Annotated in this window: 34 protein-coding genes and 12 pseudogenes; 14 read left to right on the top strand and 32 right to left on the bottom strand. The window is 69.1% G+C overall.

Translation table 11 applies throughout. The features are described from left to right. Positions 1 to 773: 773 nt before the first annotated feature. Complete coding sequence (locus ACZ7L9_RS35730; protein WP_471421688.1) at positions 774 to 2,222, top strand: competence protein CoiA family protein; 1,449 nt, start codon at positions 774 to 776, stop codon at positions 2,220 to 2,222. 55 nt (positions 2,223 to 2,277) lie between these two features. Here the strand turns inward: ACZ7L9_RS35730 and ACZ7L9_RS35725 are convergent, their stop codons facing one another. Then, complete coding sequence (locus ACZ7L9_RS35725; RefSeq protein WP_471421687.1) at positions 2,278 to 2,814, bottom strand: hypothetical protein; 537 nt, start codon at positions 2,812 to 2,814, stop codon at positions 2,278 to 2,280. A gap of 75 nt (positions 2,815 to 2,889) precedes the next feature. Between ACZ7L9_RS35725 and ACZ7L9_RS35720 the strand changes: the two genes are divergently transcribed. Both ACZ7L9_RS35720 and ACZ7L9_RS35715 read left to right on the top strand, forming a co-directional pair. Further along, the gene (locus tag ACZ7L9_RS35720; RefSeq protein ID WP_471421686.1) at positions 2,890 to 3,132 is read left to right on the top strand and encodes a hypothetical protein; all 243 of its coding nucleotides are present in this window, start codon (positions 2,890 to 2,892) and stop codon (positions 3,130 to 3,132) included. A 131-nt stretch (positions 3,133 to 3,263) separates the two neighbouring features. After that, positions 3,264 to 4,163, top strand: a complete 900-nt coding sequence (locus tag ACZ7L9_RS35715) for a bifunctional helix-turn-helix transcriptional regulator/GNAT family N-acetyltransferase (protein ID WP_471421685.1) — start codon at positions 3,264 to 3,266, stop codon at positions 4,161 to 4,163. A gap of 24 nt (positions 4,164 to 4,187) precedes the next feature. Here ACZ7L9_RS35715 and ACZ7L9_RS35710 read toward each other — a convergent pair whose 3' ends face one another. Continuing rightward, the gene (locus ACZ7L9_RS35710) at positions 4,188 to 5,195 is read right to left on the bottom strand and encodes an IS630 family transposase (RefSeq protein WP_471421684.1); all 1,008 of its coding nucleotides are present in this window, start codon (positions 5,193 to 5,195) and stop codon (positions 4,188 to 4,190) included. A 407-nt stretch (positions 5,196 to 5,602) separates the two neighbouring features. On the opposite strand from ACZ7L9_RS35710, the gene ACZ7L9_RS35705 reads away from it, so the two are divergent. Next, positions 5,603 to 7,084 carry an alpha/beta hydrolase gene (locus tag ACZ7L9_RS35705; RefSeq protein ID WP_471421683.1) on the top strand — a complete coding sequence of 494 codons (1,482 nt, stop codon included), beginning with the start codon at positions 5,603 to 5,605 and terminating at the stop codon, positions 7,082 to 7,084. Positions 7,085 to 7,439: 355 nt separating this feature from the next. Here the strand turns inward: ACZ7L9_RS35705 and ACZ7L9_RS35700 are convergent, their stop codons facing one another. Beyond that, positions 7,440 to 8,534: an MFS transporter gene (locus tag ACZ7L9_RS35700; protein ID WP_471421682.1), complete on the bottom strand. Its 1,095-nt coding sequence runs from the start codon at positions 8,532 to 8,534 to the stop codon at positions 7,440 to 7,442. Between ACZ7L9_RS35700 and ACZ7L9_RS35695 the strand changes: the two genes are divergently transcribed. Then, positions 8,533 to 9,036, top strand: coding sequence for a hypothetical protein (locus ACZ7L9_RS35695; RefSeq protein ID WP_471421681.1), 504 nt, complete (start codon positions 8,533 to 8,535; stop codon positions 9,034 to 9,036). The two genes, ACZ7L9_RS35700 and ACZ7L9_RS35695, sit on opposite strands and share 2 nt — an antisense overlap. 177 nt (positions 9,037 to 9,213) lie before the next feature. On the opposite strand, the pseudogene ACZ7L9_RS35690 reads toward ACZ7L9_RS35695, so the two are convergent. The 4 genes and pseudogenes from ACZ7L9_RS35690 to ACZ7L9_RS35675 form a co-directional block, all read right to left on the bottom strand. Then, positions 9,214 to 10,140, bottom strand: a pseudogene (locus ACZ7L9_RS35690) (IS701 family transposase); the annotation flags it as partial. 24 nt (positions 10,141 to 10,164) lie between these two features. After that, on the bottom strand, positions 10,165 to 11,358 hold the full coding sequence (locus tag ACZ7L9_RS35685) for a reverse transcriptase domain-containing protein (RefSeq protein WP_471421692.1): 1,194 nt from the start codon (positions 11,356 to 11,358) through the stop codon (positions 10,165 to 10,167). A gap of 69 nt (positions 11,359 to 11,427) precedes the next feature. Continuing rightward, on the bottom strand, positions 11,428 to 11,901 hold the full coding sequence (locus ACZ7L9_RS35680) for a reverse transcriptase N-terminal domain-containing protein (protein WP_471421680.1): 474 nt from the start codon (positions 11,899 to 11,901) through the stop codon (positions 11,428 to 11,430). A 666-nt stretch (positions 11,902 to 12,567) separates the two neighbouring features. Beyond that, positions 12,568 to 12,990 (bottom strand): annotated as a pseudogene (locus ACZ7L9_RS35675) (IS701 family transposase); the annotation flags it as partial. 462 nt (positions 12,991 to 13,452) lie between these two features. Here ACZ7L9_RS35675 and ACZ7L9_RS35670 point away from each other — a divergent pair. Then, positions 13,453 to 14,820, top strand: a complete 1,368-nt coding sequence (locus tag ACZ7L9_RS35670) for an FG-GAP-like repeat-containing protein (RefSeq protein WP_471421679.1) — start codon at positions 13,453 to 13,455, stop codon at positions 14,818 to 14,820. Positions 14,821 to 14,899: 79 nt separating this feature from the next. Here the strand turns inward: ACZ7L9_RS35670 and ACZ7L9_RS35665 are convergent, their stop codons facing one another. From ACZ7L9_RS35665 to ACZ7L9_RS35645, 5 genes and pseudogenes are all read right to left on the bottom strand, one after another. Continuing rightward, positions 14,900 to 15,157, bottom strand: coding sequence for a hypothetical protein (locus tag ACZ7L9_RS35665; protein ID WP_471421678.1), 258 nt, complete (start codon positions 15,155 to 15,157; stop codon positions 14,900 to 14,902). Between the two features lie 24 nt (positions 15,158 to 15,181). Further along, positions 15,182 to 15,226: pseudogene (locus tag ACZ7L9_RS35660) on the bottom strand (hypothetical protein); the annotation flags it as partial. 136 nt (positions 15,227 to 15,362) lie between these two features. Beyond that, positions 15,363 to 16,433: pseudogene (locus ACZ7L9_RS35655) on the bottom strand (IS630 family transposase); the annotation flags it as partial. 100 nt (positions 16,434 to 16,533) lie between these two features. Beyond that, positions 16,534 to 17,778 (bottom strand): annotated as a pseudogene (locus ACZ7L9_RS35650) (IS3 family transposase). A 90-nt stretch (positions 17,779 to 17,868) separates the two neighbouring features. Further along, a complete protein-coding gene (locus tag ACZ7L9_RS35645) occupies positions 17,869 to 18,705 on the bottom strand; it encodes an NAD(P)-dependent oxidoreductase (RefSeq protein ID WP_471421677.1) in 837 nt (278 codons plus the stop codon). Positions 18,706 to 18,763: 58 nt separating this feature from the next. Between ACZ7L9_RS35645 and ACZ7L9_RS35640 the strand changes: the two genes are divergently transcribed. From ACZ7L9_RS35640 to ACZ7L9_RS35630, 3 genes and pseudogenes are all read left to right on the top strand, one after another. Further along, on the top strand, positions 18,764 to 19,720 hold the full coding sequence (locus ACZ7L9_RS35640) for a LysR family transcriptional regulator (RefSeq protein WP_471421676.1): 957 nt from the start codon (positions 18,764 to 18,766) through the stop codon (positions 19,718 to 19,720). A gap of 222 nt (positions 19,721 to 19,942) precedes the next feature. Further along, positions 19,943 to 20,273, top strand: a pseudogene (locus ACZ7L9_RS35635) (IS6 family transposase); the annotation flags it as partial. Further along, positions 20,257 to 20,310: pseudogene (locus tag ACZ7L9_RS35630) on the top strand (hypothetical protein); the annotation flags it as partial. The pseudogenes ACZ7L9_RS35635 and ACZ7L9_RS35630, both read left to right, overlap by 17 nt. A 182-nt stretch (positions 20,311 to 20,492) precedes the next feature. On the opposite strand, the gene ACZ7L9_RS35625 reads toward ACZ7L9_RS35630, so the two are convergent. From ACZ7L9_RS35625 to ACZ7L9_RS35585, 9 genes and pseudogenes are all read right to left on the bottom strand, one after another. Continuing rightward, a complete protein-coding gene (locus ACZ7L9_RS35625) occupies positions 20,493 to 20,942 on the bottom strand; it encodes a DUF4328 domain-containing protein (RefSeq protein WP_471421691.1) in 450 nt (149 codons plus the stop codon). A 287-nt stretch (positions 20,943 to 21,229) separates the two neighbouring features. Continuing rightward, positions 21,230 to 22,045, bottom strand: a complete 816-nt coding sequence (locus ACZ7L9_RS35620; protein WP_471421675.1) for a serine/threonine-protein kinase — start codon at positions 22,043 to 22,045, stop codon at positions 21,230 to 21,232. A 265-nt stretch (positions 22,046 to 22,310) separates the two neighbouring features. Then, positions 22,311 to 22,772: a hypothetical protein gene (locus ACZ7L9_RS35615; protein WP_471421694.1), complete on the bottom strand. Its 462-nt coding sequence runs from the start codon at positions 22,770 to 22,772 to the stop codon at positions 22,311 to 22,313. Positions 22,773 to 23,027: 255 nt separating this feature from the next. Beyond that, positions 23,028 to 23,237 (bottom strand): annotated as a pseudogene (locus ACZ7L9_RS35610) (helix-turn-helix domain-containing protein); the annotation flags it as partial. Beyond that, complete coding sequence (locus ACZ7L9_RS35605; protein ID WP_471421674.1) at positions 23,192 to 24,259, bottom strand: helix-turn-helix domain-containing protein; 1,068 nt, start codon at positions 24,257 to 24,259, stop codon at positions 23,192 to 23,194. The pseudogene ACZ7L9_RS35610 and the gene ACZ7L9_RS35605, both read right to left, overlap by 46 nt. A 730-nt stretch (positions 24,260 to 24,989) precedes the next feature. Then, positions 24,990 to 25,427 carry a hypothetical protein gene (locus ACZ7L9_RS35600; RefSeq protein ID WP_471421693.1) on the bottom strand — a complete coding sequence of 146 codons (438 nt, stop codon included), beginning with the start codon at positions 25,425 to 25,427 and terminating at the stop codon, positions 24,990 to 24,992. Positions 25,428 to 25,431: 4 nt separating this feature from the next. After that, positions 25,432 to 25,704: pseudogene (locus ACZ7L9_RS35595) on the bottom strand (NAD-dependent epimerase/dehydratase family protein); the annotation flags it as partial. A 941-nt stretch (positions 25,705 to 26,645) separates the two neighbouring features. Further along, positions 26,646 to 27,383 carry an IS3 family transposase gene (locus tag ACZ7L9_RS35590; protein WP_471421673.1) on the bottom strand — a complete coding sequence of 246 codons (738 nt, stop codon included), beginning with the start codon at positions 27,381 to 27,383 and terminating at the stop codon, positions 26,646 to 26,648. After that, a complete protein-coding gene (locus ACZ7L9_RS35585; protein WP_471421672.1) occupies positions 27,380 to 27,688 on the bottom strand; it encodes a transposase in 309 nt (102 codons plus the stop codon). Before ACZ7L9_RS35585 ends, ACZ7L9_RS35590 begins: the two co-directional genes overlap by 4 nt. A gap of 47 nt (positions 27,689 to 27,735) precedes the next feature. Here ACZ7L9_RS35585 and ACZ7L9_RS35580 point away from each other — a divergent pair, with 47 nt between their 5' ends. The 4 genes and pseudogenes from ACZ7L9_RS35580 to ACZ7L9_RS35565 all read left to right on the top strand — a co-directional run. Further along, complete coding sequence (locus ACZ7L9_RS35580; RefSeq protein ID WP_471421671.1) at positions 27,736 to 27,978, top strand: hypothetical protein; 243 nt, start codon at positions 27,736 to 27,738, stop codon at positions 27,976 to 27,978. An 11-nt stretch (positions 27,979 to 27,989) separates the two neighbouring features. Further along, positions 27,990 to 28,238 carry a hypothetical protein gene (locus ACZ7L9_RS35575; protein ID WP_471421670.1) on the top strand — a complete coding sequence of 83 codons (249 nt, stop codon included), beginning with the start codon at positions 27,990 to 27,992 and terminating at the stop codon, positions 28,236 to 28,238. A 1-nt stretch (position 28,239) separates the two neighbouring features. After that, positions 28,240 to 29,124, top strand: a complete 885-nt coding sequence (locus tag ACZ7L9_RS35570; RefSeq protein WP_471421669.1) for a nitrilase-related carbon-nitrogen hydrolase — start codon at positions 28,240 to 28,242, stop codon at positions 29,122 to 29,124. Positions 29,125 to 29,197: 73 nt separating this feature from the next. Further along, positions 29,198 to 29,323, top strand: a pseudogene (locus ACZ7L9_RS35565) (agmatinase); the annotation flags it as partial. Between the two features lie 527 nt (positions 29,324 to 29,850). Here the strand turns inward: ACZ7L9_RS35565 and ACZ7L9_RS35560 are convergent. Continuing rightward, positions 29,851 to 31,929, bottom strand: coding sequence for a SpoIIE family protein phosphatase (locus tag ACZ7L9_RS35560; RefSeq protein ID WP_471421668.1), 2,079 nt, complete (start codon positions 31,927 to 31,929; stop codon positions 29,851 to 29,853). 282 nt (positions 31,930 to 32,211) lie between these two features. Here ACZ7L9_RS35560 and ACZ7L9_RS35555 point away from each other — a divergent pair, with 282 nt between their 5' ends. Then, entirely contained in the window at positions 32,212 to 32,811 is a 600-nt protein-coding gene (locus ACZ7L9_RS35555) for a hypothetical protein (RefSeq protein WP_471421667.1), read from the top strand. Here the strand turns inward: ACZ7L9_RS35555 and ACZ7L9_RS35550 are convergent. The 10 genes and pseudogenes from ACZ7L9_RS35550 to ACZ7L9_RS35505 all read right to left on the bottom strand — a co-directional run. After that, positions 32,791 to 33,045 carry a hypothetical protein gene (locus ACZ7L9_RS35550; protein ID WP_471421690.1) on the bottom strand — a complete coding sequence of 85 codons (255 nt, stop codon included), beginning with the start codon at positions 33,043 to 33,045 and terminating at the stop codon, positions 32,791 to 32,793. The two genes, ACZ7L9_RS35555 and ACZ7L9_RS35550, sit on opposite strands and share 21 nt — an antisense overlap. A gap of 338 nt (positions 33,046 to 33,383) precedes the next feature. Then, entirely contained in the window at positions 33,384 to 33,839 is a 456-nt protein-coding gene (locus tag ACZ7L9_RS35545) for a PDZ domain-containing protein (protein WP_471421666.1), read from the bottom strand. A 450-nt stretch (positions 33,840 to 34,289) separates the two neighbouring features. Continuing rightward, a complete protein-coding gene (locus ACZ7L9_RS35540; RefSeq protein WP_471421665.1) occupies positions 34,290 to 34,685 on the bottom strand; it encodes a DUF6415 family natural product biosynthesis protein in 396 nt (131 codons plus the stop codon). A 316-nt stretch (positions 34,686 to 35,001) separates the two neighbouring features. After that, positions 35,002 to 35,737, bottom strand: a pseudogene (locus ACZ7L9_RS35535) (IS6 family transposase). A 147-nt stretch (positions 35,738 to 35,884) separates the two neighbouring features. After that, on the bottom strand, positions 35,885 to 38,698 hold the full coding sequence (locus ACZ7L9_RS35530; protein WP_471421689.1) for an NHLP bacteriocin export ABC transporter permease/ATPase subunit: 2,814 nt from the start codon (positions 38,696 to 38,698) through the stop codon (positions 35,885 to 35,887). A gap of 46 nt (positions 38,699 to 38,744) precedes the next feature. Next, a complete protein-coding gene (locus tag ACZ7L9_RS35525; RefSeq protein ID WP_471421664.1) occupies positions 38,745 to 41,009 on the bottom strand; it encodes an NHLP family bacteriocin export ABC transporter peptidase/permease/ATPase subunit in 2,265 nt (754 codons plus the stop codon). After that, on the bottom strand, positions 41,006 to 41,812 hold the full coding sequence (locus ACZ7L9_RS35520; protein WP_471421663.1) for a hypothetical protein: 807 nt from the start codon (positions 41,810 to 41,812) through the stop codon (positions 41,006 to 41,008). The genes ACZ7L9_RS35525 and ACZ7L9_RS35520 overlap by 4 nt, the downstream gene beginning before the upstream one ends. Before the next feature lie 125 nt (positions 41,813 to 41,937). After that, a complete protein-coding gene (locus tag ACZ7L9_RS35515) occupies positions 41,938 to 42,132 on the bottom strand; it encodes a type A2 lantipeptide (RefSeq protein WP_471421662.1) in 195 nt (64 codons plus the stop codon). Positions 42,133 to 42,479: 347 nt separating this feature from the next. Further along, positions 42,480 to 45,227: an ATP-binding protein gene (locus ACZ7L9_RS35510; protein ID WP_471421661.1), complete on the bottom strand. Its 2,748-nt coding sequence runs from the start codon at positions 45,225 to 45,227 to the stop codon at positions 42,480 to 42,482. A 540-nt stretch (positions 45,228 to 45,767) separates the two neighbouring features. After that, positions 45,768 to 45,896 (bottom strand): annotated as a pseudogene (locus ACZ7L9_RS35505) (IS630 family transposase); the annotation flags it as partial. Positions 45,897 to 46,186: the final 290 nt, after the last annotated feature.

Genomic DNA, 46,186 nt, shown 5'->3' with positions numbered 1-46,186 from the left:
CAACGGTTCCAGCTTCGGACCACGACGCGGTGCGGGCACACCCGCAGAAACACTCATACAGGAACTAACGACGGATCTCCGGCGCAGGACACTAGTTCGTGGTCCGCAGATGACGACGCAGATCATCGGCGTGCCTCCTGCACCGGGCCGCGGGCTGCTCGCCAGGCCCGGCCGAGCCGCACCACCGTGGGGCAGGCCGCCCCAGCGCGGCAGGACGTGCAGATTAGCGTGTGGTTGAGGTAGGCGTCGTACTCGGCTTGACCAGGCGCGGGTTCTGTCAGGGGGGTCATTGGCGGCCTTTCCAGCACGTGGGGCAACAGCGGGGGAACCACTGGGCGGCGCTTCCGTGTGCGTCTACGAGGCGCGATCCGAGGTCATGCGCGGTCGCGTTCGACAGGGGTGCGGCGCACCAGACACGGTTCGCGCCGCGCTGCTGTTGCTCCGTCAGTTCGACGACGCGGCGCAGCGCGGCGAGCGTGGGTCTGCCAGCGGGTCGGTGGGTGGTGGGGGCGGGGCGGCACGAGCAGGCAGCGGCTTGGCTGACGATCTGGACGGATCTCGGACGTGCACCCCGCACGATCGACGCGTACGGCCGGGGTCTGACCGAGTACCTGCTGATGTGTGAGCGAGAGGGTGTCGACCCGGTCAGCGCGCATTCGTCCCACTCGCCTTCGAAGTCTCGGTCGGACTGAGGCCCTCTGTCAGTGGTGTCTGATATCTGCTGTCCTGTCAGATACGCCGCAAGCACGCCGGATCGCCAGGAGATGCGATTCATGCCTTTCACCGCGCTGCACCCTGAACTGGGCCGCCTCGACTCGACCCTCCCCGGCCCCGGACACGGCCTGGAATGGCGACAGATCCACAAGGTCCATCCCCGCGTTCCCCTCACCTGCCCCGACTGTTCCTGGGGCCTGCACCCGAAGGTCTCCCGGTACGGAGTTCGGTTCTTCTGCCACGACCCGGACCGGCCGAAGTCGTGCGAGCTGCTGAACGAGTCGTGCGAGCACCACATGCTCAAGTTGGAGATGGCGGGCGCGATCCGGGCGGCCGGGTGGTTCGCGGCGCTGGAAGTGCCGGCCGAGGACGGATCGTGGCGGGCGGACGTCATGGCCTCGTCCGCGGACGGAAGTCAGCGCATGGCCTGGGAGGCGCAGCTGTCGCAGATCACGGTGGACGACATCGCTGATCGCACCGACCGGTACGCCGACGAGGGGATCCGGGTGTGCTGGGTGCACCCGGGCGCGCGGCCGCCGCGGTGGATCAGCGCGGTGCCGGCCGTCCGCGTCCGGGCCCCGGAGGAACGGGAGGGGCCGTGGGTGGTGGACGACGGGCTCGCCGGGTTCGTCTACCGGAGCGGGCGGTGGGAGTTCCGGGAGGAGACGCTGAAGCGGCTCGTGCGCTGGGCGCTGGAGGGGCAGCTCGTTCCCGCCGAGGTGCTGCGCCGGTATCGGCGGGTGTACCGGGTGGTCGATGGTGAGCAGCGTCAGTTCAAGCGGGATCTGTGGTGGACCTCGAGGCGGTCAATCGCCGATCAGGACAAGCACGAGGAGATGCGGCAGCGGCAGGAAGCCGCGCGGGCGGAGCGGGAGGCCCGCCAGCAGGAGCAGGAGGAGGCTGCGGAACGGCGCCGGAAGGAGCTGGAGGAGCAGGAGCGGGTACGGAAGGCCGAGGAGGACGAACGTCGGCGGCTGCAGCGGGAGGAGGGGCACCGCGTCTTCATGGAACAGATGCGGCGGCAGTGGGCGGAGGAGGAAGCGCGCCGGGAGCGGGAGCGGGTGGAGCGTGAGGCCCGTCTCGCCCGTGAGCAGGCCGAACGTGAGGAGCAAGAGCGCCAGGACCTGGAGACCGCGCGGGCGTGGTGGGGCCGGCTGTCGTCGCAGCAGCAGACCGAGTTGTTCGCCGCCGTCGCCGAGTACGCCTGGCGGACGTCGAACCTGCGGGTGGAGATCCCGGAGAAGCCGATGATGTGGCCGCAGTACGCCCGCGGCGTCCTGGTCCACGTGGCCGACAAGCGGCGGACGCTGTATGGGATCGTGCGGCCCTGCCCGGCCTGGCCGCTGCCTGCCCCAAGCTCGCGGAGGAGCTGGTCCTGGCCCGCAGCGCACAGGAGGCGCGCGAGCTCGCCGACATCCTTCCCCAGAGCCGGGTCGTCCACCTCGACCTGCCCGAGCACGAGCAGCTCACCATGTGCTGACCAGCCCGCAGCGCACCTCGCTCGCTGAGCTCGGTACGGACTGCGCATGACACCGCCGTCGTCCGACCAGTACAGCGGTAGCGCTACGTTCCTCCCGCCGCGCCCCAGCCCCGTACGAAGGCGGCCAGGGCGCGGCGTTGTTCTTCCTCACGGGCGATCTGCCGGGCGAGTACGGCGCGGTCGATGTACGGGTCGACGGCGGCGAGGACCAGGCGCTGGAGTTCAGCGGGCTCAAGGGCTTCGACTTCCCACTGCGCGGGAAGTGCGGGGTCAAGCCTGTAGCGGTCGGCGAAGGCCGGCCACCTCGGGTCGCCGTACTTGCCCTCGGCCGAGGGCAGCTCGTACTCGATGGTCTGCTCGCGGGTCAGGAGCACCCGGCGGACCTCGTCCCAGCAGTCTTCGGTGCGCCGCGCCCAGTCCCGTTCGATGTCCGCGCCGCTCGCGTCGAAGTCGCCGCACCAGAGCAGCGTGGCACGGCCGTGCCGGGCGGTGCGGCGGCGTACGACTTCGGCGTAGGACTGGGAGGCGAAGCCGCGGACGACCAGGACCGGGATGCCGTACTCGGCCAGCCAGCCGGTGAGGAGCTGCCGGAGGGTGTCCTTCGCCGCCGCGACGTACACCGGCCGCTGGCCCTCGGTGCGGTCGCGGGCGTCGCCGCGGCGCTCTCCGCCTTCCTCAACCGCACCTACCTGCAGATGTACGGGCAGACCCTGAGCCAGCTCAACCGCTACTTCGAGCAGCCGGTCTTGACCGGCTACTACCTGACCGCGGAGCGCCTGGCCCAAGACCTGGGCGAGGATCCCGAGAGCGAGATGCGCCGCCGCATCATCGACCAGGTCCTGGAAGCCAGTGCCCGGATGAACAACGGCGCCACCGGAGAAGAACCACCGCCACCGGCCAAGCCGAAGGCGAAGAAGAAGCGCACCACGGCGTCCTAGTGGCTCGGCTCATATCGTCGACTGGGTAATCGACATGCGGTCTGGCATCCGTCTTCTCGAACGTCGGTCAACGTCTCGGTGAAGGCTGAAGCCTCTGGCCCCGCACATGGTTCTCTGACTAAAGTCAGGGAATGGACATGGTGCAGATCGACCAGGTGCGGCAGTTCAACCGCACCGTCACCGAACGTGTGGGCGTGCTCCACGACCACTACCTAGGCCGCGATCGGCCCATCGGTGAAGCCCGGCTGCTCTGGGAGATCGGTGAGGAGGGCCAGGACGTGCGGCAACTGCGCGAGCACCTCGCGCTCGACTCCGGGTACGTCAGCCGGCTGCTGCGCTCCCTGGAAGCCGACGGCCTGGTGACGGTGGAGCCGCAGCCCCGGGACAGGCGGGTGCGCACCATCCGGCTCACCGATGCGGGCCGCGCTGAGCGCGCGGTGCTCGATGGCCGCAGCGACGAGCTGGCCAGCTCTCTCCTGGAGCCGCTCAACACGGCCCAGCGCGCCCGGCTGACCGCCGCCATGGCTGAGGTCGAACGGTTGCTGACCGCTGCGACGGTCACGCTGGACGCGGTTGACCCAGACCACCCCGACGCCCAGCACTGCCTGCGGTCCTACTTCGCCGAGATTCAGGCACGCTTTGAGACCGGCTTCGACCCCGCGCGGAGCCTGCTGCCTGACGCGGGCGAACTCCGGCCACCGCGCGGCCTGTTCCTGGTTGCCCGGCTGCACGGAGAGCCCGTCGGCTGCGCCGGCCTGAAGCTGCCCCCCGGCGCCCCGGCCGAGATCAAACGCATGTGGGTCGCGCCCCGCACCCGGGGCCTCGGTCTCGGCCGCCGGTTCCTGACCGAGCTGGAGACTCAAGCCGCCCAGCAAGGCTGCGAGGTACTCCGCCTGGACACCAACAAGGCGCTCACCGCGGCGATTGGTCTCTACCACTCCAGCGGCTTCCAGGAGGTCGCTGCCTTCAACGACGAGCCGTATGCCCACAACTGGTTCGAGAAGCGGATCAGCACACCACCGTTCGGATGAGGGCCCAGGTGGACTGGCGGCTTGTCAGGCGGCTCTGGCCGGGTAATCGGTCCGTGATCGGATCGCTGAGTCGGGCGCGAAGTTCGTCTTTGGTTCCGCGCGGGTGTTGTGCCAACGGACGTAGGCGGCGATGGCGGCGTTCTGCTCATCGTGGCTGCGATGGTCGGTGCCGTTGAGTGCGAAGTAGCGCAGGGCCGCGAACTCGGACTCGGTCCAGTTCAGCCAGGAGCCGTAGGTCGGCAGGAAGACCAGTTCGATGTCGTTGTCGGCTGCCCATGTGCGGACCTTGGCGTGCTTGTGCGGGGAGAAGTTGTCCAGCACCACATACAACTTCTGCCCGGGCCAGCGGGCGCGCAGGGCCTTGAGGAGGCCGAGGAACTCGCGCCACCGCTTGCGCGGGTGAATGCGGTAGTACAGCTTGCCGGTGGCCAGATCGAGGGCGGCGAGCATCTGCCGCACGCCGCCGTAGCGGTTGTAGGTGGCTCGCAGCCTGTGCGGACGCCTCACCGGCCCCCATGCCTTGCCCTTGCGGGGCATCAGGTTCAGCGGCCCGAACTCATCGACGCATATCACCCGCCCGTCGGCGGGCGGGGTGTCATACAGCGCCAGGACGCGGTGCATCTTGGCGATGAACTCCGGGTCGGTGGACGCCTTCCAGGTGGTGGTGGTCTTCCAGGAGACCTTGCCGGCGCGCAGGATCCGGCGCAGGGTCTCCCGGCTGATGGCCGCGGTCACCTTCTGCTTGACGAGGTGATCGGCGAGCTTGCTCAGGCTCCAGGTGGAGAACGCGGTGATCTTCCAGTCGGCGGGGGACGTCCGGGCGATCAGGCAGATATGCTCGCGCACCTCGTCACTGATCGTCTTGGGGCGTCCCCCGCTCCATTTTGGGTCAAGCGCGTCCAGCCCCTGCTCGTTGAAGGCGTGGATGACATCGCGGACGTAGTCCTCGCTGACCCGCATCAGCACGGTGATGTCCTTGACCGTCTGGCCCTGGGCGGACATCAGCACCACGATCGCCCGACGAAGTTTCACCGGGTCCTTCGCCCTCCGGCTGATTCTCTGCAGCTTCCGGCCCTCCTCCATGCTCACCGGCCGGACGAACACACTCGGTCGACGCCCCACGACCACCTCCAAGATCAGATCTTGGGGACAGTCTGCTGGCCGATGGGCAACAGGTCGACTACCTGGTCAAGCCTGCCTGACGAGCCACTAGTCGCTGCTGATCAGCTGCGCGCTGCCGGCGCCGAGCTGAGGGGTCCCGGAGCAGGGCGTTTTCTCTCGGTAGGTGGCTCCTGGGATGCGGGCCGCGGAACGCGTCAGCAGCTCGACGACCTGATCATGTTCAGTGTCGGAGCGGGCGTCCAAGACGAGCCGGTCCGGGCGCGTGGCGTGGCCAGTGGCCCAGGCAGGCACGGCAACAGAAGGAAAGGCAGGCCGGCATGACTCGGCAACATCTGACCCGCTGGGCTCGTAGAGCGGCGGCAGCCGCCCTCGCGCTGGCGGTCCCCATCCCCCTGACCGCCTGTGCCCCACGGACGGCGCCGTCGTCGGCGTCGGCCGAGGCCGCCCCGGAGCAGTGCCCGACGGGGGCCACGTGCGGCACCCTTACGGTTCCGCTGCTGCGCGGCTCCTCCGGCCCGCGCACGACACATGTTGCGTACGCACTCATGCCCCGGAAAGACACCTCCCGCCCAGCGGCAGGCACCATCGCGGTCAACCCGGGCGGGCCGGGCGGCGCCGTGATCCCTCTTGCCGAGATATACAGTGCCCAACTGGACGACCTGCGCCGCGACCACGACCTGCTCCTGATGGATCCGCGCGGGACCGGGGGATCCGACTGGCAGTCGTGCGGCACCCCGCCCGACGTCTTCACCTTGCCCAAACCCCGGCTGCAGCGGGCCATGGAACGCTGCGCGCAGAAGCTGGGCGACCGGCGCAACGCCTACACCTCGGCGAATATCGCCGACGACCTCGACGCGGTGCGCGCCAAGCTCGGCATCAAACGACTGGTGCTGTTCGGCCAGTCGTACGGCACCTATCTGATGAACGTGTACGCCGACCGCCACCCCACGCACGTCGAGAAGATCGTGCTCTCCGGCTCATACCCCCTCACCACCGACCCCTGGATGCGGCCGAACGCGCAGTCCGTCACCACCGCGCTCACCGCCTTCTGCCGCAGCTCCCAAACATGCGAGCCGGACAAGGCGGTGTCCGACACCGCGGCCCTCGCCGCCCGGCTCCGCCACAACCCGATCCGCTACACCCTCACCGCCGCCGGCCGTCCCCGCACCCAGGTGATCGACGAGGGCCAGCTCATGACGCTGTACACCCAGTTGGCCGGCGGCTCCCCGGACAACTGGCCCCGCCTGATACCCGCCGTGCAGCAGGCGCTGCGCGGGCAGCCGGACGCACTCGTCCGGCTGGACAAGGAGTTCTACGCACCGCTCTCCGACCTCCGCACCGTCGGAACCCAGCACTCCGTGGCGATGGCCTTCTCGGTGATCTGCCACGACTACGCCGTTCCGTACCACCGCAGCGCGTCCCTACCCACGCGGCAGGCCCAACTCCTTCAGGGACAACAGAGGGTTGGCGACCGGCCTTTTGCACCCTTCTCGGCGGCAGGCTGGACCCAAGGCTCGCTGGACACGGTCGACGCATGCATACGCTGGCCCGGCCGCACGGACACCACGTACCGGCCCTCAGGACGCATGCCCGACGTCCCCGTCCTCGTCCTCGCCGGAGACCTGGACACCAACACCGGCGCCGCCTACGGCCGGCAGGCCGCCGCCCAGTTCCGCCACTCCACGTTCATACTCATCCCCGGCGCCGCGCATACTCCCGACCAGGGTCCCTGCGCCACAAGCCTGCTCAACGACTTCATCCGCGCAGGACGCCTCACACGAACCTGCGTCACACCCTGACAACAGGCGGGGTCGTCGGTCCAACGCTGTCAAAGGCTTGTGGATCCGCCGCAGACAGCGGACTCTCGGCATCCAGCTCGGACGATGCGATACTGAAGAGTCGCAAAACCCGGTGAGCTGGACCCCGCTCTGGTCCCAGTCGAAGACAACGAAAACCCTCACCGCACGGTGTCCCTCAGCAGCCGCACGCAACACCGCTCCCCGTTTCGCCGACAAAGTTCCGGAGCGCATCGATCTCTACCGTCTGCAACAGCATCGGCACTTCCCTCCCCGGGGGGTGCCTCTATGTCTTTCGTCCGTCAGCGGGGCGTACGTTCGGATTGATGGTTGTCGGCCCAGGGCGGCGAACAGTTCGTCAATGGCCGGCGGCATCCAGTTCCGTCCGCCGCGTGTGTGGAGACTTCGGGCCAGGCCGCGAGACGGCGGCGACGATCAGCCCGGCCGCCGTGATCAGCGCCGCCGTGAGCAGGACGGCCCGGTTTCCCGCACGGTCGATGACGAGCCCACCCGCGAACGCACCGAGAGCGATGCTCGCGCTGAATACACCGGCCCACAGCGCGGCCGATGCCTCGGTACGCGCGGGGTCGGCCGTGCCAACCCAGGTCTGCGTCGAGACCGAGACCCCGCCGTACGAGGCGCCCCAGACGCCGAGCGCGATCAGCACAGTGACAGTGCTCGCGGTGGCGAACGGCAGCAGTGCTGCGGCCAGCGCGACGCCCGCCAGGACGGTGATCACAGCCTCCTTCGTGTACCGGCCGGCCAGGGGACCGAGGGTGAAGTTGCCGACGACGCCGGCCAGGCCATAGACCAGCAGGCAGCTCGCGATCAGGCCGGCGCTCATGCCCGCGTCCAACTCAAGGACCGGACGCACGTACGTGTAGCCGGTGAAGTGGCCGAACACGACCAGCCCCGTGATGGCCAGCCCGGCCACGACACCGCGGTTTCTCAGCACGCCGACGGTTCCGCCGACGCGGATCCGCTGGTGAACCGGGAGGGCCGGAAGCGTGAGGACCAGGACGCCGGTGGCCACCGCACCGACGAGTGCGAGGGCCCAGAACGTGGCACGCCAGCCGAGGAGCGCCGCAAGGAGGGTCCCCAGCGGCACACCGAGAACCGAGGCGATGGAGACCCCCGAGAAGATCAGCGTGGTGGCAAGCGCGACTCGTGGTCCGCCGACGAGTCGCGGGCCCAGTCCTGCGGCGAGTCCCCACACGACGCCCATCGCAATGCCGAGAAGGATCCGGCTGAATGCCAGGATCAGGAAATTGGGTGCGATCGCGGTCAGTGCATTCGCCAGTGACAGCAGAACCATGAAGGCGGCGAGCACCCCCTTGCGATCGCGGAGCCCGATGAGTGCCGGAACGAAGGGGGACACGACCGCGGCGATGATTGCGGTGATCGTCAGGGAGAGGCCGGTGACACCGGCGGAGACGGAAAGGGCCTCCGACATGGGCGTCAGCAGACCCACCGGCATCATTTCGGAGGACACCACGGTGAAAGTGCTGAGTGCCACGGCGATGACCGGTGACCAGCGAGGTGCGCCGCTGTCCGCTGTGGAGAGTGTGAGGGCTTCCGTATTTTTCATCTGGCCAGCTCACCACCCCCTTGTGTGGCCGAACAAGATGGATTATCAGCCCCAACTGCGGCCGCAGCCCTCGCGAGCCCGCCCAGGTCCCCGGTGGCTCTTCCCGGATATGGTCCCGGGCAAGCCGATCTCGACGCACGGCATGACCCAGAAACTCAACCGGCACGGCATCCCGGTTCGCATCGCGCGCAACGGGGTGTTGGCCGCCCTCGCTGCTGGTCTCCCCAGCCCGATCCTCGCCGACGTGACCGGGATGCACCGCCACACTGCGCTCCGCTGGGTCGCCTACGCCCAACGCGACTGGGCTGAGTACCTCGCCGCGCGAGCTGAGTTAAAGTCAGGAGACGTCGTTCCAGCCGTCGACTAATACTCCAGCAGGATTTCGATGTCTGACCTGCAGGTTTCGCTGGGCGGCTGGAGTGCAGCGGGCTGTGGAGTGGTCAGGGGCGGTTTCACGGAGGCCGCCCCTCGATCGTGCGAGAACGCCGCAGGTAATGGCAGCGGCGGGCGACTGCTTGGCGTCGTCGGCGCCACTGCGACCAGCTCACCGCGTGGTGGCGGCCTCGATGTCCGCGCAGGTGCGGGGGCCGGGGACGACAAGCTGCCAGGAGTCGCCGAACCTCCGCCACTGTGAGCTCGATGCCCCCGGCTGCCTCACCGGTTCCGCCCCCTTTTCCCGGGCCCGGTGTGCCGTGGCTGCCAGGAAGGCATGCGCGAGCATCGCCAGGGTGATGTGCCGGTACCAACCCGGGTAACGACGGACTTCGTACTGATCCAGGCCGCACTCGTTCTTCGCGGCCTGGAAACACTCCTCGATCGCCCAGCGCGTCCCGGCGATCCGCACCAGCTTCTGGGCGGTGGTCTCCAAAGGGGCGTAAGCGAGGTAGTAGGCGATCTCTTCGGGCTTGCGGATGCTGCGACGGGCCAGCGCCCACCACACCCGGTGAGGGATCTCGCCCTGGTAGTCGAACTCGGCGACAGCCGGCAGTCGCACCGCCGCCCAGTGGTAGACGCGCGGTCCCTTCGCGCCGTTGCCGCATGAGATCTTCTCCCACGCCTCGGCCGGGGCCTGCGCAAACAGACCCTCGATGCGGGGACACCCCACGGTGAACTGGGACTTGGGCACGGCCAGCACGTAGCCGACGCCCGACTGCTCCAGCAGCCGGCGGAAGCGGCTCTCCTGTCCGTAGGCGGAATCCGCGGTGACCCAGGTGACGGGCAGCGGCGAGCCGAGGGCCCGCAGCACCATGCGCCGGGCCAGTGCCCCCTTGGTGGCGAACTCCCGATCATCGGGGACCCTTGCCGCGCGGCAGCGTTCGCGGTCCTCGGCCCAGGACTTGGGGAGATACAGCTCACGGTCGACCAAGGCCCGGCCGCGGTCGGTGGCATAGGCGGCGAACAGTCGGGTAGGACCATCGCATTGCTGCGACGGTCCCCCCTCAGAACCGGCCGTGCGGGCTTTCCCCGCAGCTCGGCTCAAGCAAGCCCAGAAGGCTCACAGGCGTGCAGTGCAGGACGAGTGAATCAGACGGAGTTGCACCCCGTCCGACGTTCCGATCCCGCGATAGGTGATCTTCCTGGTGCTGATCGCCTGGCGGGTGCCACGCAGCCACTGCTCCCACTCGGTGGGGCTGGACGGCGGAGCGTCGGCGTGCAACAACGGGCCCCGACAGATCAAACACTGCCCGTTCTGCGCCTGGAGCAGACGCAGGGTGGCACGGTCGATCGGCGGCGGTGCGCTGGTGCGGCGCCGTTCGGCCCAGTAGGTAGCCAGGGCAGGGTCGTCCGGGGACGCCGAGCCGTGGACCATCTGGTGTCGGACGATCTTCGTCCAGGCAAATTTCAGCAGGTAGGCGCCGCTGTCGCGGTCACCGAACACCCACTGGTCCTGCCGGGACTTGTTGAACGTGCCGTAGTACCGGGCGGTGACCCAGTGCCGTGGCTTGTTCGGGTGAGCGCGGGTCGCCCACTTGTAGGTGAGCTTCCACATGTAGTCGTCCAGCGCGGTGAAGATCTCGCTGGCGACCACACTCCGGTAGTAGGCCGACCACCCCCGGATAATCGGGTTCAGCCGTTGCAGCACCGCGGCGGCGTTGGCCCCGCGAAGGGACCGCACCTCGGCGCGCATCCTGTTCCGGATCCGTCTGACGGCCTCGCGGCTCGGCTTGATCAGCAGCTTGCCGTGATAGCGGCGGATGGTGAAGCCGAGGAAGTCGCAGCCCTCTTCGAGGTGGACGACGCGCGTCTTGTCCTCGTTGAAGACCAGTCCTCTCGGCTTCAGCCACTCGGCAAGCCTGGCCTTGACCTGTTCGGCCTGTTCCCGTGAATGGCACAGGGCGACAAGATCGTCGGCGTATCTCACCAGCAGCGGGGAGCCCGGCATGGTGTCACCGGCACGGCGGCCGGTCTGCCGGTACTGGACTCCCGCAGCCGTCTCCATCCCGTGCAGAGCGATGTTCAAGAGCACCGGGCTGATCACGCCACCTTGCGGAGTTCCCTCCTCGGTCGGCGTGAACCGGCCTTCTTCGACCACACCCGCTCGCAGCCACTGCCCGACCTGTTCCCGTGCGGGGAACGTGCCGAGCTGCTGGAGAAGGTGGTCATGGTCGATTCGGTCGAACGCCGCTGCCAGATCCGCGTCCAGCACCCACCGGCGGCGGGCCTTGCTGCCCTTGGCCGTCCAGTAGATCGCCGCGATCGCGTCCTGACAGCTGCGGCCGGGCCGGAAGCCGTACGACTTCGGCTCGAACCGCGCTTCTCACTCCGGTTCCAGTGCCTGGGAGACCCGGGCTTGCTCAACCCGGTCCAGGATCACGGGAATGCCGAGCGGGCGTCTCCTGCCGCCTGACTTGGGGATATACACCCGCTTGACGGGCCAGGCCATGCCCGGGCTGATCCGGTGCTGAACCCGGTGGGCCAGCTCCGCCTTGCCCGAGGCGGTCAGGATGACCTGACCGTCGATCCCGGCCGTCTTGCGTCCTGCGTTGATCTCCGTCACCCGACGCACGCTGACCAGCGTGTTGGACCGGGAACGGAGCATCAATTTCTGCAAGTTGCGGACCCTTTTGAGGTCCCCTGCCTGCGATGCCGCGAAGATTCTCTGCCGCAGTCGCCGTACTGACTCCTCCTGGGCCTGCCAGTCGATGGCATCCCAGTCGAGCGGAGTGTCCTCCGGTCCGTTCACCGAAGCGGTGCTGGTCGCGGCCGGGTCGGCAGCAGGTATGACCGTCACGGTGTCTAACTTGCCCTTCGGTTCTGGTTCCTGTTCAACAGCGTTCTTCGCGGGCTCACCCGGCCCACGTCAGCACCCTTTCGGGTCCGGGCATCCGCCCGTATCCGGCCAGTTATGCGGGACTCGGCGGAGGTGCCGGTGCTGTCCCGGTTTCCTGCTGCCTTTCGGCGGCCGGCATTGGCTTCTTGGACCGTCCTGCACCCGCTGGGGAGTTGGGCCTTCCTTACGGTCGGCTGACCAGACCAGCAGGTCTGGACCCCAACGGGGTTGTCGCGTTCCACACGTGTGAGATGCGACCGGGGTGGGCGCCCTCATTACCCCGGGGCGGTGGTGTCCTCCCGGCCGACTCGGTGTCTTCGACCGGCACCTGCCGCTTCTCAGCGGCCAGCCCTGCACCCCGCTCGTACTTCCCATCTGCGAGGCTTGCCATCACGGAGCATCGTTGAGGGTTCAGTGAGCTTCACCCGTCCGGTCTTCCCCTTGCCTGTGACCCCCGGATGGAACGGGGGCTCTTGGGCTTCTTCCCCGAGCTTCGTACCCCGCCGTTACCAGCGACGCACGTCGGGGAGGGGACGGGCCTTGGACACTGGCCCGGGTTACGTCCTCGGCGTCGTGCCGACCTCCTCCCTGCGTAACCACTCACAGCGTGCGACCTCGCGTCGCACCGCCGATCTGGCAGTTCTCGGTGCGACCGGCGGTCCCGGAGTATTGGCGCTGGACCCCGGCGGAGGTGGTGCCCTTCTTGATGAACCCGGTGTCGTCGATGATGAGGACTCCGTCGTCCTCACCAAGCTTTTCAGCGACGTATCCCTGCAGTTCATCGCGGATGTCGTCCGGCTCCCACTTCGCCCCGGCGAGCAGATGCTGCAGGCCGTCTGGGGTGGCGTGGCCTGCCTGCTCGGCCAGCTGCCAGCTGTTCTTGCGGGCCACCGGGGCCAGCAGCCCACGCACGTAGTCACGCATGCGGCGGCGAAGCTCCACACGGCCGAAGCGATGACCGATGGTCACGAAGAGATCGTCCAGTTCAAGGTCCCACTGCTCGGCATCCTGCTCGATGATCACGTGGGGAGCTTTCCCACCCGCCGTCATTACCTGCGGCGTTGTCGCACGATCGAGGGGCGGCCTCCGTGAAACCGCCCCTGACCACTCCACAGCCCGCTACACACCAGCCGCCCAGCGAAACCTGCAGGTCAGACTGCGAAATCCTGCTGGAGTACTGGCTTCCTGGGGCAATCCCCGCACGGCCCTGGGGGGGGCTGCCCCCACCCCGGTCCGTCGTTCGCGTCCCGCATCTCCCACGATGTCTTGTATCCCCCACGTCCCATCGAAGAAGGTGCAGGTCAAGGCCGTCCCACCGGTAGCGGGTCTCCCAGGGTCCCACCCATCGCGTGGGACGCCGCCGGGCTCCGCGACGGTCGGCAAGACTCCTCATCAGCGCGGCGAGCCCGGCGGCCCGAGGCCGAAGCACCGGCCTGTGCCCGGCCCGTGCCCGTGTCTCCCGTGAGACTCCCGCGCACTCCCGCACGACCGTCCGCACAAGGGGGAACCCTCATGTCCCGTATCTCTGCCGAGGTGAAGGCCGCGTCGCGGTCGGCCCGCGCGACAGCGCTGGGCGCTGCCGTCCTGACGGCCGGGGCCGCGCTCACCGTCGCGCTGCCGGTCTCGACGGCCGCGGCCGCACCGGTCTCACCGGTCTTCAAGGCTCCTTACACGTGTGGTGAGACCTGGAAGGGTTCCACCCGCGCCAACCACAACCCGTGGGAGAAGATCGACTTCAACTGGGGCGTCGGCCGGGACGACCGGGGCAAGCCGGTCCGCGCCAGCGCGGCTGGGAAGGTCACCTTCTCAGGCATGTACAACGACAAGTCCGCGTCCGCTGTGTGGATCGATCACGGCAACGGCTGGCAGACCCGCTACCTGCACATGCAGCTGAGCGGCATGATCAAGAACGGCACCCAGGTCAAGGCGGGCGACATCGTCGGCAAGGTCGGTGACGTCGGCTCCCCGGGCTCGGACCACCTGCACTACGAGCAGCGCTACAACGGCAAGATCGTCCACGCGACCTTCGACAACGTCAAGTTCAAGTACTCCACCGCCCCCGGCACCGCCTTGAAGAGCACCAACTGCGGCCAGACGACCCCGCCGCCGCCCGCCAAGCAGGTCGGCCACGACTTCAACAGTGACGGCAAGGCCGACGTCATCGCCCGCAACGCGGCCGGGGAGCTGTACCTCTACAAGGGCAATGGCACCGGCGGCTTCCAGACCGGTGCCGCCAAGATCGGTGGCGGCTGGCAGGTCTACAACGCCATCGTCGCGCCCGGTGACTTCAATGGCGACGGCAAGGCCGACCTCATCGCCCGCAACACCGCCGGTGACCTCTACCTCTACAAGGGCTACGGCAACGGCACCTTCCAGGGCGCCGTCAAGATCGGCTCCGGCTGGGGCGGCTTCAACACGCTCATCACGCCCGGCGACTTCAGCGGCGACGGCAAGGCCGACGTCATCGCCCGCAACGCGGCGGGCGACCTGTACCTCTACAAGGGCAACGGCACCGGCGGCTGGCAGGCCGGCAACATAAAGATCGGCAATGGCTGGGGCGGCTTCAACACCATCGTCTCCCCCGGCGACTTCAACAGCGACGGCAAGAGCGACCTCATCGCCCGCAACGCGGCCGGTGACCTCTACCTCTACAAAGGCAACGGCAACGGCACCCTGCAGTCCGGCGTGAAGTTCCGCTCCGGCTGGCAGATCTTCAACGCCATTGCCGCGCCCGGTGACTTCAACGGCGACGGCAAGGCCGACCTGCTGCCCCGCAGCAACGAGGGTGGCCTGCACATCTCCCGGGGCAACGGCGACGGCACCATCCAGCCCGGTACCAAGATCAGCGACGGCTGGAACGGCTTCAACATCATCATCTGACCCGGCCACTTGGCCTGCTGCCCCCCGTTTCGAGCTGTCGGAACGGGGGGCACCCCGCGTTCTGCCGACGCCCGGCTCGTCAGCGGTCGCGGTAGGCCACCTGCTCCGGCATCTTGCCCAGGCGCTGCTGCCAGTCATCCACCAGCAGCACCCTGTCCAGTGCCGCGAGGGCGGTCGCGACGAGCTGGTCGATCTGCTCCTCCGCCTCCTGGCGGACACCGGAGGCGAACACCGCCTCGCGCAGCTCGACCGGCTTCCAGTCCCCGCCCTGGCCGTCCGCCACCAGGCGGGCGACCCGGGCGTCCTTGGCGGCCGCCAGGGCGATCAGCAAGGTCATCTTGTGTTCGTTGACGTCCAGACCGGCGGGCTTGCCCGTCGTTGCGGAGTCACCGAAGGCGTCGAGCAGGTCGTCGCGCAGCTGGAACGCCTCGCCCGCCGCGACGCACTCGGCTCAGAATGGGCAGGACCTTGTCCCGCGACCACGGCACGTCCGGCAGCCGGACCGATTCCTCGATATCCGCATAGAGGCCTGAGTCAGAGATTCGGTGGCAGTAGGCGGCGACTTTGTCGAGGATTTCGTCGGCGGTCTTCGTCCAGACGAAGGGCCTGGGTTGGTCGTTCCAGGCGGCGAGCCAGGTCCGGATGTCGTGTTCGAGGGCCTGGACGGAGCGGTGGACGCCTCGCTGGAGCTTCTTCTGTGTGAGCTCGGCGAACCAGCGTTCCACCAGGTTCAGCCACGACGCACTCGTGGGTGTGAAGTGCAGGTGGAACCGTGGGTGCGCCAACAGCCACTTCTTGATTTCGGGTGTCTTGTGGGTCGCGTAGTTGTCGAGGATCAGATGCACCTGGAGCCCGGCGGGGACTTCCTTGTCGAGCTTGGCCAGGAACTTCTTGAACTCGGTGGCCCGGTGGCGGCGGTGGAGGGAGCCGATGACCTTGCCGGTCGCGACTTCGAGGGCTGCGAAGAGGGTGGTGGTGCCGGCCCGGATGTAGTCGTGGCTGCGGCGTTCGGGAACGCCGGGCATCATCGGCAGGACCGGCTGGGACCGGTCCGGGGCCTGGATCTGCGACTTCTCGTCCACGCAGAGCACGAGCGCCTTCTCTGGCGGGTCGAGGTAGAGGCCGACGACATCGCGGACCTTGTCGATGAACAGCGGATCCGTCGACAGCTTGAAGGTCTGGGACCGGTGTGGGGCCAGGGCGAATGCCCGCCAGATCCTCGAGATGGCCGACTGCGACATCCCGGTCGCTGCGGCCATCGATCTGGTCGACCAGTGAGTGGCGTTCTTGGGTGTCTCCTCGAGGGTCTTGACGATGACCCGTTCGACATCTGCATCGGTGATCTTCCGTGGGGCACCGGGCCGAGGTTCGTCGTGCATGCCTTCCAGGCCGCGGCCGAGGAACCGGCGCCGCCAGGTGCGGACCGTCTCGGGAGCGATCCCGAGACGGCGCGACACCTCCGCGATCGAATGCCCCTCGGCGGACTCGAGCACGATCCGGGACCGTAACGCCAACGCCTGTGCCGTCGGCCGACGACGCACCCACCCTTCCAGCACAACCCGCTGGGCATCGGTCACGGACGACGGCGGAATCTTCGGACCCGGACGACTCATGCCCAACCAACGATGAATCTCTGACTCAGGTCAATAGAGACCTTCCACCGGATTTCCCGGTTCGGCCCCGGCTGAACCGCCCTCGGGTTCGGTAGAGATCTCAGATTGTGGTTGTGACCTGGGGTTTCGTGAGTTCCGTGTAATAGTTGGCTTCGTACTCGACGGGCGGGATATGGCCTATCTCGCCGTGGAGCCTGCGGTGGTTGTACCAGTCGACCCACTCGGCGGCGGTGGCCAACTCGACCTGGGAGAGCGACCTCCAGGGCCGCTGGGGCTTGATCAACTCAGTTTTGTACAGGCCGATCGCCGATTCCATCAGGGCGTTGAAGCAGGCGTCGCCGACCGAGCCGATGGGCGCGGCTATGCCGGCGGCGTCCAGATGCTCGGCGAGCCTGAACGACGTGCACTGCGATCCGGCATCCGAGTGATGGATCAACTCGCTTGGCTGGATAGTTTGTTGATCGCGATCGCGTTGCCAGATCGCCATCTCCAGGGCGTCCAGGACGAAGATGGTCTCCTTGACGGTGGCCGCCGACCAGCCGACGATCCGGCGGAAGAAGGTGTCCACGACGAACGCGACGTAGACGGTCGCCGACCAGGTCTTCACGTGGGTGAAGTCCGCCAGCTACCCAGCACCGGTTGGGGGCGGCGGCGACGAAATCGCGGTCGAGACGGTCGGGAGCCCGCTCGACCTGCCCGCCGGGAAGCGTGGTGATCACACGCTTGCCGCGGACCGCCCCCTGGATGCCCATCTCGCGCATCAGCCGCTCGACAGTACAGCGGGCCACCGCATGTCCCTGCCGGTTCAGCTCACGCCAGATCTCCCTCGCGCCGTAGACACGGTAGTTGGCGGTGTGGACCTGGCTGATCAGCTCCTTGAGCTGAGCGTCCCGCACCGATCGTGCGGACGCGGCGGCCAGTCGTTTCTTGTGGGCGTAGTAGGTGGAAGGGGCGATCTTGCAGTCGTGCTCTGCAGATCGACTCGACCCCGCCGAAGCGGTCCCGGTGTTCGTCGAACGCTACGAGCGTGTGTGTGGCCGGTCGAGCTCGGCCGCGAAGAAACTCGCCGCGGCCTTCAGGATCTCGTTGGCCCGCTTCAGCTCGGCGTTCTCTTTCTTCAGCGCCTCGAGCTGGGCGGACTCCTCCGTTGTTGTCCCTGGACGCGTCCCCGCGTCGATCTCGTGCTGCTTCACCCAGTTCCGCAGCGTCTCCCGCGAGCCGATGCTGGCTTGTCGGCCACCGCCTGCAAGGCGGCCGTCTCGTTCGGGTGGTCGCTCCGGACCTCAGCGACCATGCGCACCGCACGACGGCGCAGCTCAAGCGGGTAACGGGAGGGTCGTGGCATGACTCGACACTTTCGCAGATCGATTCTCCATTCGAACCGGGGCGGTTCAGGAGCGGTGGGCGGGAGGGGCGTTCGACGGCCGGAGGCGGATCATTCCACTGCGCCTGGCATTTGGACGATCGCCGCCAGATCCGCGGCCTCCAGGGCCGGGTCTTCGATCAGGGTCTGGTGCACGGCTTCCAGGATGGGGAGCTTCGTCGCCGCGGTGGCGAGGGCGACGTCCTTGGCCGCAAGGGCGAGCGAGAAGTGGGAACCGGTTGCCGTCGCCCGTACCGCAGCCTGGCCAAGCGGGCCTCTGCCCAGGGCGTGCAGCGCCAGGTCCTGAGGAACGCCGAGGGCGGCGGCGAGCGTGAGTGTTTCGCCGATCAGGGCTACTCCGCCGATTACCGCGTTAATGAGGACCAGCTTCAGCGCGGCGCCCGCGCCTGGGGCGCCGCAGGCTGTGACCGTGCCGAGTCGGCCGAGGATCCCGTCGACGGGGGTGGTGTCGCCGCCTGTCAAAATCAGCAGCTCTCCGCTCGCGGCCCGGTCGACGCTGCCCATGACCGGGGCGTCGAGGAGGGTGACGCCTTCTGGGAGTCGGGTCGCGAGGGTGCGGACGGTGTCCGGGCCAATGGTCGAGGTGTCGATCCAGATCGTGCCTGGACGCAGTTCGGGAATCATTGCGTCGGCGACCTCAAGGACCGCTGCCGGGTCGGAGAGCATGGTAATCACGACGTCCGCGTGGGCAACGGCCTCGGAGGGCGTGGCGGCCCGGGCGGCTCCTGCCTCGACCAGTTCGTCGGCGTGGACGGGAGTGCGGTTCCACACTGTGAGGCGGTGACCGGCGGTGAGCAGGCGGCAGGCCATGGGCCTGCCCATGCTGCCCAGGCCGAGGAACGCTATCCACTGCGATGTCGGATCGTAGGAGTTCTGGTTCTGTGACATGGCCTCGACGCTATGGGTCCCTTGGTCATGCGACAAGCGAATGTTTAGCATCGATGCCATGACGAATTCGCATGGCATGGCTTGTGGCCTGCATGAGATCTTTCTGGCTGTCGCCCTTGAGGGCTCCTTCACCGGTGCCGCCCGGACGCTCGGCTATACCCAGTCGGCTGTCTCACGTCAGGTACAGAGTCTGGAGGAGGAGACCGGGGCGCAGCTGTTCGAGCGGCTGCCGCGCGGGGTGCGGCTCACCGAGGCGGGCCGGGTGCTGCTGCCCCACGCGGAGGCGGTACGGACCCGGCTCACGGCGGCGCGCGCGGAGCTGGACGCCCTCCGGAGCCTGGACGGGGGGCTGTTGCGGCTCGGCTCGTTCTCCAGTGCCAATGCCGCGTTGGTGCCGCGGGCACAGGCGGAGTTCAGGGTCCGGCATCCGGGCGTCACCGTCACCCGCACCGAAGGACCGTCCGTGAAGCACCTGGGGCGGATCGCCGACGGTGAGGAGGACTTGGCGGTGGTCAGCCCAGCTCTCGGTGCGCCCCCGCCCGACGGCGCGACCCTTCACCACCTGCTGGACGAGCCCATGCTGGTGGCCCTGCCGCGGGGCCACGCGCATGCGGGTCGGCGCCCGGTACGGCTCGCTGAACTGACAGACGAGGAGTGGGTCGTCGGCCATGAAGGCCTGGCGGACACCCTGTTCCGCCCGCTCGTCGCCAGCGGCTTCACCCCCCGTACCGGGTTGATCGCACACGACTGGATCGCCAAGCTCGGCGCGGTCGCAGCGGGGCTCGGCATCACCCTCGTACCGGCGTTGGCCGCTGCCTCCGTAAGCCGGGACATCGTCCTCGTCACCATCCACCCGCACGACGTGCCTTACAGGCAGGTGTACGCGGCGACTCCCCCCACGCCGACGGAAGCTGCCCGGACGTTCCTCAAGGTGCTCCACGAGACAGCGGTCGCATTGCGCGGTTCCCGCGGATTCTCCGGATGTGCGCCGCAGCGACCTCGCACAGATGTGTGAGCGGGCTGCAGACCCTCTGGGCCGGGTCGGTCGCAGGCGAGCGGATTGTGTCGCGATGTGCCACTCCAGCTGCGACATTGGCTGAGACCCCAAAGTTCACGGACGCTCGTCCTCGGCATCTGCATGGCCGTCGGCGGAGTGCGCGGCGTGGTGGACGGACGAGGTCTGGACGGCCCTCGGTATCCTCGGCGTGGGGATTCTCGGCGTACTCATCGTCGTGAGTTGCTTCGTCACCGGTACCCGGTCGAGGTGATCTCGCACTGCGTGTGGCTGTACTTCCGCTTCCCGCTCAGCTTCCGTGAGGTGGAGGAGCTGATGCTCCAGCGCGGCGTGATCGTCTCCTACGAGACGGTCCGGCGGTGGTGCGCCAAGTTCAGGCATGCCTACGCCGACGGGCTGCGTTGCCGCCGGCCCCGGCCCCGGGGACAAATGGCATCTGGACGAGGCGTTCATCAAGGTCATCGGGGAGCGGAAGTACCTGTGGCGGGCCATCGACCAGGACGGCGGCGTGCTCGACATCCTCGTGGGAGGAAGACGTGGACGCGCAAGCGCTGCGTCACCAGGGGTGGACGATCTCCGCGATCGCCAGACACCTGGGACGCGCCCGCAAGACGATCCGCGCCTACCTGAACGGCGAGCGCGTCCCGCAGCAGCACCGCCAGGCTCCAGACGCGTTCGTTCCCTTCCTGGACTACTGCCGGCAGTTCATGCTGTTCAACTTCGGCGGGGCGCGGCACGACGGAACCAGAACCCGGCTCGCAGTCAAGCGAGTTCAGGACTGCCCCGGCGCCTGTCTGCACACCGCAGCCCAGGGGGCCCAGCAGGCTCGAGGTTCGGAGGCGCGGAACACCATGCTGCTTCCTATTCGCCCTGGGAGCGGCGGCCGCCGGGCCGCTCGCCACCTGGTCGCTCCCCGGCGCCCTGCTGACGGCGGCCGCCGTGGAGATCCTCGCGGCACTGAGCTTCTTCGCGCTCCCCCTGTCCCGCGTGGCCCCTCGCGCTTGACCCGGTGCGCAGACGCGTCCTCGGGTGGCGTGCTGGCCTTCCAGATGTCGTTCACCACCTGCTTCGGCACCCACAGATGGGCGACGGGAACGAACCACGCCGCGAGAGCCCAGCCCCGGCCGTGGCGGTGGCCGTTCGGTGAGAAGAACTCGGCATTGATCCGGATGCGCCGGAACCAGAACGGCCACACCGCGATGGTGACCAGAAAGACCGCCATCGCCACCAAACCGCGGTTGATCGCACCTGGCAAGAAGCGGCGCTTGAGCTCCCTCAGCTCCATAGCCGAGCCGGCCTCCGCCAGCCGGTCGTACAGCTCGTACGAGGCATTGAGCTCGAACACCATCGTCACGGCCACCACACTGAGCAGCACCACCAGGAGGTTCGCCCACCCGCGAGGTGATTTCCGCGCCTTCGTGGGCGCGGAAGACGGCGTGGTGACGCCCTCGTGGGGCCCCACACACGGGGCATCGCGTGCCACGGCGGCGGTGGCGGGCCGAACCGGCCCTAGGGTGCCCCGGCGGTGGACATGGCCATGCTCGCCTGAGGTGTTTCGACTTCCAGGAGTTGTACAGCCTGCCGCCCGAGCCGGACGGTCAGGTCACCGGGGAGCCAGGCGCCGGCCTCGGGCCGGTGTCCCTCTGTGCGCCTGAGCAGTTCGTCGACCGTGGGGCGACCGCTGGGCTCCTTGACCAGGCAGTCCGTGATCAGAGGCGCATCGCTCGCCGGTGTGACATGTTCGCCCCGGACCTGCTCGGGCGACATGAAACCGGGCGAGCCGATCAGTGCGCCGGTACGCGTCGCCACGGCTCCGGGAACGGTGTCCAGGACACGGGCGATACCGAAGTCGATGACGCGGGGACCGTCGATCGTGACGAGGATGTTGGACGGCTTGAGGTCGCGGTGGACCAGCCCGGCGCCGTGGATGTCCCGCAGCGCCCGCACCAGGCTGCCCGCCAGAACCTCTACGGAACGCTCGGGCAGCGCGCCGTATCCCGGGCCGTCGTCCCCCGCGAGCACCTCGTGCAGCGAGGGCCCGGCGACATAGCCGGTCGCCACCCACGGGGTCGCTGCTTCCGTGTCGGCGTCCAGGACCGGCGCGGCCCACTCACCGCCCACAAGGCGGGCCGCCTCCACCTCTTGCCGCAAACGGCGGCGGAACTCCTCGCGGCCGGCCAGTTCCGGCTGGACCAGCTTCACCGAGACCGTGCGGCCACACTCCGAACGAGCCAGGTAGACATGGCTCATGCCGCCCGAGCCGAGCCTGCGCAGCAGCCGGTACTCACCGATCCACTCCGGGTTGTCGGGTCTCAGGTCTTCCATCGTGGTGCTTCCTCTTCTAATTCCGCTGTCGCGCCACGCCGAGAAGAGGACATGGGAGCAGACACACCGTCAATCACCAGGCTGGACAAGGTGATCTGCCACCCGCCGGTGGGCTGGTTCCTGGGGCGGGTACAGGTCCGGGCGTGTCCAGCACCTGCGCCGGAGACCGGCTCGGCTCCGGTACATGAACACCGTCCCCCGACCGCACCGCCGATGTCCGATGCCTCACCGGCCTCCGTACCCGCTCATACGAGGGTTCACGCCGTCACGGAACGTGGGTGGTGTCGCTGCACGTCACGTGCGGGAGTGATGCCGCGGACGAAGAAGGCAGCAGGCACGCCTTGAGACGCTCTCCGCCGGACAGCTCGACTGCTGGGAAGATCTCGGCGCGCCGGTCGCCGACGTGGCCGGTGCGCAGGAGCCTGTCGTCGACATAGAGCACGACCATGTCGCCGCGCCCCGCCTGGACGCTCTCGGCCCAGGCGCGGCGGCACCCCGGGCTGTGCCACAGTTCCACCCGAGCGGTGCCTGACCAGGCCGATGAGAGCAGCGACGCGTCACCGGCACAGGTGCCGACCGGCTCCGGGTGCTTCGCTACGCCACCTCCCGGGGAACTCCGCGGATAGTGCGACGTGGGGCGCGGGCCGGACCCACTCGGCCCGCTCCCCGGCCCCGGGGACAGCAGCACGGCCGACAGGAGAGCCGATGCGGTCACCATCAGTGCCACAGCGGTCGCCCTCCTCGGGGTCTTCGGGGTCTTCGAGAGGCGCTCCCGAAGGATCTGCCGGAACCCGTTGCCAGGCTCGGGCAGCGCCACGAGAGCCGCTCCGGGTCCGGGAGGCTGCTCGGCGCGAGGAGCCGTGTACTCGCGAGGGCCGGGAGCTCCCACGGCGGGACCGGCCCGCACCGACCCGTCGAGGTCGCCCCCGGCGGCTGCCTCCCACAGCACAACCGCCGTACTCGGGCAGCGGCCTGCGAGCCGTGCCAGTTGCTCCACCGCGGACCGCGGAGGCAGCCGCTGCCCATTGACGAAACGCTCCCAGGAGGAGCGGCTGTACCCGGTCCGGTAGGCAAGTCGGGCATAGCTCAGTCCCGTCTCTCGCCGGAGCTTGCCCAGCTCGGCAGCGAGCCGATCACGCCGCGGGATCAAAGCGCCCCGGTCCCGGAGGCGACCGGCCCTGGGCGCGTGCATTCACTGTCGTGGCGGGGGATGATCCCGCAGACGACCGCCGATGCCGGATCGTCCACGGCCAGCATGCGCGTGTAGACGTCCTGGCCCCAGGTGATGGTCGCCGACGTCTCGCGTTTGTCGGTGGTCACCTCCACCCGGAATCCGACCGTGCCGTTGTCGATCCGGCCCCACACCACACCACACGCCTGGCTGTGCCGCAGTTCGATGCTCATCCCGGCCAGCCAGGTGGCCCGCAGGGTCTTCCCGTCCCGGAAGCAGCCGGTCGCCCTGGGGTCCTTCCGGTCGCACGACCGCCCTTTGCACACGGGCCGCTGCGGGGGCTCCGGCGCTTCGGCGGGCGCCGACGGGGCCTGGCTCGACGACCTCGCCGCGGATGCCGGCTTCGCGCTTCGCTGCGGCGCGGCCCACAGACCGATTCCGATACCCAAGGGCAGGCACACAGCCGCCGCGAGCCATCCCCACCACCACCGCGGCTGCCGCGGCAGCGACGAGTCGACACCGATACTCCCGTCCGGCTTGTTCCCCGCGTCGCACGGCTCGTCCCCTGCTTCTCCCGGATGGCCACCCAGGGCCCCAGCGGGCGCGGCGGCCGACGCATCGGGATCGGGATGCGGCGTGACGTTCGCGCCCCCATTCCTGGACGCCTCGTCGGTGGGCCCTTCGGCACGGGCCCGCTCGTCGGCGGACGGCCTTTCGTCGGCCTGCTCGTTCGTGGGCTGCCGACACGCCGCCTGCTTGCCTACGGGCAGGCCGACCTCGCCGAAGGCCAGCTGCCACAAAGCCAGGAGACGCGGGCCGTCCGCCCCCGTCACCTCCGCCAGCTGCGCCACCGCAGCCCGGGTCGGTGGTTTGCCGCCGTTGAGAAACCGCTGCCACGAAGAACGGCTGTACCCCGTTCGTTCGGCAAGCCCGTCGTAGCTGAGCGCGCTTTGTTCCCTCAGCGTCCGCATCTCGTGCAGCAGGGCCTGCTGCTCCCGCGTCAGCACATCCCCCCGGGCGTTGTGTGCGGCCGGTCCGGCCACGTACCCCTCCCATGATGTCTTGTATCCACCCTCGGCGCCCACGAGAGAGGAGCAGGTCACAAATATCCCACACGCCGTGGGACTCCCAGGGAGCCACCCAAAGCGTGGGGCAGCTCACGGAGTTGTGTCTTTCGAGAAGACTTCTCAGCGACGCGGTGAGCCCGGCGGACCGGATCCCCGAGGCAACCGGATGGGCGGCCGACTCGCGCGACCACGCTCGGCGCCGCCGTCGTCACCATCGGTGCGACAATCGCAGCGTTGCTACCGGTGTAGCCGCCATCGGCCCAGAGGAGGGCGAGGCGGTGGCGCGCGGGGGCCACTTGTTCAAGCAGCACCTGGCGGCGGCGAGGGCGAGTGCTGCACGCCGAGGTGCCAGCCGGTGAACGCCTGTGCTGCCTCCGGCGCGTACGCTGTTCGTCGACGACCGGAAGTCCAACTGCACGGCCGCCGCGTCCTTGGGACTTCGTACGCTTCACTTCACTGGAGATGCCGCCGAACTTGCGAGGCACCTGTCACAGCCGTTCCTGGCAGGGGCATCCGCTGCGGCTGCGGGGCAGGCGTCCGCACTCGTAGGCCCGTAGCCCGAACGCACCAGCGGACCAACCAGTCAAGGCGCTTCCGGGCTCTGTACGTTCTCCCTGGTGGGGGTACCCCATCGTCAGGAAAGACACCTGCAGCGTGAGGTCGGCGTATCCACCGCATGGCGCTGCTCACACGGCATCCTGCCGTGTCACAGCCGGTTACCTGACGACCAAGGCAGTCGTATGGTCCGCGAGGGCGCGACCGGCTGTCCCCCTTGGGACTTAGCTTTGGACACGTCCAGGACGGCGGAGTGCGCGAGCTGGTCGACGGCGTAGCGGGTGAGCGGCGGCTCGGTGTGCGGGCGCAGTCGGGCCAGGGTTTGGGCGGTGTTTGCCGCGGCACGAGCCATCGGCGGCGGAATGTGGCTGATGCGTGCCCGGACGCCGTGGGCGCACAGGACCGTTCGGACCGCCTCGTCCCGGTCGTACGGCTCCGGGTCGGCGATAGTGTAGGCCCCCGGGGGCCAGTCGGCGTCGGTGAGGTTCGCGACGGCCGTCAGGCTGAGGCGGACGCTGGGACCCGGCCAGGAGCAGACCGCGCCGGGCGCGGGAGAGTAGCCGGGGCACCAGATGCGGGTCCCCGGCACCGTAGACCGCCAGGGGCCGCAGGACCACGGCGCCACCGGCGAGCGCCAAGGCCTTGGCGCGGCCGTACGCGTTCAGGTGGCCGCGCACGGGATGGTCCTCGGTGATCCGGGAACGGTCGGGGCCGGGCGCGTAAACGCTCGCGCTGCTCACCCACACCACCGGCCGGCCAGCGGCCGCCTCCAGGAGCCGCGCCGTGCAGTCGACGTTGACGGCACGCATCGCGGACTCGGCGCGGGAGCCGAGCGCCGGATCGCCGACCCCCGCCGCGCAGTGCACGACGAGGTCGGCGCCGGACAGGTCCGGCACCTCGCGGTCGGCGTCCCACGGGACGTGCCGACCGGCTGGACCGGGACGCCGGCCGACGCACCGCACCTCGGGAGTGCTGCGTGGCGCACTGTGGGGCACATCATGGCGGACCTCGCCCGGCGCTGTGCATCGCGTGACCTGCGGTGTCCGGTCGGGCCGGACGGGTGTGCGGCAACGCCGCGTGGACACAGGCGATCACGCTCGTTTTTGCTGGACCGTGTACCTGCACGGCCATGTACTCCAGGAGGGTCTCCATTGCCGCCGTCGTCCGTCGCCGCCCCGCCCGTTCCCGCCGATCTGGTTTTCGCCAACGGCACCGTGCTGACGGCCGACGCCGACTTCACCGTCGCCTCGGCGCTCGCCGTCACGGGCGGCGGGACCATCACTGTGGTCGGCGACCGTTCCGCAGTCGCCGACCACATCGGTGCGACGACCCGTGTCGTGGACCTGGCGGGCGGCACACTGCTGTCGGGTATCAGCGACCCGCATCTGCACGGCTTTCACTTCGGCCTGACGACCCCTCCTCTGACGCTGGGCACCAGCCATCTCGGGGTACGTTCGATCGCCGCCACAGCCGAGGGGGTCCGGAAGGCGGCCCAGGTCACCCCAACAGGCGCATGTATCACGGGGGGGAAGGCTGGGACCCCGGCCTGCTGGAGGAGTGCACCGTCGGCCCCGCGCGCCTGCCCACCCGGCAGGACCTCGACGCGGCCACGCCTCTCACCGTCGTCGACGGCCGCATCGTCCACGAAGCACGGTCCCCGAGGCGTGCGACCACCCCCGTCACGGCTCCGTCGGCCTCCACATCCTCCACTGCCGGCTGTGAACGGCCGTGCGCACGCGAAGGGATGACAAGCCGCATGGACAGGGTCACGGTATGAGGATTGTGCGTGGAGCACTCGGTGCTCTTGCTACGGGTGTGGTGTTCGGAGCCGCCACGTCGTTCGCGAACGACGTGTCCTCCCCGTGCGGGTGGACCGGTGCGGAGATACGAGACGCGGGCTGGGGGTGGGTATCGGGGGCAGCCCCAAGGCCCGGCTGCAGTACTGGGCCCCGTGATCGGTGTGCATCACGGCGCCGGCGAGGCTGCCGCGGGTCCGCTCGGCCGCTTTCAGGGCGTCGACGACGAGGTCGGCGCGCATGTGATCGGCGATCGCCCACCCGGCCAGGCGCCGTGAGCAGAGATCAATCACGGTCGCGAGATAGCGGAATGTCCCGCCGGCCAGCGGAAGATAAGTGATGTCGCCGACGTACTTCCGATTCACCTCGTCTGCGGTGAAGTTACGGCCTATCAGGTCCGGCACCTTCGCCGCGGCGGGGTCCGGGATGGTGGTGCGATGCTTCCTGCGCAGGCGGAGACCGGCCAGCCCGATCGCCTGCATGACTCGGGCGACCCGCTTGTGGTTCACCACCTCGCCGTCCTCGCGGAGTTCAGCGGTGATCCTGGGGACGCCGTAGGTGCCGTCCGAGGCCCGGTGGATCACGCGTATCCGGGCGGCGAGCTGGGCGTCGGCAGCCTGGCGGGCCGCCCGCAGCGGCGCACTCCGACGCCAGTGATAGAAGCTCGAGCGGGCGATGCCCAGGATGCGGCACAACCGCTTCACGCCGTAACGGCGCTGGTGGTCCTCAACGAACTGGCAGCGGTTCACCAGCCCGTCTCCGAGGCGAAATAGCGGGCCGCCTTGCGCAGGATCTCCCGTTCCTTCTTCAGCTCGGCGTTCTCCCGCCGCAAGGCAGCGACCTCGGCCTCCAGAGCCGACGGAGCCACCGGACCCGCCGGCGGTTCCGCTGCCCTACGGCCGCGCGGACGACTGGCACCCGCGTCCCGGATCCAGTTGCGCAGCGTCTCCGGGTTCACCCCCAAGTCGGCGGCGATCTGCCTGATCGTCTCCCCGGGCCGCGACTCGTACAGTGCGACCGCGTCCGCCTTGAACTCCGGCGGATAGTGCTTCATGACCACGACACGTCCATCTCTCAGATCCTCAAGATCCACTATCTCGAGTGTCCAAGATCAGGGGTGAAGGCCCTGTCGTCATCGAGCTGGTCGTCTTCGCCGTCGCACTCGCGCTGCCCGCCGACTACCTGGCGAACTTCAACAACTTCGTGCTGTTGATGCTCTCCTTCCTGATCCCGTGGACCGCCGTCAACCTGGTGGGCTTCTACTTCGTCCGCCGCGGCACTACGCGATCACCGCGATCTTCGACCCGCGCGGCATCTACAGCCGCTGGTCCTGGCAGGGCCTGACCACCTACGCCGTGGGCTTCGTCGCAATGATCCCGTTCTTCGCCACCTCGTTCTGGACCGGCCCGGTCGCCAAGGCGCTTGGCGGCGCGGACATCTCCTTCGCGGTCGGCCTGCTCGTCGCTGGCGTCCTGTACTACGTGCTCACCCGCGACCTGGACCTCAGCGCCGAGGAGGCCGCGATCGCCGCCAGCGACCGCGCGTTGGAGGGCGAGGACGCGGAGGGCCCCGAGGCCCACAACGGCTCCCCGCTGGCGGTCTGAGATGGCCTTCCTCAACGACGGCACCACCCGGATCGCCTGCGCGCAGCTCACCCTGCGCGTCGGCGACCCGGTGGCCAACCGCGCCACCGCGCGCGAGGCGATCGAGCACGCCGCCGAGGCCGGGGCGAAGGTCGTGGTCCTGCCCGAACTCACCAACAGCGGCTACGTCTTCCGGGACGCGGCGGAGGCGTCGTCGCTCGCGGAACCCCTGGACGGACCAACCGTCACCGGCTGGATCTCGCTGGCCCGGCGCCACCGGCTGATCGTCGCCGGCGGGCTCTGCGAACACGACGAGGACGGCCTGATCCGTAACTCGGCCGTCCTCGTCGACCCACAGGGCCTGCGAGCCGTCTACCGCAAGGCCCATCTCTTCGGCGACGAATATCAGTTCTTCGTCCCCGGTGCCGAACTGCCGCCCGTCGTCGACACCTCGGTCGGCAGGATCGGCCTGCTGATCTGCTACGACCAGGAGTTCCCGGAGTGGGTACGCACCCTCGCGCTGGGCGGCGCGGACCTGCTCTGCGTGCCGGTCAACTGGCCGCTCTTCCGGCGCCCCGCGGGCCCGCGCCCGGGGGAGGTAATCCGGGTGCAGGCCAACGCGGCGATCAACCGGATGTTCGTTGCCGTCTGCGACCGCAGCGCCAGCCTCGCCGAGCGGGACGTCCCGTGGACCGGCGGTTCCGTCGTCGTCGACCTCGACGGCTACCCGGTGGCGGGACCTTCCACCGAGACGGGCGACGAGCTGCTGCTCGCCGACTGCGCGTTGGCGACGGCTCGCGACAAGCGCCTCGGCAAGCACAACGACGTCCTCGCCGACCGCCGCCCCGAGCTCTACCGAAGCATCATCGGTTCTGTGAAGGATTCTGCGAAGGAGGAGGCACGATGAGCGACCAGCCCATCGGCCCGATCGCAAGGACCCGAGTGCCGCGCAACGCCGCCCCCGCGACGTTCACGCCTCCTCCAAACTGCTGCGGCCCTATCGCCCGGCCCTCGACTTCTCGCCGTTCGCGGCCCAGCCGGTCGCCAACGCCAGCGACATCGCGGTCAACCCCTTCGACATCGGCCACGCGATGAAGACCGTGGAGTGCGGCCGCCGCCCGTCGCCGCACCGAGCCCCGGGCGGTGCAGGTCAAGGGCCCGCGACGTCGCAGCGCGTGCGCCGGCCAAGAGCGCTGAGGGGGCCGACTCGTCGGCCCCCTCAGCGCTCTCCTAGGCGGTGCGCCTCTGCGCAGGGTCGGACCCGGTGAACCGCTGGGCGTCATCTGCGTGCATTTATCGGTCGTCTGTCGAACATGAACGACGGGGCCACCCAACCGAGCCCAGAACTTCCTCACCGGGCCCGACGGAGAAGAGGCCGCCGCGGCGTTGCACAACTGGCTTGAAGCACCCGGACCGGTCGTGGTTCTGGGCACGCTGTGGCCCGAGTATCAGCGCATCCTGACCCGCCACCCCGCCCCCGGCACGGACACGCACCCGAACGCCCGCGCACTGCTCGACCAGGCGACACAGGTCGACGTCCCGGCAAACTTCACAGCCGCGGCTCTCAAGGACCCGCAAGTCCAATGCGACTGCCCGCCGGCCGCTGCCGCGAGCACCTGCGCCGGCGGGAGGATCACCCATGAGGAATCGGTGCGCGGGTGGCAGAAGTACACGTCTGCTCAGCCCAGATGGTCTTGCCGTCCTCTGTGAAGCGGGTCCCCCAGACCTGAGCAAGCTGCGCAACGATGAACAGTCCCCGCCCGCCCTCGTCGACGGTGCGGGCGTGGCGTAGGTGCGGTGCGGCGAGGCTGGTGTCTCGGACCTCGCAGGTCAGCGCGCGGTCGTTGATCAGTCGCAGTTCCAAGGGCGGCCTTCCGTACCGGAGTGCATTCGTCACGAGTTCACTGGCGATGAGTTCGGTGGTGAAGGCTGTTTCCTCTGCCACGTTCCAGAGCGTGAGTTGGTTGCGAACGTGGTGTCGGGAGGTGGCGGCTGCCGTGGGGTCGTTGTCCAGCTGCCAGTAGGCGACGAGGTCGGCCGGGAAGAGACGGGTACGGGCGAGGAGGAGCGCGACAGGCCCCGTGTCGATGTCGGTCGGAAGCTTGTAGGCAATATCGTCACACAAGTCCTGAAGGGGGTGATCGGCGCCTGCCGGCCCGCCTGTTAGGGGGCTGGTGCCGCTCGCGAGGTACGAGGGTAGGGCTGGGTGGCTAGGCAAGGCCAGAAGGCTGCCGGTCGGGATCTCGAGGCTGGTCGCGGCGAATGGCGCTTCGCTGGTATTGCCGAGCTGCGGGCAGGCCGGTAGGTCGACGATCTCGGTCGTGCCGTCCGGAAACATGATGACGGGGGCCAAGTTGCCGGCGCAAGCAGCCTTACACGTACGCGTCAGAGGGTCGTATGCGGCATACAAGCAACTGGCGGTAAGCGCGTCACGACGCAGTGGATCGGCCGTTGGCCGGGATGCGCACTCGGTCGACATGCGGGTCGCAGCGTCGTTCAGGCGGGCGAGAAGCTCGTCGGGCCCAAGATCCAACGCGGCCAGGGACCGGATGACAGTGCGTAGCTGCCCCATGACCGCTGTGGCATGAATGTCTCCTCCGGCAACTTCCCCAATGACCAAGGCGGTGCGGGCACTAGACAAAGGGATGGTGTCGTACCAGATCCCCGCACCTTGGTGGCCTACTGAAAGATGAGCGGTCTCCAGTGCGGTGAGGGGCGTGGGACGGGACGGAAGCAGATGACGTTGGACCGTCGCGGCCGCAGTGTACTCGCGCAGGTACCGGCGGGCGTTGTCAATACACAGGCTGGCGTGGTCGGCCAGTTGGAGCGCGAACTCGATGTCGTCCTGGTCGTACGGATCCGGCTGCCGGGTGCGGTAAAGAGTGATGACGCCGAGTACAGCGCCACGTAGGGCGAGCGGGACGACGAGGAGCGTGTGCGCCCCGGATGCGCGGATCGCCGCGGCGAGACCCGGTTCGGCTGTCAGCCAGGGCAGCTCGGAACGCAGGGTGAGCGAACGGGGACGCAGATCGGTCAGAGCTTGCGTGTAGGGGCTGGGCACGGGCATGTCGCGTATATCCCCTACCGGATGGGCTGGTGGCTCGCTGCCGCTGCTGCGGAAGCCGACGCGGCGTAGGGACATGCCCCGGGGTAGGGGAAAGAGCGGAGGATCCTCGCCCCAGAGGACCGGGTCCACCACTTCCACGACTGCGACATCGGCGAACGCTGGCACCAAGGTGTCCACGAGTTCTTCGCAGGTGGCCACCACGTCAAGCGTCCGGCCCACGCGCTCACGCACTACCCCCAGCACATGGAGATGAGCGCGTGTCCTTTCCAGATCGGTTACATCGACCACGGACATCGCGAGGCCGAGAGCGGCTCCTCGAGGGTCGTCCAGGCGAAAGACGGAGACCGCATAGTGGCGCACCTGCACCGGATCGGTCTTGAGGCGCATCCGTACGACGTGGTCCCGTAGGGGAACACCGCTGCTCAATACCCCGCGGACGAGAGCTTCGGTCTTTTCCGGCTCGACGAGGTCGTAGATGTCGGCGAAGCGGCGCCCGATGAGATCTTCCGCCCGTATGCCTCGCATAGTGGCCGTGGCGGTGTTGATCCGAACGAGCCGCAGGTCCGTGTCCAGCAAGTGCAGGCCCACCGGTGACTGGGTGAACATGGCATCCAGCATCGCGGCCTCTGCGTCACTCACGGGCATGGCATCACGATGGACCACAGCGACCACCTTCCCTGCGACCGCCTCACTTCAATGTCTACTTCGAAGCGGCGGCTGAGGCGAGCCGAAAAGTCGCGAGGGAGTTCCATTGCATTGTGTGATCACATGTATGCATTCTGACTCGGTTAAATATCTGCACGAGGGCATCGGCGTCCTCGCCGACCAGGCTTACACGATGTCCGCGCCCGCCGTCGGCGCGGAGGCATGACACACGTGATCCTCGGCTGCCCCTGATCGTGTCCGACCGCCTCGCCGGCCGCGCAGGTGAAGTACCTGACCACGCTCGCTGAGAAGGTCGGCAAGGAGCGGTTCGACGCCGAGTTCGCCAAGGTGATCAAGGGCAGCGCCGCGGGTCTGGATCTCCAGGAACAGGCGTGTGCCGCTGACCTGGCCTTGCGCCTCGGTGAAGCGTGCGTTGAGGTACGCCTTGAACGGCTCCAGGACGCCGTTGGGGCGACGCTCGCGAGCGGAGGCCAGCAACTGATCGAGGTCGGTGTCGCGGAAGCGGCACACGGTCTTGCGGTCAAAATTCAGACGGCGGGCGATGGGTTGCCGGTCCGGGTCGGGGACGGCCGACGGCGGTCGCCGGGCGGGGCCGAGATCGGGCAGCGCCCACCGGGCTGTGTAGAGGTGGTAGCCGGGCGCATGGCCGCGCGACGCCTTCGGCTCGCTGAGCGCCGGTCGACCGGTCCGGCCGGGTCGACGTCCGGGGCCGGGATCTCCCTCTCCTCGATGGCGCGGCGGCGGGCGTTGGCCGCGCGAGTGAAGGCGGCGAGCCGGTCCAGGTTCTCTGGCGTGCGCAGCCACGTCGTCGGGTCGGTCGTCCGGCCGTCCAGGTACTCCTCAGGCATCGCGGCTTGCTGATGGGCCTGAACGGCGGCGGCCCGCTGCGCCGGGGTGAGCGCGGCGGCCCGGCCTGGGTGGTCGACGGCGTGCGGCGGGTCTGATGCCTGATCGTGGTGGTCGTCCGTGTGCGCGGCGGCCGACGCGGTCGCGGCCGGGGGTTTGTCGTAGGGCGCGGCCGACTGCTTGGACGGTGTCGACGGGGCTGTTTTTGGGGTCGGCGAAGACGACGTCGTCGATGGTGGGGACGTCGATGCCTTCGCCGAGGACGCGGGCGTTGGCCAGGACGGCTGGCTGTTCGGGGTGGGGGTGGGTGGCGAATTCGAGAGCTGTTCGTGCTTGAGCAGGTCGAACTCAGCGAACCACGGGCCACCCGGCGCCCGAGCTGCTAGATGACCGAACTGAGACCCTCTCCCCTTACAGGGAGAGGTGTTGGCGGCGCTGCCCGCTGCCCCAGGGGCAGTGACCTGCGCACCTCGTAGCACTTCGCCCCGCCGGATAGATCCAACGGGGCGAAGGAGCCGGGCCCGAATTCGTCAACAGCATCTTGGACGGAAACGGGCCACACCATGTGGGGTGTGTCGCCTGTGAGGTTACGGTTCCGGGTCCAGGGGGACCTGCAGAGTGACGAGCGTGCCGCCGCGATTGACGGTCACGGGATAAGTGGCGCCGGACCGCTTGCCGCTCAGGACGTTGTCGAGGTCGTTGACGGTGGGCGTGAGGACTCCGTCGACCTCGACGATGCGGTCACCGGGCAGCAGGCCTGCGGCTTCGGTGTTGGTGCCCGGGTCGACGGAGAGTACGCGCACGCCACCTCCGGAGGGGCTGGTGTTGCGGAGGTTGGCCGCGATGATGCCCTGGATGCCGGGGGTGATCTGCACGGTGAGCGGCTGTGTCACGCCGTCCACGGTGAAGGTGCCACTGAAGGTTCCCCCGGCCAGGGGTGCGTCGGGGTCTGCGACGACGTGGACGGTCCACGGCCGGATGAAGTCATAGGTGCCAGCTGTGAGCTGAGCCGTGGCGGACTTGCCGTCAGGCGCGATGCTCACCGGGCACCCCATCCCGGTGCACCGCAGGTCCAGTCCGACGATGCGGGTGTAGGGCGGCGCCTGGATGGTGATGGTGCTGGGCCCGGGGTGCCGCTGACCGTCCGGGGGATAGTCGACGGTCCCGGCAGGCCCGCCGGCGTCCAGGGAAGGGACGTTCTGCTGCGGCGGTAGGGATGTGAGCCGGCTCGGCGCGGATACCACGGCCGATGCGGTGAATGCGCTGGCAGGCGCAACCGCTGCGGCCGTCACCATTACGGTGCCCAGAGCAACAGCACTGCATAACCGGGCGAATCTACGGATCATCAGGGCCCCTTCGTGATCGACGACGCCACAACCGTCCCAGCCACGCCCCAGCCATACGCATATGAACACGCTCAAACCACCCAATGGGCCCACACAGCTTCCCAACTGACGGCGACAACCTCCCATACAGACAGCCCAGACCTTTGGTCAGAGGTGGGCGGCCGGGGAGGCTTCCGTGACGCGGTCCAGGCGCTCGTACAGGGCGCGCACCATCCGGGCGCGGTTCTGGACGCAGCGCACGGTGCCCTCCAGCGTGGTGGACAGTCGGCCTTCCGTCTCGCGCAGGACGACGTCGGCGAGCGCCTTGCGCCCGCTGTCCTTGGGCAGCTGGTCGGCGCGGCAGCGGACGTCGGAGGCGATGGCGCGGGCGTGGCCGGTGAGCTGGAGGGCGATCTGCTCGTAGTCGCGGGTCGTCAGTGTGTCCGGGCCGGTCCATGCGAGGACGGCCTTGATGAGGCACTCGTATGGCTCGCGGTCGAGCGGGAGCCCGGCTTCGATCAGTCCGTCGGGATCGTACAGGGCCGTGTGCGTGCTGGTGTGCATGGCGGGCCTCGCTGCTGGAGCGCGGTGGGGGTGGCCGGCGGTCACCGCTGGGTGTCTTCGCCTCCGTCGGCTGGGCCACGGTCCGCTGGGCAAGGAAGCGGGCAAAGCCCCGGTCTGCGCGGGCGAGCAGGGCCGGGGAGGGAACGCCGGAGCCAGCCGGGCCGCGCCGGGCGTCCAGACAACGATCCGCTTCCTCCGGCTATCGCGGAGCAGACACCTCATGCAGTTAAGCCGTCAAGAGGCGTTGTCACGTTGTTGGGGGTGCGAGGGCCTGATGGCGTGCCAGGGTGTTATCGGCTCGGGTGTCAGCCCTGGGTCAGGCCGTTGCGGCCGTGCCGACGACTCCGGTGACGTGGTCCCAGATGGCGAAGCGGATGGTCATCTCGGCTCGGTGGTCGGAGGCTGTTATCGGGTGGCGGTGGGGTCGGAAGTGGGGTGAGATGCCGCTGAACGCGGAAAGGAACCGCTGAGCCGCACCTACGGAGCGGAAGCCCTTCATCGCGCGTTCGCGTTGCCTCGTCGGCTGGTGGGAGTTCTCGGCCCGATTGTTCAGGCCCTTGTGAGAGCGGTGCTCCACCGAGTGCATGACCTCGCGGTGGGCGGCGCCGTAGGAACGCAGCTTGTCGGTGATGATCACCCTCGGCACCGCCCGGGTCTTCTTCATCAGACGGCGGAAGAAGCGCCTGGCCGCGGCCTTGTCGCGGCGGTTGGAGAATGTCCAGGACGTTGCCGTCCTGGTCGACGGCCCGCCACAGGTACTTCTGCACCCCGTTGATCTTGATGAACACCTCGTCCAGATGCCACTTGTCGCCGGGCTGGGGACGGCGACGGCGCAGTGCGGCGGCGTAGACCTGGCCGAACTTCAGACACCACCGCCGCACCGTCTCATACGAGACGATCACGCCGCGCTGGAGCATCAGCTCCTCAACCTCGCGGAACGACAGAGGGAAGCGGAAGTACAGCCACACGCAGTGGGAGATCACCTCGACCGGGTACCGGTGACCCCTGTACGACGGCGGCACAGACGACACCAGCGATCCCCTTCCCAGCATGATCAACACGAAGATCATCCCACCCGGTCAGCCAACGTGACAGTGCCACGGCAGGTACTGGGAGGTTCGTTCACCGCGGGGACCGCGACTCCTTCTCGGCTGTGGGGATGATCGGTGATTCCCAACTAAAGGAGCAGCAAAGGCGGGTCAGCGGATCTGCCGGCGGACCAGCTCGTGGAAGAGGCCGCTGGTGTCGGCGAGCAGTTCGGCGGGCGGTCCCTGCTGGATCACCTGGCCGTCCGACATGACGATGACCCGGTCGGCGTCCATGACAGTGGAGAGCCGGTGGGCGATCACGATGCGGGTGGCGCGCAGCGCGCGGGTGCTCTCGATCACGATGCGCTGGGTCTCGTTGTCCAGCGCGCTGGTGGCTTCGTCGAAGAAGAGGATGCGCGGGTGGCGGATCAAGGCCTGGGCGATCATCAGGCGTTGCCGCTGCCCGCCGGAGACGGCGCCGCCGCCGTCGGAGAGCATGGTGTGCATGCCCATCGGCATCCGCTTGATGTCCTCGGCCAGGCCTGCCATCGCGGCGGCCGCCCAGGCCTCTTCCAGGCTGAACAGCTCGGCGCCGCAGATGCAGTCCAGGATCGAGCCGGAGAAGGGCTGGGCGTTCTGCAGGACGACTCCGCACTGACGGCGTACGGCGGCCTGGTCGAGGGCGGCCAGGTCCTGACCGTCGTAGAGCACACTGCCGGAGGCCGGCCGGTCGAAGCCGATGAGCAGCCGGAGCAGGGTCGACTTGCCGCAGCCGCTGGCTCCGACGATCGCGACGAACTCGCCCGGCCGCACCTGGAACGACACGTTGTCGAGCACCAGCGGCCCGTCCTGGGCGTACCGGAAGGACAGGCCTTTGGCCTCGATCGCGCCGGACAGCGTGCTGGGTGCCGTGCTGCCCCCGCGTACCTCGGGGACCTCGTCGAGGATCGGCTTGACCTGCTCGAAGAGCGGCAGGACGGAGGCAGCCGAGATGAGGGCGCCGGTGAGCTGGGTGACCGAGGTCAGCATCATGGTCACGGCGGTGTTGAAGGTGAGGAAGCCGCTCGCCGACAGGGTGCCGCGGGCCGGCCCGGCGAGCAGCATGAACATCACCAGGTTGCAGAACGGCAGGTAGACCGCGTTGAAGACGGTGATCAGGTTTTTGCGCCGGCCCACCCGCTGTTGCAGCTCGCGGCTGTGCGCGAACTCCCGCGCCCAGGCGGCGTAGGCGAAGCTCTCCGCGGCGGCGACGCGCAGTTTGGGCAGGCCGCGCAGCGTCTGGAAGGCCTGGTTGTTGAGCTTGTTGTTGACCATGATCAGCCGGCGCTGCCACCGCAGCTGCGACAGTCCGAGCCCGAGGAACACCGCGGCGACGACCACCAGCATGGCCAGAGCCATCAGCGTCAGCGGGACGCTGTACCAGAGCAGCAGGACGAGGTTCACCGCGCCGACCATGCCGGCCTGCACCGTGACCGAGCTGATGCCGGACAGTACGCGGCGGATGGCGCTGATGCCCATCGCCGCGCTCGCGAGCTCCCCGGTGGAGCGCTCGGCGAAGAATTTCGTCGGCAGCCGCAGCAGCCGGTCCCAGACGGCCGGCTGCAGGGCGGCTTCGGCACGTCCTTCGATGCGCAGGATGGAGATGTTCTGCAGCAGCATGAAGGCGGCCGAGACGACGGTGGTGGCCACGAGCGCCAGGGAGGTCGAGACGATGAGGCTGTTCTCGGCGTTCGGTACGTAGACACCGAGGACCTGTCCGGTGGCGATCGGTACCAGCGTCCCGAGGCCGACCGCGACCAGCCCGCCCAGGACCAGGTTGCGCATGTCCATCCCGATGCCGCGCACACTGAAGCGAAGCAAGTGCCAGACGGACACCACCGGCTGTTCGGGCAACGGGCGGTAGAACATGACGGCGCGGGGCTGGAGTTCGTCGAAGTTGGCCCTGCTGATCCTCATCCGTGCGCCGGTGGTGGGGTTCACCGCCTCATACCCGCCACGGCGCCACAGCAGCGCGACCGGCGCTCCGGTCTTTCCCCGGTGGCCCACCAGGGGACCGGAGTTCTCCCGCCACCAGCACCCGGTGAGCCTGACCACCCGGGTACGCAGCCGTGAGTGCACCGCGATGCGCTCCACCGGACTCCTCCGGTCGGTCAGGTCGCCGCCCTCCGGGGGCGCCGAGACGGTGACCCCGGCGGTGTCGGCGACCAGTCGGCAGACGGCGAGGGTGGCGTCGTCGATCCCGTCGGCCGGAACGGCCGCGGTCTTCCCCGGCCGGTTGGCGAAGGGCCTGTTGATGGAGGCCAGCAGCGCCTGATCGGCCTGTTCGCGTACGGCCTCGCCGGCCTTGATCCCGGCCGCCGTCCGGTCCTCGTGAGCGCGCTCCAGCCGCTCTATCCAGCGATCCAGCGCGAACAGCAGCCGGGACTGCTGGTTGACCATCTGCTGCCACATCGCGCCGTCGATGAGCAGGTCGGCGGCCGCCTCCATGCTGAACGCGGCGCCGTACTGCACGCTGCCGGGGGCCACCGGCATCCACAGGATGTTGTCGTCACCCGATTCGTACGGCTCGGCCTGGCCGTCCAGTTGGCCGTCCAGCTGCCCGTCGAGGGGGCCTTCGAACAGTACGCGCAGGCTGCGGCCGACCCCGCGGGCGAAGGCGTCCTCCAGCGGGCTGAGGCTGACCTGCTGGTCGCCGTAGCCGTGCTCGTATCCGTACTCGGGCCGGTACAGCTCCCGGAGCTGTATTCGGCGCACCCGGCACCCCTCCAGGGGCCTGCCGACCAGCGTGTGCTGCGGGCCCTCGACCGGGCCGAGCAGCAGGGTGCCGGTTTCGAGCCGGCCGAGGAAGTGCCAGCGGCCCTGGCTGACGGCGTCGACCGCGAACAGGTCCATCGCGCCGTCCACCACCAGCCACAGGACGTGCGGCCCGTCCAGCAACAGGCTGCGGGTGCTCGTGGAGTCGACCGGCAGGCCCAGGCCGCCCATGGCGCCGACCACCACGTCGACGGTGTCGTGTACGGATGACGTCACGTCAGTGCTCCCTGACCAGCTCGGCGTACGGGCCCCCGGCGGCGACCAGGTCCTCGTGCCGGCCGCGCTCCACGACCGTTCCGTGGTCGAGGACGACGATCTCGTCGCTGTCGCGCACCGTGCTCAGCCGGTGCGCGATCACGACGCAGGCGCAGCCGCGCCGCCGCAGGTTGTCGATGATCAGCTGCTCGGTCTCGGCGTCCAGGGCGCTGGTCACCTCGTCCAGGACCAGCACGCTGGGCCGGCGGACCAGCGCCCGGGCGATCTCCAGGCGCTGCCGCTGACCACCGGAGAAGTTGCGGCCGTCCTGCTCCACCCGGCTGTGGATGCCGCCTGGCCGCCGGGCGACGGCGTCATGGACGGCGGCGTCCTTGAGGGCGGCGATCACGGCTTCGTCGGGTATCGAGGGATCCCACAGCGCCACGTTGTCGCGGACGGTGCCCTCGAAGAGGAAGACATCCTGGTCGACGAAGGAGACCGAGGCGGACAGCGAGCTGCGGGAGATCCCGTCCAGCCGCTGCCCGTCGATGCGGATCTCGCCCTCCCACGGCTTGTACAGGCCCGAGATCAGCAGGGACACCGTGGACTTGCCGCTGCCGGAGCCGCCGACGAGGGCGACCTGCCGGCCTGGTCCGACCGACAGCGAGAAGTCGGTGAGCAGCGGTTTGTCGAGCGGGCTGTACCCGAAGGTGATGCCCTCCAGCGTCAAGTGCCCGCTGAGCTTGCGGGTGCTCGCGGCCGGCCGGTCCTGCGAGTACAGCGGGTCCACCGGGAAGCTCTCGACGTCCTTGAGCCGGGCCACGTCGGCCGCGAAGTCCTGGATCCGGCCGGCCACCCCGCTCAGCCGGGCGACCGGCGCGGTGAAGCTGGTCACCAGCGACTGGAAGGCCACGAGCAGACCGATCGAGATATGGCCCTCCACCGCCCGCACCCCGCCGATCAGGAGGATCAGCGCGCTGTTGAGTGCCGCGAGCGTGGGCGCGACGACGGCCAGCGCCGCGCTCGGCACGCCGAGCCGCTGCTGCCCGTCCAGCGTGGTCGCGTGCTGCCCGGCCCAGCGGCGGAAGTACCCGTTCTCGCCTCCGGTGGCCTTCATCGTCTCGATCAGCTGGAGGCCGCTGTACGAGGTGTTGGTCAGCCGGGCGCTGTCCGCCCGCAGCTTCTGGACGTCGGTGTCCCGGATCCGGGTCACCATCCGCAGTGCCGCCACGTTGAGCAGCGCGATCAGTACCCCGATGACGGTCAGTTGCGGGTCGTAGCTCCACAGCAGGACCGCGTAGAGGATCACGACCACGGCGTCCACACCGGCGGCGGCGAGGTCCCGTGCCAGGGTCTCGGCGACCGAGTCGTTGGACTGCAGCCGCTGGACGAGGTCGGCGGGGTTGCGCTGGGCGAAGAAGGTGACCGGCAGCCTGAGTAGATGTCGCAGGAAGCGGGCGCTGTTCAGCGTGGAGGAGATGATCCGCCCGCGCAGCAGGTTCGCCTGCTGGATCGCGACCAGCACGGCGGTCAGCACCACCGCGGCGGCCATCGACGAGAAGATCAGCGGCAGCAGGGACGTCTGGTTGCCGAACATGAACATGTCGATGTACGCGCGGCTCAGAGCCGGCGCTGCCACGCCCACCACAACCAGCAGGAAGCTGGCGATCACCGCGGCCAGCATCGTGCCCGCGGTGCCGCGCAGCCGCGCCGGCAGGGCGCCCGTGATTCCCGGCCGGCGGCCACCCGGGCGGAATCGCTCGCTGGGCTCGAAGGTCAGCACGACGCCGGTGAAACTGGTGTCGAAGTCCTCCGTCGGGACGAACCGGCGGCCCCTGGCCGGGTCGTTGATGTGCACGCCGCGCCGGCCGAAGCGGCGCCCCATCCCGTCGTAGACGACGTAGTGGTTGAACTCCCAGAACAAGATGGCCGGCGCGGGTACCTCGGCCAGGGCGGCCGTTTCCATCTGCATGCCCTTGGCGTTCAGGCGGTAGCCGCGTGCCGCCTTGAGCACATTGCTGGCCCTGGAGCCGTCGCGGGACACCCCGCAGGCGATTCGGAGTTCCTCGAGGGGCACATGGCGGCCGTAGTGGCCGAGCACCATCGCCAGCGAGGCGGCGCCGCACTCCACGGCTTCCATCTGGAGCACGGTGGGGCTGCGGACGGTCCTCTGCTTCTTCCGCTTCGGCTCGTGCCTGCGCCGTCGGCGATCGGGCTGCTGGGCCGGGCGGTTGGGGTGGTTGGGGCGGTGTCTCCCGCGCCCGGCGGAATCGTGCTGCGCGGTCATGGGAGGACCCATTCGATCGGGCGCTGCGCCGCGAGGTGGATGGCGCCGCTGACCAGCGTCGTGGAGTCGATCGTGTAGGGCGGGCCGTCTGCCGACGACCACGCGTACCCGGACTTCGTGCCCGCCGACCGGTCCAGCTGGACCACGACAGCCAGCGGCTGGCCGCCCTGCGAGAACTGCTCGCCCAACTGGCGGTCCCCGAGAAAGCTGGTGATCTGCTGCTGCGTCTGGGGAGTCCGGCCGACCCCGAGGACCCGGCCCCGCAACACCCCGTACTGCTGCGCGGGCACGGACTGGACGGTGAGGTCCACCGACGAACCCATGGGGATCGTCGATGCGCTGCTGTCCTGCGCGTACAACACCGCCACCAACGGGTCGTCGGTGTCGTCGATACGTTCCACGGTCGCTAGATCCGCCCCGGTGGCCACCACCGCACCGATCTTGGCCAGCAGGGCGTTCACCCGGCCCGCGGCCACCGCGTGTACGGTCTCGACCTTCTGGCCCGTGCGGATGCTCAGCAGCCGGGCGCCGGCCGGCAGCATGTCGCCCTCATCGGCGTAGACAGCGGTGACCTGACCCGCGACCGGGCTCTGCACTATGTAACTGCCCGCCGCATGGGTCAGGATCCCGGCCGCGGTCAGCTTGGACGACACGGAGCCGGTCACGGCCCAGAAGCACGCGCCGGCCATGACGACGGCCGTTACCGCGAGCACGAGCCAGCCCTGCGGCCGGGCGAAGCGCACCGGTATGTCGAGTTCTTCAGGCGATTGCAGCTTGGAAAGCGCCTTTTGCCGGAACTGCACGGAGGTATTCCTTCAACTGCATTCATCGGGGCGACAGCCGACGGCCGTCGACCCACAGCATCCATGGGCTCTGGAACAAATGTTTCAGAGCCCATGGAGTTTACGCCTCGCGGCAAATGAGACCGTCAGAGGCCGGCGATGACCGACGGGACGGGCACCAGGGAAGCGGTGGAACCGATGAGACCCTCGACGCCGTCGACAGCGACGCCGCCGGAGACGTCGAGCAGGCCGGTGGAGACACCGCCGCCAGCGCTGATGCCACCGGAGACGTTGTCCAGGTCGTTGTCGGCGATCTCACGGGTCTCGATGAAGTCACGCATGAATTGCGCTCCTATTCAATGATTGGGAGAAGTGTCGTTCGAAAATAAACCGAACACATTTTCATAACTTCGGTTCGGGCAAGACGTTAGTACGCCGACGGGTCGACAGGCCACCTCGGCCCCAGTTTCTTTCGGTCAACATTTCGGTACCGCAAGACACTGCTGTGCAGCATTGCCCAGCGAACGATGACCACTTCTTCACATAATTTCAACGGCTGATTTTCAGCGGACGCTTCGCCGCCGACGGCGATTGGGACATACCTGCGGTAAAGACTTCCGGTCATCCGGCCGACCGCGATCCGGTCGGCCTCGTGCGCACCTTGTGTGTGCACCATGTGCGGGATTGCTCACCGCGACCCGGTGCGGGCCGGCACATGGCCGTGCAGGACGCCCACCAGTTGGTCGCGTCCTTCGATACCGAGCTTTCGGTACGCCTTGGTGAGATGGACCTCGACGGTGCGCAGCCCGACCCGCAGGATGTCGGCCAGCTCCCGGTTGGTCCGGCCCTCGGCGGCAAGCATCGCGGTGCGTAGTTCGGCGGCGGTCAGTACGGCGACTCCCTCCGCGCCGGCGGACTTCGGCGCTCGGCCACCCGACGCGGACAGCTCGATACGCGAACGTCGCGCCAGATCCGCGCAGCCGCACTCCTCGGCGAGTTCGACCGCACCGCGCAGCGCCCGGCGAGCCGGAACCGAACGCTTGGCCCGGCTCAGCGCCGTACCGTACTCGCTCAGGGAGCGTGCCAGGTCGAGCTTGGCGGCCGACCGTTCCAGAACGGAGACCGACTGCTCCAGCGTGGTCAGTCCCTGGGTGCCACCGGTCACCACGCCCTGCGTCCGCAGCGCGGCACCCAACGGTCCGGACGCCTCCCACCGGCGCGCTTGCTCCACCGCCTCCGCGGCCTGGCGGCAAGCGTCGGCCGTCTCACCGAGTGCCAGCAGAGCCGTCGCGGTCTCGGACCGCCACGGGGCGACCGCGGGATTCTCCACCTTCCACAACGGAAGCCGATCGCCTGCGCGGAGCAGATCCCGGAGCCCTTCGGCCGGTGCTCCGGCGGCGACCCGCAGGCGGCCCCGGGCGAGCAGCAGGGCCGTGCCGGCCCAGGTCCGAGGCACATCGCCGCACAGCTCCGACCGTTCGAGCAGGCCCGCCGCCTCGTCGTGGTCGCTCAGATCGACCAGGATCTCCACCAGCCGGGCCAGGAACTCCACCGCCGCGCCCCGCTGCCGGGGCGCCCCGCAGCCGATGAGTAGCTCCAGCGCGCTCCGGGCGTCTTCGGCTGCGGCCGGCATCCGGCCCAGCCGGTGGGCGACGACTCCGCGCAGCGACCGGGCCGCGGCCAGGGACGGCCGGTGGCCCCAGCGCAGCGCATGGCCCACCAGGGCGTCGCAGCGTTCGTGGGCTTCCTTGGCCCGTCCGGCCTGGGCCAGCACCAGCACAGCGCGCAGGGTGGGCCGCATCGCGTCGGGGTTGACCGGGAGCACCGCCAGCGCTTCCTTGGCCAGGGTCACGGCCCGGCCCCGGCAACGGCCGGCCCATGCGGTGCGCATGGCGAGCAGGCTCAGGTGTCGCCCTTCGTCCAACCCGTCCACCCTGCCCTTCACCGGCGCGGGCAGGCGGGTCAGCAGCGCCGCTGCGGCTCCCGCGGTCGCCTCGCTGTCGAACCGCAGCTCCGCCGAGCACAGCGCCTGGCCATCGGCGTCCAGCTGCTCAACGGCGGCCTGGTGGCACCCGGCCACGGCGAGGTGCTCTGCCAGTTCCCGTACGACGCCGGCCTGCCGCTCCGAGACCGTGGTCAGCCGGCGGATCGCCGCGCCGAGGTCCACGTACCCCTCGGCCCGGCCCAGCTCCGTCAGGAGCCGCGTCCGGAGGGCGTCCGGCATGGGCTCGTGCAGAGCCCTGCCCAGGTAGGCGATGGCCGTGTCGGGATCGCCCCGGCCGATGGCGGCTGTGGCCGCGTCGAGCAGGAGGGCAACCACCCAGGGTTCGGCCAGCGGGGGGGTGGCGACGAGCTGTTCGGCCACCCGGCACTCGGGAGCGCCGGTGGCCCGCAGGGTCCGGACCGCCTTGGTACGCAGCGTCTGCAGGTCGGCGAACGGCACCTGCTGGATTACCGTGTTGCGCAGCATCGGCTGTGCCAGGGCCACGGACTGATCCGACACGCGCAGCAGTCCGGCCCGGCTGAGCGCCGTCGTCACCTCCATGACCACCGGCGGCTCGGCACCGCAGACTCCGGTGACGCGGGGCAGGTCCGCGTCGGCGCCCAGCACGGCGACGGCTCTGGCGACATCGAGGGCGTACGGCGATATCCGGCGCAGGCGGGCGTGCACCCCGGAAACGAGCCTGGACACGGCCGTGTTGCCGGGCACTGCCGCCGAGGCGGCGGTGGGCGTGACCGCCTGGTCCCTCAACACCGAGGCCAGCTCGGTGACGTACAGCGGGTTGCCTCCCACTTCCCGAATGACCGCGGCGACGAAGGACCGGTCCGGGGTGGCGGCGAGGGTGCGTTCGATCAGCGCTGAGGTGGCCGGGATGCTCAGCTCGGCCGGGCGGAGCTCGACCGCGCTGACGGCCAGCAGCTCGTCGAGGACGTCGGGATCGGCGCACGGCTCACCGGGGCAGATGGTCAGCAGCACCGCGATCCGTGCCTGATCGACGCGCTGCGGAAGGGTACTCAGCCAGCGCAGCGACTGCCGGTCCAGCCAATGCAGATCGTCCACCGCCACCAGTACCGGGGCCTGGGATGCCAGCTGCGACAGCGCCCGGTGCACAGCGCACAGCTCGGCCAGCGACGGTTCGTCGGCCAGCCCGGCGAACGGGAGCTCCGCGAGCTCCGGCACCAAGGGCGCGAACAATCGGCTCACCAGGCCGTAGGGCAGGGCCCGTTCGGGTGCACTGCCCCGGGCCGTAAGCACGGTGAACCCGCTGCGCCGGGCCCGGTGAACCGCGGCCTCGAGTACGGCCGTCTTGCCCCTCCCCGCACCGGCGTTGACCACCACCACGCGGCCGGCGTGCTCAGCCGCACCGGCCAGCATCGCCTCGATCTCGGCGATCTCCCTGCCGCGGCCGAACAGTTCCGGCGGAGCCGTATTCATGCGATACCCGTTCCTGCGGCCGGGTGTCATGACGCGGACGGATGACGAGCGGTCGTCAGCAGGAACGGCGGCCCAGTGCCCCCTCCCGGCAAGCTTTGCCCTGTCACGCGCCGCCAGCACGCACGCTCGCTCACGGGCAGACATTGCCGGTCACGGCACTAGGTCACGCGAGCCCCGGACCATGCCACCTGGTCGTCCACGCTGTCACCCCGGCCCCGATTGATTGAGGGACAAGCCTGGCGTGAAGGTTCCGGGCCGGGTCTTCGGCACCTGTTGCCGGGTCGTGCCATCGCTCACACACCGCGTATCAGTGGACGGGTCAGTGCCCTGTGGGGCCCTCTGTGGCCTCTCGGGCCTCTGGGGCCTCCGCCCGTGGGTAACACTAATGCTCGTCGGACCGCATGGGGAGACGGGGGTAGGCAGGAGCCCGGACGGCCGGTGCCGCCGTCCGGGCTCCAGGTCGGGTAGGCACGCGTCCGGCGCGCCAGCGCCGGGAGGCACTCGCAGAGCCCCCCACGCAGGCGACCGAGCGGGCTACCGCACCCGCAGGCGCCGTGCCACTTCCAACGGCTTGATTCCCTGCTCGAACAACTCGGCCGCCTGCATCCGCACCGACTCACGGCGCAGCCGACCCGCAGCGGTCAGCCCGCCCCCATCCGCATACCTCACACAACACGGATAAACCCTCTCCCGTGGCGGGCCCGGCATCGATCATCCGTGCGTCGTCAGCAGCCCGTGGACGACCGGCGCCTACGCGCCGCCGTGGGCAGGGCGAACGTAGCCTGATGCGGCACTAGCGTTTGACCTGCTCAGATCCTTCGTGGCCTTGCCCATGGAGGCTGCCGTCGTCCGCCGGATCGCTGGTGTGGAATCCGGTGTGCGGCGCGGTTGTGCGCTGGAGGGCGAGGAGGGCGGCGTCGTCGCCGAGTGCCCCGCCGACGTGGGCGAGGAGGTCCTGT

It is taken from the genome of Streptomyces sp. NPDC111516 (genome assembly GCF_055635345.1).
The sequence above is the reverse complement of the archived record's forward strand: the minus strand, read 5'-3'. Positions and strand labels throughout refer to the sequence as shown.

Bases quoted from the DNA above. Each gene is read 5' to 3' on its own strand.
- ACZ7L9_RS35730 (WP_471421688.1), top strand. From the start codon at position 774: ATGCCTTTCACCGCGCTGCACCCTGAACTGGGCCGCCTCGACTCGACC.
- ACZ7L9_RS35720 (WP_471421686.1), top strand. From the start codon at position 2,890: ATGTACGGGCAGACCCTGAGCCAGCTCAACCGCTACTTCGAGCAGCCG.
- ACZ7L9_RS35715 (WP_471421685.1), top strand. From the start codon at position 3,264: ATGGACATGGTGCAGATCGACCAGGTGCGGCAGTTCAACCGCACCGTC.
- ACZ7L9_RS35705 (WP_471421683.1), top strand. From the start codon at position 5,603: ATGACTCGGCAACATCTGACCCGCTGGGCTCGTAGAGCGGCGGCAGCC.
- ACZ7L9_RS35695 (WP_471421681.1), top strand. From the start codon at position 8,533: ATGGGCGTCAGCAGACCCACCGGCATCATTTCGGAGGACACCACGGTG.
- ACZ7L9_RS35700 (WP_471421682.1), bottom strand. From the start codon at position 8,534: ATGTCGGAGGCCCTTTCCGTCTCCGCCGGTGTCACCGGCCTCTCCCTG.
- ACZ7L9_RS35670 (WP_471421679.1), top strand. From the start codon at position 13,453: ATGTCCCGTATCTCTGCCGAGGTGAAGGCCGCGTCGCGGTCGGCCCGC.
- ACZ7L9_RS35665 (WP_471421678.1), bottom strand. From the start codon at position 15,157: ATGACCTTGCTGATCGCCCTGGCGGCCGCCAAGGACGCCCGGGTCGCC.
- ACZ7L9_RS35645 (WP_471421677.1), bottom strand. From the start codon at position 18,705: ATGTCACAGAACCAGAACTCCTACGATCCGACATCGCAGTGGATAGCG.
- ACZ7L9_RS35640 (WP_471421676.1), top strand. From the start codon at position 18,764: ATGACGAATTCGCATGGCATGGCTTGTGGCCTGCATGAGATCTTTCTG.
- ACZ7L9_RS35625 (WP_471421691.1), bottom strand. From the start codon at position 20,942: ATGGCGGTCTTTCTGGTCACCATCGCGGTGTGGCCGTTCTGGTTCCGG.
- ACZ7L9_RS35620 (WP_471421675.1), bottom strand. From the start codon at position 22,045: ATGGAAGACCTGAGACCCGACAACCCGGAGTGGATCGGTGAGTACCGG.
- ACZ7L9_RS35585 (WP_471421672.1), bottom strand. From the start codon at position 27,688: ATGAAGCACTATCCGCCGGAGTTCAAGGCGGACGCGGTCGCACTGTAC.
- ACZ7L9_RS35570 (WP_471421669.1), top strand. From the start codon at position 28,240: ATGGCCTTCCTCAACGACGGCACCACCCGGATCGCCTGCGCGCAGCTC.
- ACZ7L9_RS35560 (WP_471421668.1), bottom strand. From the start codon at position 31,929: ATGCCCGTGAGTGACGCAGAGGCCGCGATGCTGGATGCCATGTTCACC.
- ACZ7L9_RS35540 (WP_471421665.1), bottom strand. From the start codon at position 34,685: ATGCACACCAGCACGCACACGGCCCTGTACGATCCCGACGGACTGATC.
- ACZ7L9_RS35530 (WP_471421689.1), bottom strand. From the start codon at position 38,698: ATGGGCGGCCTGGGCCTGCCGGTCGACTCCACGAGCACCCGCAGCCTG.
- ACZ7L9_RS35525 (WP_471421664.1), bottom strand. From the start codon at position 41,009: ATGACCGCGCAGCACGATTCCGCCGGGCGCGGGAGACACCGCCCCAAC.
- ACZ7L9_RS35515 (WP_471421662.1), bottom strand. From the start codon at position 42,132: ATGCGTGACTTCATCGAGACCCGTGAGATCGCCGACAACGACCTGGAC.
- ACZ7L9_RS35510 (WP_471421661.1), bottom strand. From the start codon at position 45,227: ATGAATACGGCTCCGCCGGAACTGTTCGGCCGCGGCAGGGAGATCGCC.